The organism is Rhodococcus sp. 05-2255-1e, assembly GCF_002259025.1.
In the GTDB taxonomy this organism is placed as follows: Bacteria; Actinomycetota; Actinomycetes; order Mycobacteriales; family Mycobacteriaceae; genus Rhodococcoides; species Rhodococcoides fascians.
This window is the reverse complement of the sequence record NZ_NOZE01000009.1, coordinates 286933-344287: the sequence shown is the minus strand read 5'-3', so window position 1 is coordinate 344287 and position 57355 is coordinate 286933. Positions and strand designations below refer to the sequence as shown.

The following is a 57355-nucleotide window of genomic DNA, read 5'->3' as shown; positions in this document are numbered from 1 at the left end:
TTCCCGTCCGCCAGCCAGACCGACTTCGACTTCGTCCGCGAAATCATCGAGGACGGCGCGATTCCCGACGACGTCACCATCCAGGTTCTGACGCAGTGCCGTCCCGAGCTGATCGAGCGCACGTTCGTCGCGTGCGAGGGCGCTCGCAGCGTCATCGTGCACTTCTACAACTCGACGTCGATCCTGCAGCGCAAAGTGGTGTTCCGGGCCGATCGTGACGTCATCAAGAAGATCGCGACCGACGGTGCTCGCAAGGTACTCGAAGAAGCGGCCAAGTTCCCCGATACCGACTGGCGCTACGAGTACTCCCCCGAGTCCTACACCGGCACCGAACTCAGCTACGCCAAAGAGGTGTGCGACGCGGTCACCGCGGTCATCGACCCGACGCCCGAGAAGCCTCTGATCCTGAACCTGCCGGCCACCGTCGAGATGGCGACGCCGAACGTCTACGCCGACTCGATCGAGTGGATGAGCCGCAACCTCGATCGTCGCGACAGCATCGTGCTGTCTCTGCACCCGCACAACGACCGCGGAACCGGTGTTGCCGCAGCCGAACTCGGCTACCAGGCCGGTGCCGATCGCATCGAGGGATGCCTGTTCGGCAACGGTGAGCGCACCGGCAACGTCTGTCTGGTCACGCTCGGCCTGAATCTGTTCACCCGCGGCGTCGATCCGCAGATCGACTTCTCCAACATCGACGAGATTCGCCGCACGGTCGAGTACTGCAACCAGTTGCCCGTCGCCGAGCGCCACCCCTATGGCGGCGACCTGGTGTACACCGCGTTCTCGGGCAGCCATCAGGACGCCATCAACAAGGGCCTCGATGCCATGAAAGTCACCGCCGACGAACAGGGTTCGGACATCGGCGACATCACCTGGCAGGTGCCGTACCTGCCCATCGACCCCAAGGACGTCGGCCGCACCTACGAGGCCGTCATCCGCGTCAACTCGCAGTCCGGCAAGGGCGGCGTCGCGTACATCATGAAGTCCGATCACGGACTGAACCTGCCGCGTCGCCTTCAAATCGAGTTCTCCCAGGCAGTCCAGCGCATCACCGACGGTGAGGGCGGCGAGGTCTCGCCGAAGGAGATGTGGGACGTCTTCGCCGAGGAGTACCTGACGCCGATCCGTCCGCTCGAGCGCATCAAGCAGTCGGTACAGGCTGCCGAGATCGACGGCGGAACCGACACCATCACCGCCACGGTCAAGGTCGACGGCGTCGAGCAGGAAATCTCCGGCTCCGGCAACGGGCCACTCGCCTCGTTCGTCGACGCGCTGTCCACCATCGGTTACGACGTCAGCGTCCTCGACTACTCCGAGCACGCACTGTCCGCAGGCGACGACGCCCAGGCCGCCGCCTACGTCGAAGCCTCGGTCACCTCGCCTGCAGGTGTCGCCACCACCGTCTGGGGCGTCGGAATCGCTACCTCGATCACCACCGCGTCGCTGCGTGCTGTGGTGTCTGCCGTGAACCGCGCACTGAAGTAACTTCGCTGCTCGACGAAAAGCCGCCCATTCGCTTCGAGTGGGCGGCTTTTCGCGTCCGCGGCTCACCGCTGCTCGGCAGTTCTGGAGTGCCTGGCTGCGATGGACACGACCACGGTGAGAGATGCGATGACGATCATCGCGCCGAGGGTGCGGCCGTATCCGGTCAGCAGCTGATCCACCGCGGCCTCCGACACGTCACTGACCGTTCCCGCGAACACGTACTTGCGCAGTTCCAGGGGCATTGCGCTGGTCACGACCGACAGAATCACGGCTGTCCCGACGACGAATCCGCTGGTCTGCAGAAGCAGGCGCATGGCGTTGGCGATGCCGAGACGTTCGTCGGGGAGATCACGCATCAAGGCCGTCGCATTGGATGGCATGAACAACCCGGAACCGAATCCTGCGAGCGCCAGCCCGGTGAGGACGACCGCCGCGTGCATCCGTCCCGTTGTCGACACCAGAAGAATCAACAGAGCGACCACGGTCAGAACATTGCCGGCGACGGACAGCGACGACGCAGAGATCTTGCGCTGCAACGGCCCGGATCCGAGCGAGGCGACAAGCGCTGCGACGGCGACAGGCAGCACCATCAGCCCTGCTTCGAGTGGGCTGACTCCCGAGACTGCTTGGAAGTAAAGAGCGAACAGAAGCACGATCCCGCTCTGTGAAATCGAGTTCATGAAGGACGCCAGGAGGCCGAATCCGAACGGCCAGTGTTTAAACAAAGCGACGTCGATGAGTGGGTCGGGCACACGCCGCTCGAACCACAGAAACAGCGGGACCACCACGACTGCCACCGCCAGACCGCCGACCACGAGTGGGTGCGACCAGCCCAGTGACGTGGCTTGCGACAGTGCGGCCAGACCACTGGTCAACGCCACGAGAATCATTGCGTTGCCTCGCAAGTCGAGCGAATAGCCTTTCGCACCACCACGGGGCGGAGACTTCAGCGCGATGGCACCCCAGATGAGACAGAGAATCCCGATCGGAACGTTGAACCAGAACACCCAGCGCCACCCGGCTTGCTGCGCGATCAAGCCACCCAAGGTAGGCCCGCACAGCTGCGCGATGGAGAACGACGCCAGATAGATGCCCATCCCTTCCCCGAGTCTGTGACGGGGAAACGCTGCGGTCACCAGTGCCGCACTATTGGTGAGCAACATGGCACCCCCCGCCGCCTGCAACACGCGAAAAGCGACGAGCCACCACGCATTCGGGGCGAGACCGCACAATATGCTGCCGGTGGTGTACAGGCCGAGACCGGTGAGATACATGGTTCGACGGCCGAACATGTCGGCCATCCGTCCGAACGCAACCAGAAGCACGGTATTGGTCAGCAGGTACGCGAGCAGGATCCAGCTGGCGGCCACACTGCTGGCGTCGAAGTGGCGAACGACCGTCGGCAGAGCAACGTTGAGGGCGCTCCCGGACATCCCCGACACCATGCTGGCGAACGCAACCACCGACAGCGTTCTCCACGCATCGTGCATGACCTGACGCTCGGATCGGGGTTCCACCTTCCGCCGCGGTGCCGTGCATTCGGTGTCGGGCCGAGCCGTCATTGTCTGCGCCCCGAATTCGTTGTGGGCGAACCGAAGCCCGACTCGAGAAAGACCACCATCGACTCGACGGATGAGTGTGCAGCTTTCAACACGTCTGGATCCTCGATGTGCCGATACATGACGCCCACCAGATCCTCGACCTCCGTCGTTCCCGAATTTCGAAGAGCTGCAACCTGTTCGATGCGTCGTCTTCGTGCGGCAACTCGATACAGCGCCGCGGCCTCCACATCAGCGATCACCGGCCCGTGCCCCGGCAATCCGACTGTCGATCCCCCGTGACCGACCTCCGCCAACATGCGCAGGCTCTCGATCATGTCCGCCAGCAACGCCGGGTGGACGACCGGTGAGCCGCCGCCGAGCAGGGTGTCACCGGTCAACACGGCGTCGTCGTCCGGCAAACTCACGCACACCGAATCTCGAGTGTGCCCGGGCGTACCCAGAATTCGAGCCGTCACGTGCCCTGCCAACACCATTCGTTGCAGGTGCTCGATCGGGGTTCGCCCGAATACCGCACGCTGCGCAAGCACCGGTGCCTTCGTACGTTCGGCCAGCGCATGCGCCCCATCGGCGTGGTCGTTGTGTCCGTGCGTCAGTACGATTTCCGTCACTGTCCGACGGCCGGCAGCGGCCAGGATCGACTCCAGGTGTCCGGCATCTGCCGGCCCCGGATCGATCACCGCGCACTGCGAGGCATCGGGAGCACCGATCAACCACGTATTGGTGCCCTCGAACGTCCACGCCCCGGCATTGGGAGCCAGTAGTCGCTCGACACGAGGTGCAACCCGAACGGCGACACCGGGTAGAGGTATCGCCTCTCTCGATCCAGACATACACGCCCTCCCTAGAAGCAACTTCTAGAATCGTACTCTCTAATTGACCCGAGGTAGGTACGAAACGGCACGACGTTCGAGCCGGGAAAGCCAAAAAGCCCGGTGCGCAACAAAATTGCACACCGGGCCGAGAGGTCGAGGCCTAGTCGGAAGCGATCTTCCGAATCAGGTCGCACATGATGTCGGCGACCACACCTGCCTGCTTCTTCGTCCGGCAGTTCAGAATGACCTCGCGCGACGATTCGACGATGATGTCGGTCAGCACCCCGACGGTGATTCGCTGCGCACTGTCGTCACCCGGGCCGAGCAGCGCCGAGTTCTGCCTGATCCATTCGATGCGATTCTCCCTGCGCAGCTTCTCGAAACCAGGCGGCCCGTCGTTGTCCACAAAAACGAGAGCGACTTCGCGGCGCTGCCAACTTCCGTTGAGGAACGCACGTGCGCCGACACAGAACAGGTCGAGCGGATCGGTGGTGCCGCCCCGGCGCTCGGCGATGACCGACGCCCTGACCTGTTCGAGGTGTGCCGTGTTGTGACGATCCCACAACGCGGTGAACAGCTCGGATTTGCCGCCGAAATGGTGGTACAGACTGCCCGTGCTCGATCCGGCCCGCTCGACGATGTCGGAGATGCTCGCGTTGACGAAACCCGACTCCGCGAACACCTCTTGAGCCGCGTCGAGGAGCTTGCGCTGGGTCTCGCCGGTCTTGCTCCACTGCCACGTCGTCGAACCGGCCCGTTCGGTCATGATCCCCACCAATCCTCTTCGCTTTCGCCCCACCCGAGGGGTAAAGCGTAATTCTAGAATTGGCAGCTGGTCAAGCCGAATCCACCCACCGACCTCAGGCTGCAGCGAGGATCAGAGTCGAGCCTGCCGCGAACATTCCACCGTTGCCCTGCACCAAGCTGGTCTGCACGCCGTCCACCTGTGCCGGAGCCGTTCCTCGTAGTTGACGGACCGATTCCATGATGGCGAACATGCCGTACATCCCTGTGTGGGTGTACGACAAGCCACCGCCGTTGGTGTTCATCGGCAGCGAACCACCGGGAGCTGTGTGACCCGAACGGACGAACTCGCCCGACTCCCCCCTGCCTACGAAGCCCAGATCCTCGAGTCCGTACAACGGCAGATGCGCGAACGCGTCGTAGATCATCAGATGGTCGATATCGGCAGGCGTCATCTGTGCCGCCCGAAACGCGTCGGCACCCGAATTCTTGAATCCTTTGAAGGTGGTGAAGTCCTCCATCATCGAGATACCCGACGACTCATAACCCTCACCGGTCCCCAGCACACGAACCGCCGGAACGTCGAGATCCTTCGCCCGTTCTCGTGTGGTCAGCACCAGAGCTCCACCACCATCGGTGACCAGACAGCATTCGAGAAGATGAAACGGCCAGGCTATGACCGGCGAGTTCTGCACGTCGTCGACCGTGATCGGTTCACGAAACTTGGCCCGTGGATTCAGTGAAGCCCACTTCCGTTGCGCGACGGCCACATCGGCGAGATGGCGCGCCTCGGTTCCGGTCTCCTTCATGAACCTCAGGAACGGGAGGGTGAATCTGCTCGGCGGCCCGGTCACGCCGTAGGGAGCCTCGAACTGGCCGACGACCGAGGCCGGATCGGGCGTGTAGCGAGGCGCACCGACCTGAGATCGACCGGATTCACCGTGGGTGATCAGTACGACGGAGCAATGCCCTGCTTCGATCGCCGCCACGGCGTGTCGAACATGAGTGAGGAACGACGTTCCTCCGACGCTGGTGGTGTCCATCCAGCGTGGTTCGATCCCCAGGCTGTGTGCCACCGAGATCGGCCCCGGCATCGACACGCCGGCGATACCGTCGACCTCACTCTTGTCGATTCCGCAGTCCCGTAGCGCATTACGTGCAGCTTCGGTGTGCAGCCTCATCGTCGAATGATTCGGGAGCGTTCCGATCTCGTCGGTTTCTGCTGCCCCGACGATGACCACCCCGCCGCTCATGCCGACGCTCCGGTCGGTGCGAACACGGGGACCCACATCTCACCGCGTGGCTCGAACTGCACACTCAGCTCCATGTCCAGCGGCAGATTCTCCGGGAGCGGTTCCACGCCGACGATATTGGTCATCATGCGCGGCCCCTCCTCGAGCTGTACTACGGCAACGACATACGGACCGTCGTTCTCGAAGCCGGGCCCGGGCCGATGTTCGATCACGTAGGAGTACAAGGTCGCACGTCCCGAGCACTTGATCCACTCCACCAGGTCCGAACTGCACGCCGGGCAGAAGTCTCTCGGATAGAAGTACACATGGGAGCACGCCTGGCAGCGCTGGACGGACAAACGCCCCTCCGCTGCCGCATCCCAGTACGGTCGTGTCTCGGGGGTCGGCGACGGTGCCATTTTCGCACGTGGCTTCCTGACCGCCTCGGCCTTGCCACGGAGTTCTTCGATCGTTCCGGTCATAATCGGTCGCTCGATTCTGTCGTCGAATTCTTCTGTTGTGCAGTCGATGTGCTCAATAGGGCAACGCCGCGGACGCGGCCGTCCCGATGCGACCGACAGTGTCGTGCAAGGCGCATACCGACACCGCCACTCCGCCGCTCTGTACGTGGTCGAGGTTCTCGAAACCGATCCACGGCCCCACCGGAAGACGGCTGCAGTAGAGGGTCACGTCAGCGTTGATGTACGCCAATCGATCCGCGCCCATGTTGGTGAAGGGACTGACCCAGTCCGCCGCAGCCGCCAACGTCCCGAACGGGGTGTCCCGCCGGCCCTCCAGCAGCTCGCACGTCTCGCGGAACCAGGAGAAGCGACGGCCGTCGACCGACTCGTCGACGCGACGTACCTCCCCGAAATGTCGTGGAGCCACCCGAGTCGGCGGACCGACCACCTCAGGGGAGGGGGCGGTGTAGTACTCGGGTACCCATACGACGTCGGGACCGGGCGGACCGGACCGCAGAATCTGCACCGTCGCCAACGCGACCGGGACATCGCCGGAGCTCACGGTCACCTCGACCACGATCAACCGCTTGCCCTCGCGGCGGACGACCGTGTCGATCGTCAACGGAGACATGGGGATCGGCCGGAACAGATCGGTCGTCATCCGCGCCGGATGCAGATCGGCCCCCAGGTGCCGTCGTTCGACCTCGTGGGCCATCAAACCCGAGACCAGCCGACCGTGAACGAGATCCTCGGACCATGGACTGCGAGCATGAGCGCGCGGGACGAACACGCCGTCGACGGACTCGAAGAATGCTGCACCCGACGAGGAGGATTCGGATCGGGTCGACACTGCCCTGTCGGCCTGTGCCGTTGTGTCGATCATCGGATTTCCACCGTTCCCCGGTCGATCACCGTCGTGCCGTCGTCGAGTGCGGTTCGGAAACGGATCCCGTCCGCGGTGTCCCACAGGGAGACTGTCACGTTCTGACCTGGGTACACGGGGTGGGTGAAGCGCCCAGCCATCGACCGAAGTCGCGTGGGATCCGAGCCGCACAGTTCGTGCAGCAATGCCCGACCGGTGACACCGTATGTACAGAGTCCGTGCAGGATCGGCCGCGCGAAACCCGCCCGCGCGGCGAACTTCGGATCGGAGTGCAACGGGTTCCTGTCGCCCGAAAGCCGATAGAGCAGAGCCTGTTCCGGGCGGGTGGAGTACGTGACCTGCGAGTCGGGCGTTCTCTCGGGCATCGGAGCCGCAGAAGTCGACGATCCCCGACGGCCACTGCCACCCTCCCCGGTGATGAACACCGAGGAACGAGATGTCGCCAGGACCGCACCGGTTTCCGCGTCGCGAGCCTCGGCGCCACTGACCACCAGAGCCCCCGATCCCTTGTCCTCGATCGCAGTCACGGTGGACGTGACGTCGACACAGCCCTCCACCGGAAGGGTTCCGAAGAGCTCGAAGGCCTGTTCGGCGTGGACCAGCTTGGCCGGGTCGAAATCACCGAGTGTGCGGCCCGACGGGGCCTGAGTGGCCAACACCGCGAAGGTCGGGAGCACCGATTGCTCGATGCCGGAGGAGTTCTCGGTCGTGAATGCCGATTCGTCCAGCGCCGAGTCCTGACCGGCTCCCACCCCGACCGCATACAGGAGCGCGTCTTTCGACGTCCAGGCCTTGCGCGTCGGCGGGCTCGGTATTCCGATGACGCCCTGGTCGAGTGTCATCAGGGCACCTGCTCGGGGACGCGCCCGTTCATGGCGGCGTTGTCCGCCGCCTCCGACACCAGGCGGGGAATCACCTCACCGAGCTCACCCGGTGCCCATTTGGCACCTTTGTCCATCTCGGGACCGGACTTCCAGCCCTCGGCAACACTGATCAATCCTCCCCGCACGTTGAACACTCGCCCGGTGATGCTTCGCGACTGCTCACTTCCCAGCCACACCACGAGTGGTGAGATGTTCTCCGGTGCAGCCGCATCGAACTCCCCCGGCTCAGGAGCAGAGCGCGAAAGGTTGCCGTTCAAATTCTCGGTCATTCGGGTCAGCGCGGCCGGAGCGACGGCGTTGACCGTCACGCCGTACCTCGCCAACTCCATCGATGCGATGATGGACAGGCTTGCGATACCCGCCTTGGCTGCACCGTAGTTACCTTGCCCGATATTGCCGTAGATCCCCGACGACGACGTCGTGTTGATCACCCGTGCGTCCACCGCGGATCCGGACTTGTGTTGCGTCTTCCAATGATTCGAGGCGTGATGCAGCGTCAGGAAGGTGCCCCGTAGGTGCACTCTGATGACGTCGTCCCATTCTGCGACGGTCATGTTCGTGATCATGCGGTCGCGCAGGATCCCGGCGTTGTTCACCAGTACGTGCAGGTCCCCGTAGTGCTCGATGGTGCTCTCGATCAGACGTCGTGCGCCGTCGTCGTCGGAGACATCGGACCCGTCCACCCGGGCCTGCCCGCCGGCAGCACGAATCGTCTCCACGACCTCGCCGGCCGGCCCCTCGGCGCTTCCCGATCCATCCACCTCTGCACCGATGTCGTTCACCACCACCGACGCGCCCTCCTTCGCGAACTCGATCGCGTGAGCTCGGCCTATCCCGCGGCCGGCTCCGGTCACCACGACCACGCGGCCGTCACAGATTCCCGTCATGACACTGCCTCCGTCTCGTTACCCGTCTCCGACCACGTGATCAGAGCATCGAGTGCCTCGCATTCGCTTCCGCGAACCATCAGCGGATTGATCTCCAAGGCCTGCAGCCGATCCCCCAGTCGATAGGCGACGTCGCCGATCTGGGCCACGCACGTCGCGAGCGCGTCGATGTCCACCGGTTCGGACCCTCGGGTTCCGCGCAACAGGGCTATTCCGCGCAGGCTTTCGATCGCATCGCGAACGTCGTCCACGCCGACCGGCAACACCCGGATCGCCGCGTCCGCCAACACCTCGACCCACACACCGCCCAGACCTACTGCCAACGTCAGGCCCCACACCGGATCGCGGACCACGCCGACGAGCATCTCCAGGCCGTTCGACGGCCGCTGCGGTTGTATCAGCGCCGCAGCCCCGGTGGCGCCTGCATCGGCGAGTGTGGCGAGCACCGAGTTGTAGGCCTCGGCCACATCTTCCGCCGATCGTAAGTCGAGGCGAACACCACCGATGTCGCTCTTGTGGCCGAGTCCGTCGGCGACCGCCTTGAGGACCACCGGATACCCGTAAGCGGCTGCACACTCCTGCGCTTGTTCCACCGATCCGACCGGACTCGAGGGAACCATCGGTATTCCGTTGCGGGAAAGCAATTCCGAAGACCGGTACTCGGTCCATACGCCGGCCGGCTCGGTTTCGAAATCCACCGGAACGACGAAGGGATCGAGCTCGGCCGGCTTCGAGGATGCGGCTCCTCGAAGCGCAGACCACCGAACTGCATTGCCCAGAGCGGTCAAACCGTGTTCGATTCCACCGACCACGTGCGGGAACTCGGTGGCGTCGGCGACCGATCTGCCGTAGTCGGTGACGTCTGTCAGCACGGTACTCAGAACCACGGTGGGTACGGCGGTCTCACGAATGTTGCGGGCGGACTCGCCATAGGCGGTCAGCGTCAGCGACGGGTCGGCGGCCTGTACCCGCGGCAGTTCCGAAAGCAGTACTGCAAAGTCCACATTGGGATCTCGCGCCACCACTGCGAGCGAGCGCCGCATCAACGTGCGGTCGATGACGACGTAACCGGTCACGTCGAGTGGGTTCTGCACAGTCGCGAACGCAGGCACGATCTCACCGAGTGCTGCAGTGGTCTCCTCCGAGAACCCTGGCAGCACCAGTCCCTCGTCCTCCGCACGATCGGCGATGATCTCCGAGGCTCCACCCGACGGCGTAACCACCCCCATTCGCGGCCCCGGCAGGCCACCACCGAGGCCGGCCATGAGACCGGCGGTGGTGATCAGATCCTCGAGCGAGCGGACCCGGATGACACCCATCTGCTCGAAGGCGGCGTCGATGACGGCGTTGTCACCCACCAGAGCCCCCGTATGCGCGAGGGCAGCACGGGCACCGAGCACACTGCGGCCGATCTTCAGAGCGACGATCGGTTTGCCGGCATGCAAGGCGCGCAGAGCAATCCGACGGAATTCGACCGGGTCACGGACGGACTCCAAGAACAATGCAATGACCGAAGTGTTGGGATCGTCGACCAGGTAGTTCATGACGTCGGTGACCGACATCAGGGATTCGTTGCCCATGGCGGTCAGGAAGCTCACCCCGACGTTCCGCGACTGGGCGAACTGCAGAACCGAACTCGCCAACGCCCCGCTCTGCAGTACGAAGCCGACCGTTCCTTGGATCAGCGGTCGACCTATCGGCAGACCGTACGGCGTGATGTTCTCGGCGGCATTGATGAATCCGTTTCCGTTCGGCCCGAGGACGGTCAAGCCGCTCGATCGTGCGAAATCGATGATCTCGTCTTCCATCTGCTGCCCGGCGGGGCCGGTCTCGCCGAAACCCGCAGTGAGGATGACCGCGGACCGAACGCCGCATTCGACCGCTGCACGCAGGGTCGGCAGCACCACGGTGGTGGGAACCATCACGAAGATCAGGTCCACCACCTCGGGCAGGCCTGCAATCGAGTCGAATGTTCTCTCTCCGTGCACGATCGGACTGGTCGGATTGACGAGGTAGACGCTTCCCCCGAATCCGGAGTCCTTGATGTTCTGGTAGGTGTTGAGCGACCACGGTGACTTGTCCGTGGCTCCGATCAGTGCGATGGATCGGGGTTCGAACAGTGTGCGTAGGTCCATGCCCTGAACTGTCGCTTTGGTCATGAAGAATCCTGTCATCGAGTGACTACGAGTTGTGAGCCAGCATGGCTGTGGTCAGTGTCCGAAGCCGTCGGAATTGACATATCCCTTGATCAGATTTCGAGCGATGGTTCGCCGCTGGATCTCGTCGGTCCCCTCGAAGATGCGCAGTAGTCGCAACTCGCGGTACCAGCGCTCGATCGGGAGTTCCTTCGTGTAGCCCATTCCGCCGTGAATCTGCAGCACACGGTCGACGACGTTGTTGGCCATGATGCTGCCGTGCAACTTGGCGACCGAGGAGACGTGGCGGGCGTCGACGCCCTGCGCGACCGTCCACGCCGCCCGTAGCGTCAGCAACTTGCTCGATTCGATTTCCACGTGCGAGTCCGCGATCTGCCACTGAATGGCTTGATATTCGGCGATGGGATGTCCCATGGACACTCGATTCTTGGAGTGTTCGATCGCCATGTCCAGCAAGCGCTCGGCCGAGCCGATCGCACGGGCCGGAATCATGTACCGCCCTTGACCGATCCAACTCATGGCTAGATCGAAACCCTTGCCGACCTCGCCGAGAACATTGCTCTCGGGTACCCGAACGTCGACGAACGACAGCGCAGCAGGACCCCACTGACCCATGGTGGGGATAGGAGTCGATGTCCACCCCATGTCGCGGTCGACGATGAAGCATGTGACGCCGCCGTTGGCCCCCTTCTCTTTGTCGGTCACCGCGAAGACCATGACGAAATCGGCTTCGTTACCCCCGGTGATGAAAATTTTCTCACCGTTGATGACCCAGTCCGACCCGTTCTTGACCGCGCGAGTCTTGATGCTGCGGGCGTCGGAGCCGGCTCCGGGCTCGGTGATGGCGAAGCACGATCGGCGCTCGCCAGCGATCGTCGGGATCAGGTATCTCTGCTTCTGCTCCTCGTTGGCACCGTAGAGAATGTTGTCGGCCGAACCACCGAAGGAGAACGGTACGAAAGTGCGGCCGGCCTCCGCAGCGATGATTGCGCTCATGACGGGGCCGAGATTCGCGCCACCGTATTCCTCCGGAGTGTTGATTCCCCAGAATCCCGACTTCTTGGCTTTCTCCCGCAATGCTTTGATCTCGCCGTCGGGCAAACCGGGTCGGCCCTCACGTTCGTTCCTGAGGACCTCGTTCTCCAGGGGGAAAACTTCCTTCTCCAGGAATGCACGCACCGACTTGCGCATCAATTCCTCTTCTTCGTTCAGGGCGAAATCGACCATGTTCTGACTTCCTTTCGATCGGTGACGAGGACGCGCGCAGCGCATCCAGAATGCGATTCTAGAACTGAAATCTAGCAAATCGTGACCGACGCGCACCTCGATTGTCAAGACCCCCATGTCCGGTTCATACCAATTCGGCCGAACCCTTGACAGTCCTGACGTTTTAGAACATCCTTCTAGAAATCGCCTGCCACACAGGCACCGACCACCAGCGAAGTCTCGACGGCCCACCCTCCCAGTCGATCTGGGAACGCTGCGGCTTCGCCGCCCGACCGGGACGTGGTCCGCTGCATCGAATTGGAGGGCCAATGCCGGCCAGGCCGCTGTTCACCGCCGCAGTCTCGATTCTCACCGTCTGCCTACTCGGCACCGGCTGCGCGGGAATCGACCAACAAACGTTCGATCCGAATGCCTTGGATCGCGACGCCGAAGTCGTCTACGGACAGATCGTGGTGCCCAGCAGCCTGGACCCACATCGTGGAGTCACCGAAAACGACCTACCACTGCTCGCGGTCATCTACGATCGAATCACCGACGTCGACACCGACGGCAACCCGATTCCGATGCTCGCCGAGAGCTGGGCACTCGACGAGTCCAGTAAGACGTTCACGCTCGTAATGCGGTCGGATGCAACATTTTCCGATGGCACTCCTGTCGACGCACCGGCTGTCAAGGCCAACTTCGAACGGATCCTGACCGACCCGCAATCGACGATCAGGGGACAGATCGCCACGACGATCGGTTCGGTGGACGTCCTCGACTCACGCACCGTTCGGCTCAATCTGGTCGGACCGGGTGGAGCGCTCCCCACGCTGCTCGCCTCACGTCCGGGAATGCTCGTATCGCCGGCCGCACTGGCCAACCCGGACCTCGATCAAAACCCCGTCGGTGCCGGAGCATTCACGATGACCCGCTCCATCCCAGGAACCGCGTACTACTTCGAGCGCCGACAGGACTACTGGGACGACGACGCGTACCGATTCAGCAATCTGACCTTTCTCATCCAGCTAGATACGGCTACTCGCATGAACTCGCTGCAGGCAGGCGAGTCCACGATGACCGGTGTAGTGGGTCCGCAGAAGGAAGAAGCCGCGGCAGGCGGACTTCAAGTGTTCACCTCCTCCGGCGCAAGTACCAGCATGGCTCGAATTTCTCTGAACACCGAACGGAGTGAATTCGCCAAGAAACAAGTGCGCCAAGCGATGAATCTCGCGATCGATCGTGAAGCGATATCGAGGGTGCTGTATTCGGGCGATTGCATCCCCGGGGCTCAGCCTTATCCCGAGGGGTACTTTGCGCACAGCGACGAATTGGACGATTCCGGTTGGTCGTCCTACGACCCCGATCGCGCCCGAGAGCTACTCGCCGAGGCCGGACTGCCGAACGGGTTCACCTTCACCGCAGCCGTTCCCAGCCTGTCGATCTACCAGAACAATGCGCAGGTCGTTCAACAGAATCTCGCCGACGTCGGCATCGACATGCGGATCGAGGTGATGGACGCGACCCAGGCGAGGGCGCGATTCGTCACCGGCGATGCAGACGCGCTGGTCGGGCAGTACGGCGGCGGAACCGACCCCGGCCTTTATGTCCAGTCCGCCTATATGTCCGGGGGTGGCGACAACCCCGGCAACCTCTCGACTCCCGAGATGGCCGAGCTGTTCGCCGAAACAGCCCGCTCCACCGACGTCGAGCAACGCTCGGCAGCGTACGCGGATCTGCTCGCCGAGGCCTTCGACATGGGGCCCGCCCAGATCGTTCTCTGCCACTCCGTCGCGTCGGTCGCTACGCAGGGGAATCTCGCCAACTACGAGTTCTACAAGACCGGTGGAACCGGCCTACGAACCCTCGACATCAGCAAGTAGCTGTCCGCCGCGTACGAAGAAGAGGTGATCGAATTGTGTTGATCTTCATGGTCAAACGAATTCTTGCAGCCATTCCAGTCCTGTTCATCGTCACGATACTGAGCTTTTCGATGATTCATCTGATCCCCGGTGATGCGGCGGTGGTCGCGGCCGGGGATGCAGCCACCGCCGAACAGATCGCAGCCACCAGGAGCCAACTCGGCCTCGACGAGAACATCGTCGTGCAGTACTTCGGCTGGATCGGTAACCTGCTGACCGGCGACCTGGGCACCTCGTTGCTGAGCAGCCACCGCAACATCGATGCCATTCTGGAGGCACTTCCGGTCACGTTGTCCCTGGCCTTCGTTGCACTGTCCTGGTCACTCGTCGTCGGCGTCCTCGCGGGCGTCTTTGCCGGACTACGCAGAGGCACCTGGATCGACCGGACACTGACCGGCCTGACGACACTGGGCATCTCGATGCCGAGCTTCTGGCTCGGCCTGTTGTTCGTGACCTTCTTCTCGCTGCAACTCCGACTCTTCCCCGCCACCGGGTACTCCCCGCTCAGCGACGGATTCTTCGCCTGGTTCGCCCATCTCGCGCTGCCCGCCTTCGCACTGGGTACCGTCACCGCCGCGGAGATCGCCCGCCAGGCTCGTGCCGGCGTCATCGACGTCCTCGAGCGGGACTACATCCGAACGGCAACAGCCAAGGGACTACCCCGGTGGAAGGTGGTCGTCAAGCACACGGCCAAGAACGCCGCCATACCGGTCGTCACCGTCTTCGGGCTGCAAGCTGCAGCACTTGTCGGCGGTGCGGTGATCATCGAGCAGGTCTTCGGAATGCCTGGATTGGGTTCGGTAGCGCTCAAGGCGATTCTCGAACGAGACTTCCCCGTCATCCAAGCGTTCGTCGTAGTCATCACGTTGTTCGTATTGCTGATCAATCTGGCCGTGGACATCTCCTACGCGTACTTCAACCCGAAAGTCAGGCAGGCATGACCATCAGTCGTTCGGTACCGCGCGTTGCACCGGGTGTCCGCAGAACTGTGGGCGCACCGATCGGCGCAGTGCATTCCAATCCTGCGCCGCCGTCTCCCGGACGGGTCTTCGTCCGTCGAATCCTCAAGTCCCGCACCAACGTGGCCTGCCTGATCTTTCTCGGACTGCTGGCGGTGGTGGCCGTAGCTGCACCGTGGATCGCCCCCTACGATCCCGCTTACCAGAAGTTGGCCTCGGCGTTTCTTCCCTTGTTCTCGGACAACCACCTGCTCGGGACCGATCAGCTCGGACGAGACACCCTCAGTCGACTCATCTACGCGACGCAGATATCACTGGTCGCACCGCTGATCGCAGTCGGATTCGCCGCTGTCACCGGCTTGCCGCTCGGCTTGCTGGCCGGGTACCTCGGGGGCAAATTCGACTGGATCGCAGGACGAGTGGCCGACGCCCTCATCGCATTGCCCGCACTGGTTCTCGCGCTCGCGATCATCGCGATCTTCGGCCCCGGATTGACCAACGCGATGCTGGCGGTGGGAGCGGCCACCGCGCCTCGACTGTTTCGCGTGGTCCGCGGCGCTGCCATGAACGTTCGAGAAGAGACCTACATCGAGGCCAGCAAGGTGGTCGGATGTTCCACCGGGCGAACCGTTCTGGTCCACGTGTTACCCAATGTGAGGTCTCCCCTCCTGGTGCAGCTGACCCTGATGCTGTCGCTGGCGCTGCTTGCCGAGGCGGGCCTGAGCTTTCTCGGTCTCGGCGTGCAACCACCGACCGCGAGCTGGGGCTCGATGCTGCGCGGCGCATTCGACAACAGATTCCAGAGTCCCTGGATGGTGGTGCCGCCCGGGCTTGCCATCATGCTGACGATTCTGTCCCTCAACATGCTCGGCGACGGCATTCGCGACGCCGTCGGACAGGAACGGAGAAAGGCATGACCGCACTCGATATGAGGGACGAACGGCTCGAAACGGACAGCCTGCTCTCGATCCGGGATCTACAGGTGGAGTTTCGCACCGAGAGCGGCTGGACACCCGTTGTTCTCGGCGGAAGGCTCGATCTCGGGCGCGGTGGAACGCGGGCGCTGGTCGGCGAATCCGGCTCGGGCAAAACCGTGACCGCCCTGTCGATCCTCCGCTTACTGCCGGACAACAGTCGAACAACACACGGGCACATCGACTTCTGCGGTGCAGATCTTCTGACGAAGTCCGAGCGACAGATGCGCGCGATCCGCGGCCGTGAGATCGCGATGATCTTCCAAGAGCCGATGACGAGTCTGAATCCGGTGTTCACCGTCGGCGAGCAGATCGCGGAAACGGTACGTACCCACTTCGGCAAGTCCAGAAAGCAAGCGTGGGACCGCGCCGTCGAGGTGCTCGACCTCGTCGGGATACCCGCTGCAGCCAGACGGGCCAAGGACTACCCACACAGCTTCAGCGGGGGAATGCGTCAGCGGGCGATGATCGCGATGTCGATCGCCTGCGATCCGAAACTTCTCATCGCCGACGAACCGACCACTGCCCTCGACGTCACGGTCCAAGCGAGCATTCTTCAACTGCTGCGCAGGCTGCAGGAGGATATGGGCACCGCCGTCCTGCTCGTCACCCACGACCTCGGCGTCGTGGCCGACTTCTGCGACGAGGTGACGGTGATGTATGCCGGCGAACCCGTCGAAATCGCCCACGCGGATGCGCTGTTCACGCGGCCCCTGCATCCGTACACCGCAGCCCTGCTCGAGTCGTTGCCTCAACGCATCGAACCGGGAAACGACCTCGTTGCGATACCCGGAATGGTGCCTCGGCCGGACAACATGCCATCCGGCTGCCGGTTCAGCCCACGATGCACCTATTCGATTCCGGGACTCTGCGATTCGGATCACCCGCCGCTCGTTGCGATGGACGACGAACGAAGTACCCGGTGCATCCGCATCGTCGACGGCACCGTGACGACGCTGGTGCCCGAAATTCCCACTCCGCAGTCCGACATGTCGGCGGACAGAACGACGATGGTCGACTCCGAGAGGAAAGGTCAACTGTGACCACCACCGAAAAGCCGGTCCTGTTGGACGTCGTCGGCCTGTCCAAGTCCTTCGTGCGCTCACGCGACCTGCTCGGCCGACCACGCGAGACCGTCCGAGCGGTTCGAGACATCAGTCTTACTGTGCGGCAGGGCGAAACTCTGGGGATCGTCGGCGAGTCGGGATCGGGAAAGTCCACTCTCGGTAGATCCATTCTGAGGCTCGAGACGCCCGAAAGCGGCAAGATCGTCTACGGCGGCGACGACCTCCTGACTCTCGGCCGTAGGGCCATGCGCAGGAAGCGTCGAGATCTCCAGATGATCTTTCAGGATCCGTTCGCCTCACTCGACCCCAGCAAGACGGTGGGAACCTCGATTTCCGAGCCCCTGCGGATCTACGACCACGCCGATCGATCCTCGTGCGAGGCGAAAGTCGCCGAGCTGTTGTCCAAGGTCGGCCTACGCAGCGATTTCGCCGCGCGCTACCCCGCCGAGATGTCCGGCGGACAACGTCAGAGGGTGGCGATAGCCCGAGCGCTGGCGTTGGACCCCAAGATGATTATCGCGGACGAGGCGGTCTCGGCGCTCGATGTGTCGACGCAGTCCGAGGTGATCAATCTGCTGGTGCACCTGACCGACGAATTCGATCTCACGTGTATCTTCATCTCTCACAATCTCAGTGTGGTTCGACATATCAGCGACCGAATCGCCGTGATGTACCTGGGACGGATTGTCGAAATAGGCTCCGCAGCACAGGTGTACGACCGTCCTTCACACCCGTACACCAAAGCATTGTTGTCGGCCATCCCGGTTCCCGACCCGTCGATCCAACGGGCACGCCCCAGAACGATCCTCGAGGGCGACTCCCCCGATCCGGCCCATCCACCTGCCGGGTGCGCCTTCGTCTCGAGATGTCCGTACGCGATGGACCTGTGCCGACAGGTGGAGCCGATGCTCGAGCAGCATGGAGACGGTTCGATGTCCGCATGCCACCTGGTCGATTCAATGGAACCTCAACCAGTTGGAGCCGGCCCGGAGAACTACTGATTTGCCCGCTTGTCGACCGTGGCATCGCGACCTCGATCACCACCGCGTCGCTGCGTGCTGTGGTGTCTGCCCTGAACCGCGCACTGAAGTAACTTCGCTGCTCGACGACACGCCGCTCACCTTCCGGGGTGGGCGGCGTGTTGCGTTGTCGAGCCCTCACGAAACGAAAGCGGGCGCGGTCGACGTGGGGCTCACTGGGATTTCCGGTCGACGAAAGGGACCAAAGACCCGTGTGCACGGGGTGCCGCAAATGCCACACTGAATCAGCCGTCGGGGCACCTTAGAGAATGGAAGTTCGCCATGGATTCTTTCTGGGATTTTCTTTGGCTTCTCATCGTCGGGTTCGCCTTCGTGGCCTACCTCATGGTGATGTTCTCGATCATCGGAGATCTTTTTCGGGACCACAAGACATCCGGGTTCGTCAAAGCCCTGTGGGTGCTCTTCCTCATCGTTGCGCCGTTCCTCACCGCGCTGGTCTACCTCATCGTGAACGGCAGCAACATGGCCAAGCGTCAGGTTGCCGCCCTGCAGCACGCACAGGACCAGCAGGAGGAGTACATCAAGCACGTCGCCGGTCGATCTGCGTCCGAAGAGATCGCACACGCAAAGGCGTTGCTGGACAACGGAACCATCGATCAGGACGAGTTCACGACGCTGAAGGCCAAAGCGCTGTCCTGAACGTCGCTTCCGCTCCGAACGCATCGAGCACAGCGGCGATCGCGGGTAGTCGCCGCGCATCCGTCCTCGTCGCGAGTTCGTAGATTCGCCCGGCTCGAACGCCGGCGAGCTCTCGACGTACCAGGCCCGGATGCACAACGGCGTAGCGCGGCATCAACGCCACTCCGTGCCCGGCCGCGACGAGTGTTTCGGTCACTCGAAAGTCGTTGATGCGTTGGACAACTCGCGGCTGAACTCCGGTCACCGAGGCCACGGAAAGCAACACGTCGTCGACCGGAAAACCGCCGCGAACGCTGATCCACCGCTCGTCGATCAAGTCTCGCAGATCGATCGAGCCTTGCTGCGCCAGTGCGTGATCGAGAGGCAACACCAGATCGATGGGCTCGCGCATCAGGGTCGTCACCTCGATCCGTGGACCCGCCGTCGACGGAGCTCGGTCGTCCCGGTGGGTGAGCACCACGTCGTAATCGGCGAGTAGCTCGGGCACAGAGGAGGCGGGCAGGTCCTCGTCGCGCGCATCGATGTCGACGTCCGAGTCCGCCAACCGCGTCAGGACCCCGGGAAGCAGCAGTGCCGCACCCGACGGGAACAGGGCAACTCGGACGCGTCCCCGCGGAGACGCTCGATAGCGATCCATTTCTGCTGTGGCGCGGGCGAGGGCAGCGAGAACCTCGTCGGTTCTGAGTACCAGTGCCCGCCCGGCGTCGGTGAGGCGCAGCCGACGCCCGTCCGGTTCGAGCAATGTCACGCCGGCCTCGCGCGCCAGCAACTTGAGCTGTTGAGACACCGCCGACGGAGTCATCGACATCGCCTCGGCGACCGATGCAACGGTTCCGCGGTCGGCAAGCTCGGCGAGGATCCGGAGCCGCTCCACGTTCATACAGAAAATCTTAACTGTTGGTGCGGATATATTCGATTGTGCTGATTGTTTGCACCCGTCACGATAAATGGCATGACCACACGCGACCGCCTCCTCGGACTGACTGTCGCCGTTCTGTGGGGACTGAACTTCCTCGCCATCCGCGTTGGTCTCGACCATTTTCCGCCCTTCTTCTTCGCGGCACTGCGTTTCCTGGTCATTGCCATCCCGGTCGTGATGTTCGTTCCGCGACCGAAGGTGCCCCTGAAATGGTTGTTGCTCTACGGCTTCGGCTTCGGTTTCCTGCAGTTCGCCTTCCTGTTCGCGGCGATGGCGGCAGGCATGCCCACGGGATTGGCGTCGCTCGTGCTGCAGTCGTCGGCCCCGTTCACCGTCGTTCTCGGCGCGCTGCTGCTACGCGAACACGTGAGCCGCAGGCAGGCGATCGGCATCGGCGTGGCCGTCCTCGGCATGGTTCTCATCGGGTGGGATCGCGCCCAGAACGCCACCCTGCTTCCTGTCGTCCTCACCCTGCTCGCCGGTCTGGGCTGGGCCTTCGGCAATCTCGGAAACCGACTGGCCAAATCCGACTCCCCGATGACACTGATGCTGTGGATGACCGTCGTACCGCCGGTGCCGATGTTGGCGCTGTCGGCGGTCGTCGAGGGCCCGAGCACGGGCTGGCACGCGCTGGCCGACTCGTTCGGATCGCAGGGCTGGCCCGGTCTGGTCGCGTTGGCGTACATCGTGATTCCCGCCACGATCGTGGGCAGCGGCCTGTGGAGCATCCTGATGAGCCGCAACCCGGCCGGTCTCGTCGCACCGTTCTCGCTGCTGGTTCCCGTCGTCGGTATCGCGGGTGCCTGGGCGTTTCTCGACGAAACCCCGTCGCTGTTGGCCCTGCTCGGCGGAGCGATCGTCATCGGCGGCTGCCTGGGCGGAATGGCTGCCAGGAAGCCTGCCCCAGTTCTGGAGAAAGTACCGGTATGAGGACGGGAGTGGAGCCTGCGGAATGACCCAGGGGTAGCGGGAGTGGAGCCTGCGGAATGCCCCAGGGGTAGCGGGAGTGGAGCCTGCGGAATGACTCAGGGGTAGCAAGCGTCGACGTGAAACTGCACGCTCTTCTGTGCCAGACTCGGCGGATGGCTGAACTGGGTGAGCGCAGACGTATTGGCGCCCGTGGCCGCGTGGCATTACGCGCGGCGGAGCTGGCGACGTGGGCGTCCCGCAAGGCGGGCCGAGGCAAGGGCTCGATGATCGGTGGTCTGGTCGCGCTCAAGATCGATCCGACCATTCTGGGCGGCCTGGGCCGTGGGCGACGCACCGTCATCGTCACCGGCACCAACGGCAAATCGACTACGACGCGGATGACGGCCGCAGCACTGGCCACTCTCGGCGACGTCGCCACCCAGGCCGACGGAGCGAACATGGATGCCGGCATCGTCGCGGCATTGCACGCTCATTTCGACGCGGAGCTGGCGGCCCTGGAGGTCGACGAACTCCACGTCCCCCACGTTTCCGACGCGGTCGATCCAGCGGCGATCGTGCTGCTGAATCTCAGCCGCGACCAGCTCGACCGTGTCGGCGAGATCAATATGATCGAGCGAGCCCTGCGCGCCGGGTTGGCCCGTCATCCCGACACCGTCGTCATTGCGAACTGCGACGACGTCCTCGTCACCTCGGCGGCATTCGATGCGCCGAAAGTCGTGTGGGTCGCCGCGGGCGGCGGCTGGGCCGGCGACTCCGTCAGCTGCCCGCATACCGGCGAACCCATCGTCTGGGACGGCGAGCACTGGTACAGCACCGGAAGCGATTTCAAGCGTCCGACGCCGGATTGGTGGCTCGACGACGAGAATCTCTACGGCCCCGATGGGCTCGTTCTACCGATGACATTGGCGCTGCCGGGAAAGGCCAACCGCGGCAACGCAGCTCAGGCCGTGGCCGCAGCCGTCACTCTCGGCGCAGCACCAGCCGACGCCGTCGCTGCCGCATCGGGAGTCGACGAGGTGGCCGGACGCTACTCCACCGTCCAGTACGGATCGCATTCCGTCCGAATGCTTCTGGCCAAGAATCCCGCCGGTTGGCAGGAAGCGCTGTCGATGATCGACCCCACGTGCGACGGTCTCGTCATCGCCGTCAACGGGCAAGTTCCCGACGGTGAAGACCTGTCGTGGCTGTGGGACGTGCGTTTCGAGCACTTCGAGGACGTTGCTGTCGTCGCGGCCGGCGAACGCGCGACCGACCTGGGCGTCCGCCTGCTCTACGCAGGTTCGCAGCACACCACCATCGCAGATCCGTTGCAGGCCATCGCATCCTGCCCGCCGGGACGCGTCGAAGTGCTGGCCAACTACACCGCGTTCCGCGATCTCGGTCGCGCACTGGCACGGGAGACCAAGGATGTCTGAGTCCACCGTTCGCATCGGCCTCGTTCTGCCCGACGTCATGGGCACCTACGGCGACAACGGCAACGCCCTCGTTCTCCGCCAGCGACTGCGGATGCGAGACATCGACGCCGAGGTCGTGCACATCACGCTCAACGATCCGGTCCCGGATTCGTTGGACGTGTACACCCTTGGTGGAGCAGAGGATTCGGCTCAGCGCCTCGCGACGCGTCACCTCACCCGATACCCGGGCCTGCAGAACGCAGCTGCTCGCGGTGTGCCGGTACTCGCTATCTGCGCCGCGATCCAGGTGCTCGGGCACTGGTACGAGACCTCCGCAGGCGAACGCGTCGACGGCATCTCCCTCTTCGACGTGACCACCGCGCCCCAGGCCACCCGATCCATCGGTGAAGTCGTCACCGAACCCACGCTCGACGGTCTCACGCAGAAGCTCAGCGGATTCGAGAATCACCGCGGCGGAACGACACTCGGGCCTGATGCGGCACCACTCGCCAAGGTCACGCACGGGGTGGGTAACGGTGTCGGCGACGGACGTGAAGGCGTCGTGCAGGGTTCGGTGCTGGGCACCTACATGCACGGGCCGGTACTCGCCCGAAACCCGGAGTTGGCGGACTACCTACTCGAACGGGCGCTGGGCACTACTCTCGCTCCCCTCGACCTCCCCGAGGTCACGCAACTCCGCAGGGAGCGGCTCCGCCGCACGTGAGTGAAACTTCGTAGCCCACTACGATTTTCCACTCACGACGTGCACCGTTCACAGGGGTACGACGAGTCGTTCCATCCCTCCCTGACCAGCACCTCGCGGACTTCGCGGTACACACCGCACGGGTCTTCGGTCACTTCGTGCCAGCCGTACATCAGCCGCGGCAGGTTCCGTAGTTCCGCGGCATTGTCGCGTCGTCGATCGCGAAAACGCCGCTGCTTGGCGGAGTGGAAAGCCTGGCCGTCCAGCCTGACGATGAGGTCGCATATTTCGTAACGAATGTCCTCGAAGAGCTGACGGCCGTCGACGAAGACCGGTGCCTGTCGCTTCCCGGCCGGAAGTCCGTGCGCCTGTTCGACATCGAGCACGTAGCGGTGCTCCAGCGCAGAATGGACCCCGTCGCGCATGAGAGCCAACGTGTGCAGAATCGCCTTCAGGTAGCGCATCGGCCGTCGGACCTCGATCTTGCGCGTCATTGCCGCGACGTTCACGCCGCCCGATGACATCGCTGAAACCAGCGTGATCACCGCCTGCCTCGACGACGGTTCTGCGACTGTCAGATCCAGCACCGTGTCGGCAGCGCTCGTTCGCGCCGGATTCGTCTCGACGCCGATGTGGCTCATGGCTCGGGAACGGTGCACGATCACGCCGGGATGAATTTGTTCATTGCTCTTCGACGTGAAGTTCTGCTTGGCGTGTCGCATTGTCGGCGGCCTGCTGATTGCCGAGCACCCGTAGGGAACGGTGAGATGAACCGGCCCAGAACCGACCCGACGCCACCCCCACTCCTCAGCGGCGGTGGTGTGGCTGAGCAACGCTCCCCGGCCCGCGAACAACAATGCCGCCGACAGCTGCATCTCACGAGTCAGCGGCCCGTTGGTCACCGATATGACTCCGCGAAACACCCTGAGCCACTGCCCAGTTTCCACACAGTGGTCGATGGAGTCCTTGTTGACCCCGTTCTCGTGCATTTGCTTCGTGGTGATGATTCCGTGCTGATCGTCCAGTAGTCGCTGCCAGGCACCCGCCGGTCTCGTCCTCATGTACCTCAGGATGGCCGGTTTACGGTGACCGCGTCAGAATCTATCCACAGGCTGTGGATAGACCGGGTCGTGAGTGGAAACTCGACCCCTGCTACGAACTTCCACGCACGTGCGGCGAAGCCGCTCTCACATACGACGCCTACCGGTGAGAGCTCGGCCGAGTGTCAGTTCGTCGGCGAATTCGAGGTCTCCGCCCATCGGTAGGCCGGAGGCGAGACGGGTGATGGCGAGACCGGGGAAATCGCGCATCATCCGGACGAGATACGTCGCCGTTGCTTCGCCCTCGGTGTTGGGGTCGGTGGCAATGATGACCTCGGTGACGTCGACGCCGTCGTCCTGAGTTCCGACGCGGGTCAACAACTCTCGGATGCGCAGCTGGTCGGGGCCTACTCCGTTGAGTGGGTCGAGCGCTCCGCCGAGTACGTGGTATCGGCCTTTGAATTCGCGCGTACGTTCCACGGCCTGAACGTCTTTGGGCTCTTCGACGACGCAGATCATGGACCTGTCGCGTCGGGAGTCGGCGCAGATTCGGCACAGTTCCTTGTCCGATACGGTCCCGCAGACGATGCAGAACTGCACGCCGTCGCGGATGCGCTGTAGCGCGCGCATGAGGCGATCGACCTCGGGTGGCTCGACGGCCAGGAGGTGAAACGCTATGCGCTGAGCGCTCTTCGGACCGACTCCGGGGAACTTTCCCAGCTCGTCGATCAGATCCTGTACGGGACCTTCGTACACTCGTCTCGCCTAGAAGCCGGGTAGTCCGAGGGAGCCGCCGCCGAGACCGCCTGCGAGGGGGCCGAGCTTCTCGCTCGCTACGTTCTGCGCTGCCTTCGACGCGTCGGCGATGGCACCGATCACCAGGTCCTGCAGTGTCTCGACGTCGTCGGGATCGACGATCTTGGGGTCGATGGTCAGTCCGACCACTTCGCCCGTTCCCTTGACGGTCGCCACGACGAGTCCGCCGCCGGCCTGGCCGGTGACCTCGGTTTCGGCGATCTCCGCCTGTGCCGCCATCAGTTGCTGCTGCATCTGCTGAGCCTGCTGCAGAATCGAGGCCATGTCGGGCTGTTCACCGGGTTGCACTGTGCCGTCCTCTCGCGTGGGTCTAAGCGACCTCCAGCGTAGTCGCACGGTGTCGGACGACGTTCGGCCGCACGATCGGGTTCGACACTCGGCTGAGGTTCCGTCAGTTCTGAGCCCACGTAGCCTGAGGGCATGAACGCGCCGGCGAGCTCGACCCCTCGCAAGCGCCGAGTGACTCCCGAAACCATGGCAGAGGCAGGCATCGCCCTGACGCTGCCCAAGGTGACGGTGAAGTCGGTCGCCGACGCGCTGGGCGTGTCGATCGTCGCGATCTACAACAACATCGACGGCCCGACCGCGCTCAAGGCCCTGGTCGCCGAGGAGATCCTGCGACGATGGTCACCGCCGCTCCCCGGAGACGACGAGTCGATGCACGACGCGTTACTGGGACTCTCGTCCGCACTGCGGGTGCTCGTACTCGAGAACCCGGGCATCGCCGCGTATTTGATCGGACTGACTCCCAGTTCCATCGACGCCCTTCGGATGGCCGACACCGTGCAGACCCGATATCGAGTGCGCTACGAACTGACTTCCAAGCAGGCGACGTGGGCTGTCATCACCGTCAGCGAACATGCACTGGCGTTGGCGCAGATGGTGTACAACGCCGATCGCCGCGACCGTCAGTACGACGACGCGATCGCGGCGCGCACCGACCTCGACACCCTGCCGGGGGCCTACGACACGATCGACCGTGGACCCGACGGGATGTTTCTGTGGTCGATGCGCACCGTGGTGGTCGGCACGTTGGCGTTGATCGAAGAGCCGGATTTCGAGCGGGTCTAGATCAACTCGCGGCGCAGGTTGTCGAGGGTCGCGGCCTGGATCTTCTTCAATCCGAGGGGCGCGAACGTCTTCTCGAAGAACCCGCCGATTCCTCCGGCACCCGTCCACTCGGTCGTCGTGGTGACGACGGTGCCGTTGCCTTCGGGGGCGACGGTCCAGGTGGTGACCATGGAGGAGTTGGCGTCGCGTTCGGTGATGGTCGAGCCGGAGACCGTGACGGAGGCGCTCACGTTGCGCACTCGCTTCTCGGTGGCCTGCAGGGTCCATTCGGCCACGGTGCCGTCGCCTTGTCCGCCCTGCACCACCCGGTAGTCGCGATACTGCTCAGGAAGGATGCGGGGCCGCACGGTTTCGTAGTCGGCGAGCGCGGCGAGCACCTGATCGGGTGTGGTGGCGATGGTGGCGGAACTGGATGCGCTGACCTGAGCCACGAGAACGTTCTCCTTCGAGTCGATTGGGGTTGCAATCTCCATCCTGCCTCGCGTCGCTCCCGATGTCGGCACTGCCGCCGAGGGTGTGTGAGGTGGTTCACATACGTTCAGTTGTCATCGAAAAACACATGCATGATGCAACCATTTGTCCGAATAGTTCTGTTTGAGCCGTCCGATTCGACAACAGTTGCGTGAAGTTTCACCGGACCGTCGGCAGCTTCGGTGGATACCGAGCAGTACGAGATATAGCGTCTACTCGTGGCTTCAGTGAATGCTCTTCTCGGACGACGGCCAGAACCGAGGGAGAGCGGTTACGCAGCGCATCGGTCGGGTGTCGAGAAGTTGCTTCGCAGCTATCGCGCAATACCGACCGACGCGACGGTGCGTCTGGCTAAGAAGACGTCCAACCTGTTTCGGGCCAGGACGACCTCGAAGACGCCGGGACTCGACGTCTCGGGATTGAGCAAGGTCGTCACCGTCGATGCCGCGGCTCGCACCGCCGACGTGGCGGGGATGTGCACGTACGAGGATCTGGTCGACGCGACGCTGCCCTACGGCCTCGCCCCTCTCGTCGTTCCGCAGCTCAAGACGATCACCCTCGGCGGCGCGGTCACCGGACTCGGCATCGAGTCGACGTCGTTCCGCAGCGGGCTTCCGCACGAGTCGGTACTCGAGATCGACGTCCTCACCGGTAGCGGTGAGATCATCACGGCAACACCCGAGGGCGAACACGCGGACCTGTACTGGGGCTTTCCCAACTCGTACGGCACTCTCGGCTACTCGACGCGGCTGAAGATCGAACTCGAGCCGGTACTTCCGTTCGTTGCTCTGCGCCACTTGCGATTCCACGATCTGGACACGCTTCAAACGACGATGGACACCATCGTCGCTCGGCGTGAGTACGACGGCATCGAAGTTCAGTACCTGGACGGCGTCGTCTTCAGCGCCGACGAAAGCTACCTCACTCTCGGGGTTCAGACCGACGAGCCCGGCCCCGTCAGCGACTACACCGGTGCCGACATCTTCTACCGCTCGATCCAGCATTCGTCGGACACTCCGAAGACCGATCGGCTCACCATCCACGATTACCTGTGGCGCTGGGACACCGACTGGTTCTGGTGCTCGCGTGCGTTCGGAACCCAGAACCCCCGGATCCGACGCTTCTGGCCGCGCAAGTACCGACGCAGCAGCTTCTACTGGAAGTTGATCGGTCTCGATCGCAAGTACGACATCGCCGATCGACTCGAGAAGCGCAAGGGAAATCCGCCGCGCGAACGCGTCGTACAGGACGTCGAGGTTCCCATCGAACACACCGCCGGCTTCGTACGCTGGTTTCTCGACGAGATTCCGATCGAGCCGTTGTGGTTGTGCCCCTTGCGTCTTCGCGAACCGGCCGCCCCCGGAGCCGATCCGTCCAGGCCGTGGCCGCTGTACCCGCTCGAGCCCAAGCGCACCTACGTCAACATCGGCTTCTGGTCGTCGGTGCCGATCGTGCCCGGTCGACCCGAGGGTGCCGCGAACCGCGCCATCGAGAAGAAGGTCACCGAGTTCGAGGGGCATAAATCGCTGTACTCGGACGCTTACTACACCGAGGATGAATTCGCCGTTCTCTACGGCGGCGAGAAATACAGAGAACTGAAGAAGAAATACGATCCCGAATCCCGATTGCTGGATTTGTACTCGAAGGCGGTGCAGCGCAAATGACGACGTTCAAGGACTCCGGCAATCGCACGGTGAACGGGCCACAGAAACTCAAGATCTCCGAGATCCTCGAGCTGATCTCCGACGGCAACATTCCCCTGCGTTTCACCGCGTACGACGGCAGCGTGGCCGGCCCCGAGGATGCCAAGATCGGCCTCAACCTCAAGAGCCCACGCGGAACTACCTATCTCGCAACAGCTCCCGGCGATCTTGGCATGGCCCGCGCCTATGTCTCCGGCGACCTGGAGGCCACCGGTGTTCATCCCGGTGATCCCTACGAACTGCTCGCGCTGATGGGCGACGAGCTCCATTTCCGCCGCCCGTCGGCCATGACCTTGACCTCGATCGCTCGGTCGCTCGGCTGGGACGTGCTGCGTCCCATCGCTCCTCCGCCCCAGGAGGCGATTCCGCGGTGGCGTCGCATCGCCGAAGGTCTGCGGCATTCCAAGACACGCGATGCCGAAGCGATCCACCACCACTACGACGTGTCCAACAGGTTCTACGAGATGGTCCTCGGTCCCTCGATGACCTACACCTGTGCGGCATTCGAGAACGTCGAGCAGTCTCTGGAGGCCGCGCAGGAGAACAAGTATCGGTTGGTGTTCGACAAACTGGGTCTGCAGCCCGGTGATCGCCTGCTCGACATCGGATGCGGCTGGGGTTCGATGGTGCGCTACGCAGCGCGACGCGGAGTTCAGGTCATCGGTGTGACTCTCTCGCAGGAGCAGGCCTCGTGGGCGCAGAAGGCCATCGAAGACGAGGGTCTTGCGGACCTCGCCGAGGTTCGCTTCTCCGATTACCGCGACGTGCCCGAGACGAATTTCGACGCGATCTCGTCGATCGGGCTGACCGAGCACATCGGTGTCGGCAACTACCCGGCGTACTTCACGTTCATCCAGTCCAAGCTGCGTGACGGTGGTCGACTGCTGAACCACTCGATCACCCGGCCCGACAACCGCGCGCACGCCAAGGCAGGCAGCTTCATCGACCGGTACGTCTTTCCCGACGGGGAACTCACCGGATCGGGTCGCATCATCACCGAGATCCAGGACGTCGGCCTCGAGGTCCGGCACGAGGAGAACCTGCGCGAGCACTACGCGCTGACCCTCGCCGGGTGGTGCCAGAACCTGGTGGACAACTGGGATGCGTGCGTCGCCGAGGCCGGCGAGGGAACCGCCCGTGTCTGGGGCCTGTACATGGCCGGGTCCCGTCTGGGATTCGAGCGCAATGTCGTTCAGCTGCACCAGGTTCTGGCGGTCAAGCTGGGACCGAAAGGTCAGGCCGACGTACCTCTGCGTCCGTGGTGGAACGGCTGAGCCTTGTGAGTGGAACTTCGTAGCAGGCTACGAAGTTCCACTCACATGGGAGCTAGCGACCGGTCGCCCGCAGGACGACTCGGGCGGTTTCGGCCGGCTGGTCCCAGTGCGGGAAGTGTCCGCATTTGTCGAACCAGTGCAGGGTGGCGTCGGGGAAACGCTGCATCGCCACCTCGGCCTGGCTGGGCGTCGTCACTTTGTCCTGACGGCCCCAGCCGATGAGTAGCGACCCCTGCAGGGAACCTTTCGGGGCACCCTGCTGCTTGGGCCCGTGAATCAGCGCCTTCCGCGCCGCATCGAGTGAGGGTGAAGTCTTGGCAGAGAAGCCCTTCAGCTCCCGTTCGACCAGTCCGCTCGGCAGTTTCCACGGCGCGGCCGAGAACTGCGCCAGCGCAGCGGTTCTCGTGATCGGATTTCCGGCCAGGAAGGGCACCAGCGGTTGCGCCCGCTTCATCAGCGCCAGCGATGCCGTGATGGTCGCCCCAAAAACCTTGACCTGACGGTCGTTCCAGAAGCCGCCCGGATCGAGGGCCACCATCGACCCACGGTGACCCCGGCGGGCCAGTTCGACGACCATCCGAGCGCCCATGGAGCTGCCGACGAGATCGACGTCGGATAATCCCTCGCTGTCGAGGTACGCGCGCAAGGCATCGGTCAACGACGCGATGGACACGTCGGCCAACGGCGGCGTCCGTCCGAACCCGGGCAGATCGAGGGCAATGACCTCGCGGTGTTCCGCAAGTGCCGGGACGATCGGATCCCAGTTGCGGTGCGAGGACCCGAGCCCGTGGACGAGGACCAGCGGCGACCCGCTGCCAGTTCTGACGTTGTACATACCCGCGTTGTACCCAGAGACCGGAAACCTACACTTTCGGGCTGTAGTGCGACGGGTGCGAGCGACGCTGTACCGGCGGCAGATTGCGGGCGGGCGTGTGCGCCAGAGGAGCCGATGCCGGCCTGCGGCCCGCGACGCGATCCCAGCCGGCCCGGGCGCGCGGATGGAGTCGGCGACGACGCGGCACCAGCCCGAACGCCAGGTTCACTGCCCTGCCGAACAGTGCGAACCGTCGTGCATCGCGCTCCGACCAGGTGTATCCCAGTAGCTCGCGGACGGGCGGGTCGTAGAGCCCGACGGTGATCCAGACGAACAACGATGCGACCGGGCGGCGCAGTACTGCCCACAGTCGTTCCGGTAGCCAGGACGCGTACGGAGGTGGTCCGAGCGCGGACAGATCCAGTACTCCGCGTGCGGCCATGTTGTCCTCCAACACGTTTCGGCACATACGATCCCAGTACCTCTGGAATTCGCTCCAGGTCTCGGGCACCGATCGCATGCTCATCCCGTAGAGCCGGTACCACTGCACGTGCTCGTCGAACAGTGTCTGCTTCTGATCCTCGGTGAGTCCGCCCATGAAGTTGTCCGCCGTGAGAACCGTGCCCATGAAGAACGTCGCGTGTGCCCAGTAGAAGGTGTCGGGATCGAGGGCGTGGTACGTGCGCCCTTTCGAGTCGATTCCCTTGATGTCGTTGTGGTAGCTGCGAACCTGGTGGGCGGTCTCCTCGGCGCGGTCGCCGTCGAACACCACTCCCCCGATCGGATACAGGGAGCGGTAGAGCCGCTGCCATCGCTCGTCGAAGAACGTCGAATGCTGTTCGACGCCCGCTCCGAGGCCCGGGTGCATGTTCTGCATCGACCCCGCCCACACGCCCTGCAGTATCCCGCGCCAGTCACCGAAGTACTTCCAGGTGAGCGAGTCGGGACCGAGTGGGACGGGTCGATCGAACTGACTACGCATGTTGTCAAAGTAGCCTCGACAACATGCGTAGTCAACAGTTGGAAGAGCGCAGATCCAAGCGATACGACGCGTTGCTCGATGCGGGGATCGAACTCCTCGGCGCGCAGGAGGGACCTGCGGTCAACGTGCGCGCCGTGTGCCGCGCAGCCGGACTCACCGAGCGCTACTTCTACGAGAGCTTCACCGATCGCGACACGTTCGTTCGCGCGGTCTACGCCTGGGTAGGGGCCCGAGCGCAGGAGGCCCTGGAGAACGCCGTCGCCGGAGCATCACCGAAGGACGCCGTGGCCGCGCCCGTCCGGGCGTTCGTCGAAATCGTCGTCGACGAGCCTCGGATGGGACGAGTGCTGCTGATCGCTCCGTTGGCCGAACCTGCGCTGAGCCGACGCGGACTCGACCTGCTGCCCGGGTTCGTCGAACTGGTTCGTGCCCGGCTACCCGAGTCCGCCGACCGGCAGCTCGTCGCCGTCGGAACCGTCGGCGCGTTGACGGCTCTGTTCATCGGTTTTCTGGACGGCACCCTCGACGCCACTCGCGACGCTCTCGTCGCGCACTGTATTCACATCCTCGAGCAGGCCGCCGTGCAAGGATGACGGCACCTACAGCCGAAGGAGCTCGTTCATGTCCGATCTCGACCAGTCGTTCGCCGATGCGCAGGTTGACGTCAAGAAGCTCACGTCCAAGCCGAGCAACGACGATCTGCTGCGCCTGTACTCGCTCTTCAAGCAAGGTTCGATCGGAGACGTGACGGGTAAGCGACCCGGACGGCTGGACATGGTGAATCGGGCGAAGTTCGATGCATGGGCGAAGCTCGAAGGTACGAGCCAGGATTCAGCGAAACAGCAGTACGTGGATTTGGTGACCGCGCTCCTCGCCGGCTGAGCCTTCGGGCTATTGTCGGTTTTCGGGGGTAACGCAACGAAGGGACCCGCATGAGACGCACCGACAGCGACGTCGACGAGGCCGAGCTCGATATCGAGAAGCCGAAGACCCATGCGGCAGGTGCCACCGCCGTTGCGGTGTCGATGAAGCGCGCGCTGGGACACATGGGTCCCAAGCGCACCGCGCAGACGCTCCTCAAGCTGAACCAGGCCGAGGGCTTCGACTGCATGAGCTGCGCGTGGCCCGATCCCGATCCGGGTCATCGGCACGCCGCCGAGTTCTGCGAGAACGGTGCCAAGGCCGTCGCCGAGGAGGCGACGACGACGCGAGCCACTCCGGAGTTCTTCGCGCAGCACAGCATTGCCGAGCTCGATGCGCACACCGAACACTGGTTGGGTCAGCAGGGCCGCATCACGCATCCGATGATCAAGCTCCCCGGCGGCAGCCACTACGAGCCCATCGAATGGGACGACGCGTTCCGTCTGATCGGCGACGAGCTGAAGAGCCTCGCCAGCCCGGACGAGGCCATCTTCTACACCTCGGGTCGTGCGTCCAACGAGTCCGCGTTCATCTACCAGTTGTTCGCTCGGTCGTTCGGCACCAACAACATGCCCGACTGCTCCAACATGTGTCACGAGTCGACGTCCATCGCGCTGCAGGAATCCATCGGCATCGGCAAGGCCAGCGTCACGCTCGACGACGTACACAACGCCGAACTGATCATCCTGGCCGGCCAGAATCCCGGCACGAATCACCCGCGCATGCTCTCCGCCCTCGAGCTGGCGAAGCAGAACGGCGCAAAGATCCTGTCCATCAATCCCCTTCGCGAAGCGGGACTGCTGAACTTCAAGAACCCCCAGACCCCGCGCGGCATGGTCGGTCCCGGTACCGATCTGTCGGATCTGCACCTGCCGATCAAGCTCAACGGCGACCTTGCTCTGTTCCAGGCCCTCGGGGCGCTGTTGGTGAAGTGGGACGCCCTCGATCACGAATTCCTCGGCGAGTACACCGTCGGATTCGACGAGTGGAAGGCACACGTTGCCGAGGTCGATTTCGATCTCGTCACCGAGGTCACCGGCCTGTCGATGCAGCAGATCACCGAGGCCGCCGAGATGCTGCGCGACTCCAAGGCCACCGTCTTCTGCTGGGCGATGGGTCTGACGCAGCATCGCAATGCCGTCGCCACCATCAAGGAAGTCACCAATCTCGCGTTCGCGCAAGGAAACATCGGTAAGGCCGGTGCCGGTTTGCTTCCCGTCCGTGGCCACTCGAACGTGCAGGGCGACCGAACGATGGGCATCTGGGAGCGCCCTCCGGTGGCCTTCCTCGACGCCATGGCGGCGGAGTTCGACTTCGAGCCGCCCCGTGAGCACGGCTTGGACACCGTCGACTCGATCCGCGCCATGCGCGACGGCAAGGCCCATTTCTTCCTCGGCCTCGGCGGCAACTTCGTACAGGCGACGCCCGACAGCGATGTCACGTTCGAGGCGCTGCGCAAGATGCGCATGACCGTGCAGATTTCCACGAAGATCAACCGTTCGCATCTCGTCTGCGGCGAGACAGCTCTCATTCTGCCGACCCTCGGACGCACCGAGAAGGACGTGCAAGCCAGTGGCGAGCAATGGATTTCGGTGGAGGACTCCACCTGCTCGGTGCACTCGTCACGAGGACCGCTGAAGCCCGCGAGCCCGTACCTGCGCTCGGAGGTCGCGATCGTCAGCGGAATCGCCGAGGCGACACTCGGCGATCGATACGGTCTCGACTGGAAGGGTTTCCGCGACGACTACCGCAACATTCGCACGCACATCTCGCGCGTCGTCGCCGGTTGCGAAGGGTACGAGGTCAATGTTCGACGCCCCGGCGGCTTCGTCCTTCCGCATCCCCCTCGCGACAGCAGGACGTTCGAAACCAAGAGCGGCAAGGGTGAATTCGCTGTTTCGCCGATCGACGTGCTGCAGGTTCCGCCCGGCCATCTCATTCTGCAGACGTTGCGCAGCCACGATCAGTTCAACACGACGATCTACGGCCTCAGCGATCGCTACCGCGGAATCGAGAACGGCCGACGCGTCATCTTCGTGCACCGAGAAGACATCTCGACGCTCGGCTTCCGCGACGGCGACATGGTCGATCTCGTCACCAAGTGGGACGACGACGACGTGGAACGGTGCGCGCCGTCGTTCCGCATCGTCGAGTACGACACCCCGCGTGGGTCGGCTGCTGCGTACTACCCCGAGACCAATCCGCTGATTCCGTTGGATTCGACTGCCCTGCAGAGCAACTGCCCTACCTCGAAATCGGTGATCATCTCGATGGTTCCGGCGGGAACAGGAGCGCAGGGCACGTCGAACGGTCATCAGGACAACGAGGGTTCGGACGAGGGGCACAAGTCGCACCCCCAGCCGCATCACCTCAGCTGAGCGAACTCAGCTGAACGATCGAACCAGGGTCGCTGCGTCGGTGAACTGATGTCGCATCAGTTCACCGGCGGCCCGGTGATCGGCTCGACGCATCGCCTCGATCAATTCCTCGTGGCCGCGTACCGCCCGTCGTCCCCAGTCGGTGTCGGACGCATGTAAATGCGTCGGGGTGTACTTGACGGCACCGAGCAGAAACCACGCCAACGTGGTGCCGCCTGCGATCTTGTTGATGGCGCGGTGAAACTCGAACTCGCACCGTTCGACGGCATCGGCGTCGGCGCGTGTCACGGCGTCGCGTAGATCGTCGTTGAGGGTGGTCAACTGCTGGAGATGCTCCGCCGTCACCCGGCGGGATGCGCGCTCGGCCAGGGCCGCGGCGATCGTGCCCTGCAACCAGAAGATGTCGTCGATGTCCTGCTGTGTCAGTTCGACGACGCGATAGCCCCGATGCGGGACCGATTCGAGCAGCCCTTCGCCGCGCAACGACACCAGCGCCTCGCGTACCGGGGTGGCACTGACTCCCAACTCGGCTGCGGTCTCGTCGATGCGGACGAACGTCCCCGGCTTCAGCGCACCGGCGACGATCCTTCGGCGGATGCTCACGGCGACGTCCTCGGACAACTGCGGTCGTCGCAGAATCGGCTGTTTCGACGACGCCGTGCGCGTGAGATCGAGGCTCATTCCACATCTCCTGCACAGCGGGGCGGCGGGGGTTGTTGCAACGGTGACGGACGCATAGTGTGTCCTGGACAACATTGAATCACATCAAATATATGTGATGCGATCTGCTGGAGGATAGAGCCCGTGACGGACCAGATCGAACGAACGAACGAGAGCACCTTCGAAAGCCTCGATCCCAGAACGGGTCTCGCACTCGCCACGTACCCGATCGCCGACGCCGCCGAGGTCGAGATCGCCGTGGCCCGCGCCCGCTCGGCCGCCCGGTGGTGGGACGCGCAGGGATTCGAGGGCCGTAAGCGGTGGCTCCTGGAATTCAAGACCGCGATCGCCCGCGACGCCGCGAGCCTTGCCGCCGTCATCGCCGCCGAAACCGGCAAGCCGGACGAGGACTCCCTGCTGGAAGTCATGTTGGGCGTCGAGCACATCGATTGGGCGGCGCGCCACGCCGGCAAGACCCTGAAACAGCGCAGGGTCGGATCGGGTCTGCTCGCCATCAACCAGAAGGCCTACGTCAGCTACCGCCCGTTCGGCGTCGTCGGCGTCATCGGGCCGTGGAACTACCCGCTCTACACCCCGATGGGGTCGATCGCGTACGCCCTCGCCGCAGGCAACACCGTCGTCTTCAAGCCCAGCGAACTCACTCCGGGTGTCGGGGTCTGGTTGGCCGAGAAGTGGCAGTCGCTCGCCGCTCCCCACCCGGTGTTCCAGACGATCACCGGCGACGGTTCCACCGGCACTGCCCTGGTCGAAGCCGGCGTCGACAAGATCGCGTTCACCGGGTCGACCGCGACGGCCAAGAAAGTCATGGCCACGTGCGCGAAATCGTTGACGCCGCTGATCGCCGAGTGCGGCGGTAAGGACGCGATGCTCGTCGACGCCGACGCCGATATCTCTGCGGCCGTGGAGTTCGCGACGTTCGGCGCGATGGGCAATGCCGGGCAGACCTGCGCCGGAGTCGAACGCATCTACGTCGCCGCCCCGGTGTACGACCGGTTCGTCACCGAATTCACCAGGGCGGTCAAGGAATTGAAGCCCGGTGGATCGAAGACCTCGTCCTACGGCCCGATGACGCTGGGCAAGCAGAGCGACATCGTCCGCGGCCAGATCGAGGATGCGTTGGCCAAGGGCGGCACGGCATTGGTGGGAGGTCTCGACTCACTGCACGGGCCGTACATCGACCCCGTCGTCCTCACCGACGTTCCCGAGGATTCGACCGCGATCACCGAGGAGACGTTCGGGCCCACCGTCGTCGTCAACAAGGTCCGCGACCTGGACGAGGCCATCGCCCGTGCCAACGCGTCCTCCTACGGTCTGGGTGCATCGGTGTTCACCAAGGACACCGCGGTCGGGCGACGCGCCGCCGAGAAGCTCGATTGTGGTGTCGTGACGGTCAATTCGGTGCTGGGCTTCGCCGGCGTCCCGGCCCTACCGTTCGGCGGAACGGGCGACTCGGGCTTCGGGCGCATCCACGGCGACGACGGCCTTCGTGAATTCAGCACCGTCAAATCACTGACCGTGCAGGGCTTCGCGGCACCGATCGATCTGTTGACGATGAAGCGCAAAGCCCGGAACATGAAGCTCTCGGTGCTGGCGCTCAAACTCCGCCACGGACGAGGCTGACCATGGACATCGCGCCGGGTCGGGGTCGATACGGGTGGTTGCGCCGCGTCGAGGAACTCGACCCGGTCCGCGACTGTCACACCATTCACCGGATCACCGCGGGGTACGAGTTCCCCTGGGATTATCAGCGGGCCCTCGAATTCGCCTTGTTCCGAACCTATTGCGTGCCGACGATCTCCGCTCTGCTGGCCCGGACCGGCGAGTTCGAGAAGCGACCGCAGAAGCGGTACGACGACACCTCGCTGCTGATGTCGGAAATGGTCGAACACGGATACGACTCCGAACGAGGTCGCGAATCGTTGCGGACGGTCAATCGAATGCACGCGCAGTACGACATCTGCAACGACGACATGCTGTACGTGCTCACGACGTTCATCTACGAGCCCATCGAATGGATCGACACCTACGGGTGGCGTCGCCTGCATCCCCACGAGCGGCTCGCGACCTTCCACTTCTACAGCGAAGTGGGTAAACGCATGGGCATCAAGGACATTCCGGAGTCGTACACCGAGTTCGCACAGTTCAAGCTCGATTACGAAGAACGCACGTTCCGCTTCAGCGAGGACAACCGTCGCATCGGCACCTACACACTCGATCTCTACTGCTCGTGGTTTCCCGCCGCGCTCACCCCGGCCGTCCGGCAGGGCGTGTTCGCGTTGCTCGACGATCGGATGGCGAACGCATTCGGCTTTCCCGCGGGCTCACCCACGCTGGAACGGGCCGCGGTGCGGGCGCTGCGGACCAAGGCCCGCGTGGAGCGTTTCCTGCCCACGAGAAAACACTCACGCACGACAGCCGACGCAGGCAACAAGACCTACCCCGGCTATCCCGTCGGGTACAGCCCGAAAGATCTGGGCACCCAGGCCGCATCACCGATTCGCGGTTGTCCGGTACCGACGACGTAACTGCGCACTCGACGGGTCAGAGTCCGTCCACCCACCGACCGAACGCATCGCGAAACTCCCCCGAGAGCGGCAGCGGTGCCAAAGCGGTGTTCGGATCGGCGGGCAGCGGGCCGAGCTCGCCCAGCATGTGCGAGCTGTTGGCGAAGTGCGCGAAGTGGAGATCGGTGTGGCCCAGGGCCACTCGCACGTTCTCGACCTGGCCGCAGGACACGTTCAGGTCCTTGTCCGAGCAGGTCAGGAACGAGGAGTACGAGTCCGGTAGCGCGGCAGCCAGATCCGCCGGGTCCGTGGCATCCGCTTCCCGCAGGAAGGTGGCGCTCTGCCGCAGTCCCAGACCGTCGACGATCGGGTCGGGTTCGGCAGATAGCGGTCGTCCCGCGCGAATATCGGCGACGGCCTGCGCGAAGCGATCCCGCGACGACGCGGCCTGCTCCTCGGTGAACTGGCCGACCGCCACGGCCTCGCCGATGTTGCGATCGACCTGCGCGGTCAGCAGATCCAGGTAACGGATCGACAACGGCTCGAGCAGGCCGACATGGGTGAACGCCGCGCTGTCGGCATCAGCAAGGCGCAGTGCCGTCAGTGCGCCCTCGCTGTGCCCGATCACCGTCGTGCGATCTGCCCCGACACCGGTGCGCTGCTGCAGGAAAGCCAGTGCGTCCGCGGCATTGTCGACCTGCGCATCGAAGCCGGGCGGGTTGTTCGGATCCACCCCGGCCAGACCGGTGCGGCCGCTCCCGAGCTTGTCGAAACGCAGGCTCGCAATACCGCGTCGGGACAGCTCGTCGGCGACGTATGCGGTCGTGTTCAGCTGCAGATCACCCGAGTTCCCGTTGCGATCGGTCGGCCCGCTGCCCGGCAGCACCAATGCCACGCCGCGGGTGTCGCCGACCGGCATGCGAAGGCTGCCGTAGAAGGTGACGCCACCGGACTCGAAGCTGACCTCCGAATCGAGCGCGTCGTCGGGTGACCACGGAACGTTGATCGGAGCAGCGGCCGCGGTGCCCGCGCCGACGAGCAGGAGCATCGACGCGGCCAGTCCGGCCAGCAGTCCTCGGGTGCGCATCATGCCGCCAGAATAACAATCCGACCGACCGTTCGGATATGGGTACGCTGCCCGTAACCCGCGGCACGGCACTCGACGTCGCCCATCGAAAAACGCACGCGACCGCTCCCGACCGGGCCGGCTCGAGGCGTCGAACACCCAGCACACACCGGCTCCGGAAGGCCGAAGTGCTGGTCGGGGCACACCCCGAATCGGATAGGACGTAGCCTGGCGAGGGAGGTTCGGTGGTTCGACCGTGAATGACACCCGTGTTGTTCGGTTAGATTGGAAGAGCCACCAGGCACGATGCAAGAGGGTCGAGACCTGTCAACGAGCGACGGGTCACCACAATCGAGGAGAACAGGCCATGGCTTTACCAGTATTGACACCGGAACAGCGCACCGCGGCGCTGGCCAAGGCGGCCGAGGCACGCACTGCGCGGTCGAAGCTGCTCGCATCCGTCAAGTCCGGCGAACTGAGCGTCGCTGACGTCCTCGCCAAGGCGGAGAACGACGAGATCGTCAAGAAGACCAAGGTGTCCGCGCTGATCAAGGCCCTGCCGGGCGTTGGATCCGTGCGCGCCGCACAGCTGCTCGAGCAGCTGTCCATCGCAGATACGCGCCGCATCGGCGGCCTCGGCGCAAACCAGCGCGAAGCGCTGCTCGCTGCCGTCGCATCCTGATTCAGGTTTTCACGGGTCGTTCCTGCAGGCTCCACGCCTGATCCTGCGATAACGCGTTGCCTGCAGGGCTAGCATTTCGACCATGAACGTCGAAGTGACCCTGCTGCCCGGAATCGGGGTGCGGAAAGATTTTGCCCTCGCTTCCGGGCGCCGCATCGGCGTCATCACCCGCAAGGACGGCGCGAACGAGTTGATCGTTTCGCGCAAGGACGACCCCGATGCGACGCAAGCGTCCATCACCCTGAGCAATGAGGAAGCGGCGGCCCTGGGCAATCTGCTCGGGTCGCCGCAACTCATTGCTCAGCTCGGGGAAGAGCATCGCGACCTCCCCGGAATCAACACTCGTCAACTCCCCATTCGCGCGAATTCACGGTTCGTCAGCCGCACACTCGGCGACACCGCCATGCGCACCAAGACCGGAGTATCCGTCGTCGCTGTCATGCGCGCCGGCCAGGTACAACCGTCACCCACCCCCGACTTCACGCTCGCCGCAGGTGACCTGCTGGTCGCCGTCGGCACCGCGGACGGACTGGACGCAGCAGCCAAGTTGCTCGGCAATGCCTGAGATCAGTCGGGGCTGACCCGTGGCCGAGAGCGCGCTCGCCCTCACCGAGCTGGGTGCCGTGTTCTTCGTTCTCGGACTTCTCGCTCGTCTCGCGGGGCGGATCGGCGTCTCTCCCATCCCGTTCTACCTGCTCGGCGGACTGGCCTTCGGCAACGGCGGCTTCGTCAACCTCGGCGGCATCGACGAGTTCAGCGAGATCGCCAGCGAAATCGGCGTCATTCTGCTGTTGCTGCTGCTCGGCCTCGAATACACCGCAACCGAGCTCGTCACCGGCCTGCGTCGATCGTGGATGGCCGGTCTGGTCGACATCGTCCTCAACTTCGCGCCCGGTGCCGTCGTCGCGCTGCTGCTCGGCTGGGGCGGAGTCGGGGCGCTCGTGATGGGCGGCGTCACGTACATCTCGTCGTCGGGAATCATCGCCAAAGTTCTCACCGACCTGGGCCGACTGGGAAACCGTGAAACCCCCGTCGTGCTGTCGATCCTGGTGTTCGAGGACCTCGCGATGGCCATCTACCTCCCGATCCTCACCGCCGTCCTGAGCGGAGTCAGCTTCCTCGGCGGACTCGAAGCCCTCGGCATCTCACTGTTGGTCATCACCTTCGTGCTCGTGGTCGCGCTGCGCTACGGCAGATTCGTCTCCGCGATCGTCGACAGTCCCGACCGTGAGGTCGTCCTGCTCAAAGTCCTCGGATCCGCCCTGCTGGTGGCCGGCATCGCGTCGGAACTGCAGGTCTCGGCGGCTGTCGGCGCGTTCCTTCTGGGAATCGCGATCTCCGGCTCGACGGCCGACAACGCGACCCGCGTCCTCGAACCCCTACGCGACCTGTTCGCTGCGATGTTCTTCGTCGTGTTCGGTCTGGGCACCGACCCGTCGACCATCCCGCCCGTGTTGGGCTGGGCCGTCGTCCTCGCCGTCACCACCGCCGCGACCAAGATCGCGACGGGCTGGTGGGCGGCAGGTCGGCAGGGAATCGGCAGGCCGGGACGACTGCGCGCCGGTGCGGCTCTGGTGGCGCGCGGAGAGTTCTCCATCGTCATCGCCGGACTGGCCGTCGCCGCGGGAGCTGTCGAAGGCGAACTGGCAGCCCTGGCGACCGCATACGTGCTGCTGATGGCCATCCTGGGGCCGATTGCTGCCCGCGTCGTCGAACCCGTCGCGAAGGTTGTGCTCCGGACCAAGCCCGCGGTGTGATTGGCTTTTCGACATGGCAGACAAGCGGACGGCTCTGAGGCGACGGCCGCAGTTGTCCGAGGAAGTCGCCAGCCACGTCCGGCACCTGGTGATGTCCGGAGAGGTGAGTCCGGGAGACTTCATCCGGCTCGACGAGACCGCAGCCAAGCTGGGCGTCAGCGTCACCCCGGTGCGTGAGGCGCTACTGACCTTGCGCGGTGAGGGCATCGTCGAGCTCGTCCCCCACCGCGGCTATGTGGTGTCTGCGCTGACGCCGAGCGACATCGTCGACATCTTCTGGCTGCAGGGTGAGATCGCGGTCGAACTCGTGCGCCGGGCGGCACCGAGGATCACCGAGGTCGAACTGGATCGGCTCACCGAGCTGACCGCTGCCCTGTCGGTCGCCGTCGAGAACGGCCGGGCCGAGGACGTCGAGAACATCGAGTTCGAGTTCCATCGTGTACTGAACCGTCTGGCCGAGTCGGCCAAGTTGGCGTGGTTTCTCAACAACGCCACCCGCTATACCCCGACCCGTCTCTACGCCACCGACCGCGACTGGGGCCGAGCAGCCGTGCGTAACCACGAGGATCTGATCGCGGCCCTGGATCGAAACGACGTCGACGCCGCCTGCGAATTGATGAAGCAACAATTCACAGACGGCGCCGAGAGGTTGATCGCGCATCGCGGTTGAGTGCGCTCCGCGCAGTGGTGCGGTTATGTGCCATGGGCGGCACATAACCACACCACTGCCTTGGCACTAGCGCAGCGAGGCCGGAACCTGGAAGCGCTCGCCGTACTTCTTGGCCAATTCGTCCGCGCGAGCGACGAATCCGGCCTGACCACCCGGGTAGCCGACGACGTACTGGTGCACGCCACCCGTCCACGCCGGGAAGCCGATGCCGAAGATCGAGCCGATGTTGGCGTCGGCGGTGGTGTTCAGGACACCCTCGTCGAAGCACTTCTGCGTCTCGATGGCCTCGATGAACAGCATGCGCTCCTTGAGGTCCTCGAACGGGATGTCCGCCGAACCCGACTTGAACGCATCACGCAGTCCGGGCCACAGGCCGGCGCGCTTGCCGTCTTCGTACTCGTAGAAGCCCGCACCCTTGGCCTTCGACGGACGCTCGAACTCGTCGACCATCTTGTCGATGACCTCGCCGGCCGGATCCTCGGGAGGGGTTCCACCGGCAGCCTTGATGGCGTCGTAGGTTTCCTTGCGGATTTTCTGCATCAGGTTGAGCGTGAGCTCGTCCGAAAGCTGCAGCGGCGCAGCCGGGTAACCGGCCTGCAGACCGGCCTGCTCGATGGTCGACGGCTCGACGCCCTCGCCCAGCATCGCGATGGCCTCGTTGATGAACGTACCGATCACGCGAGAGGTGAAGAATCCACGACTGTCGTTGACGACGATCGGGGTCTTCTTGATGAGCTGCACGAGGTCGAATGCCTTGGCCAAGGCCGCATCCGACGTCTTGTCGCCGCGAATGATCTCCACCAGTGGCATCTTGTCGACGGGTGAGAAGAAGTGGATGCCGATGAAGTCTTCCTGACGCTTGATGCCCTGAGCGAGGCTCGTGATGGGCAGCGTCGAGGTGTTGGAACCGAGCAGCGCCGTCGGATCGACGAGGTCCTCGATCTCCTGGAAGACCTTCTGCTTCAACTCTTCCGACTCGAAGACGGCCTCGATGACGAGGTCGGCACCTTCGACGTCCTTGGCATCGGCGGTCGGGTGGATACGTGCGAGCAGAGCGTCCGACTTCTCCTGGGTGGTCTTGCCACGCGAGAGTGCCTTGGCCTCGATGGCCTCGGAGTACGCCTTGCCCTTCTGTGCCGACTCGATGGCAACGTCCTTGAGCACCACGTCGATTCCGGCCTTGGCACACACGTACGCGATGCCCGCGCCCATCATGCCTGCGCCGAGAACCGCGACCTTGGTGAAGGTGGTCTTCTCGATGCCGTCGGGACGAGACTTGCCGGCGTTGATCGCCTGCAGGTCGAAGAAGAATGCCTGAATCATGTTCTTGGACACCAGACCGGTGACCAATTCGGTGAAGTACCGCGACTCGATGGTGCACGCATTGTCGAAGTCGACCTGCGCACCCTCCACTGCCGCAGCGAGAATCGCGCGCGGAGCCGGCATCGGTGCGCCCTTGATCTGCTTGCGCAGGTTGGACGGGAAAGCAGGCAGAATCTGCGCGAGCTTCGGGTTCGACGGCGTGCCGCCGGGGATCTTGTAACCCTTGACGTCCCACGGTGCGACGCCACCCTCGGGGTTGGCCTTGATCCATGCCTTGGCGGTGGGCACCAATTCGTCGATGCTGCCGACCAATTCGTGCACCAGACCGATTTCGAGAGCCTTGGCCGGACGGAACCGAGTGCCCTGAGCGAGGACCGTCATGAAGCCGGTCTGGATGCCGAGCAGCCGGGTGATGCGGGCAACGCCGCCGCCGCCGGGCAGGAGGCCGAGCGAGACCTCGGGCAGACCGATCTGCACGCCGGGAACATCGGCCGCGATGCGGTGATGCGTTGCGAGAGCGATCTCGAGTCCGCCGCCGAGTGCCGCACCGTTGATGGCGGACACGACCGGCTTGCCGAGCTTCTCGAGCCGACGCAGCTGTCCCTTGACTTCCTGGACCTCGTCGAACACCCGCTGGGCGTCCTCGGGCTTGGCTGCGATGAGGGTGTGCAGATCGCCGCCGGCGAAGAACGTCTTCTTGGCGGAGGTCAGCACGACTCCGGTGATGCTGTCCTTCTCGGCCTCGAGGCGGTCGACCGTCGCGCCCATCGAGTCCTTGTACAGCTGGTTCATCGTGTTGGCGCCCTGGTTGGGGTCGTCCATCGTCAGAACGACGATGCCGTCGGCGTCCTGGTCCCACTGAATCATGTTGTCAGACATCGTTCTACCTCAGACTCGCTCGATGATGGTGGCAACGCCCATGCCGCCGCCGATGCACAGGGTGATCAAGGCGTACCGGCCGCCGCGGCGCTCGAGCTCGTCGAGCACGGTGCCGGTGATCATGGCTCCGGTGGCACCGAGCGGGTGGCCCATCGCGATCGCGCCGCCGTTGACGTTGAGCTTCTCGTTCGGGATCTTCAGATCCTTCTGGAAACGCAGCACCACGGAAGCGAACGCCTCGTTGAGCTCGAACAGATCGATGTCGTCGACGGTCAGTCCCGCGGTGGCGAGAACCTTCTTCGACGCCGGGGTCGGTCCGGTCAGCATGATCGTCGTATCGGCGCCACTGGTGGCCGTCGCGACGATGCGGGCGCGCGGGACCATGTTCAGGTCCTTGCCCGCCTGCTCGCTGCCGACGAGGACGAGGGCTGCGCCGTCGACGATACCGGAGCTGTTTCCGCCGGTGTGGACGTGATCGATCTTCTCGATCCAGTGGTACTTCTGCAGCGCCACGTCGTCGAATCCGCCCATGGCCGCGATACCGGTGAATGCCGGGTTCAGCTTGCCCAGCGACTCGACGGTGCTGCCCGGACGCATGTGCTCGTCCTGATCGAGGATCAGCAGACCGTTCTGGTCGGTGACCGGAACGACGGACTTGGCGAAGTAACCACCGGACCACGCCGCTGCGGCGCGCTCCTGGGACTGGACGGCATACGCGTCGACGTCCTCGCGAGTGAATCCTTCGATGGTGGCGATCAGGTCGGCACCGATGCCCTGCGGGGCGAAGTAGGTGTCGTAGTTGGTGGCCGGGTCCATGGCCCATGCGCCGCCGTCACTGCCCATCGGCACGCGAGACATCGACTCGACGCCACCGGCAACAACCAGTTCGTCCCAGCCCGAGCGCACCTTCTGCGCGGCCAGGTTGACGGCCTCGAGGCCCGACGCGCAGAAGCGGTTGAGCTGGAAGCCGCCGACGGTGTCGGGCATCTTGGCTGCGAGCACGGCCGTGCGGGCGATGTCGGCACCCTGATCTCCGACGGGCGAGACCACGCCCAGGATGAGGTCGGAGATTCGGTTCTCGTCCATGTCGGGGAAACGTCGACGAAGCTCGTCGATCAGCCCGGTCACCAAGGAAATCGGCTTCACCGAATGCAGGGAGCCGTTCTTTCCTTTACCTCGGGGAGTCCTGATGGCCTCGTAAATGAATGCCTCTGTAGTCACAGCGCGCAGTTCCTTCCACATACTCGATCTTGTCGCGATCGCCGTGCCGGCCGATCGCGTCGGTGCGAGGCCATGACAGACCTCAGCTCATGCCACAGTAAGTTGGCATACCGATCCGACATAAGGACCGAAACGAGCGTTTCGCATGACCCACGATGCGGTTCAGGTTTGAACGACCCCGTCATGGGAAATTACGATGCGTCAGATCGACCGAAGGCGAAAGAAGACCGACCATGGAAACCGACAACGAACCGACCGTGGGCGCTCGCGTCAAGGTACGCACTCGCAACGACGACAAGTCCGGAGCCGACAGTTCTGGATCCGACGCCTACGAGACCGGCGCGATCGTCGACGACTTCGGAGTCCAAGCGACCGACAGCACCTCGCGGGACTGGGCCGTCGCCAAGCGTTGGGCCGTCGCTCTCGACAGCGGCCGATTGGTATTCGTCGACACCGACGATCTCACGCTCGCCTGAGCCTCAGATCTCCTTGAGCGGTACCGCTCCGAGTTCGCTCACCAGCAGCTCCATGGCGACCGTTTCCGGGTCCCGACGAACCGACGGGTCCGCAGGCTCGGCCGCGGCCTTGAGCAGTTCTTCCTCGTCCTCCGGCGTCTCCGGAGGCGGCGGACCTACCGGCTCGGGATCATCGGGATAGTCCGGGGCCTCGGGCATCGGAATATCTGCGTCCGATCCATCGCCCGCTGAACCGAAACCGTCCGACGTCGGACGGGGAGCCCCTGCCTGGCTCGGCCTCGAGAACTTCGGCAGCGACGCGGGTTTCGCTGCCGGTTCATCTTTTTTTGCTGATGACGGTTCCGGTGGTGCCGCAGCACCCACCAGACAGACCACCGACCATTCGACGCCGAACACGTCACGCAACGCGTCCCGAATGACGTCTGCATTGCGGGGTTCTTCGAGACGCTTCGCCAGCGGTGCCGAATCGTGGCCCAGAGTGATGGTGCCGTTCTCGACGGTGCGTACCGACGCACCGGACAACATCACCTCGACGGTCCTGCTTCGCTCTCGTACCTTGGTTCGCACCTCGGACCACACTGCGCGGACGGCCGCCGCATCGGGCTCGTTGGAGGCAGCCGCGGGTGCCGCGACAGGCTCGGGTTCGGATTCGTACACCGGCTCGGGCTCCGGGCCGTACTCGTCCTCGGGCTCCGGCGGAAAATCCTCGTGAGAAAGCGATGGTTCCGAATGCTGTTGCGCTGCAGCGGAAGTCGTGACCGGTGCGGGCGCGGGTTCCGGTTCGGGTGTCGGAGCCGGTTCGGGTGTCGGAGCCGGTTCGGGTGTCGGAGCCGGTTCGGGTGCGGGAGCTGGCTCGGGTGTCGGAGCCGGTTCGGGTGTCGGAGCCGGTTCGGGGGTCGGAGCCGGTTCGGGGGTCGGAGCCGGTTCGGGTGTTGGAGCCGGTTCGGGGGTCGGAGCCGGTTCGGGTGTGGGAGCGGGCTCGGGAGCCGCAGGCTCAGGCACCGGCGAGGGTTCCGGGACCGCAATGGGTTCGGGTGCCGCGACAGGCGCAGGTGCCGGGGCCGGGGCCGGTGCCGCGGGTGCGGACTCGGCGGCCGGCTGCCGTTGGGACGGTCGCTGGAATTTGTTCACCGGGGGCGGGCCGGAGGGCGCAGGCTCGTCGGTCGCGGGCAGCTGTGGTCGTGTCGGGTCTGCGGCTGCCTGTGCCACTGCCGCCTGCTCACCGGCAGGGAGCGTGACGTCCAGGCGACGTTCGACGCGTTCGAGCCTCTGCAAGACGGCCGATTCCGCATCGGAGGCCGAGGGCAGCAGCATCCGTGCGCACATCACTTCGAGCAGCAGGCGCGGCGCGGTGGCCCCTCGCATTTCGCCGAGGCCCGAGTGGACGATCTCGGCGTAGCGAGTCAGCGTCGCCGAGCCGAGCAGGTCCGCCTCGTCGCGGAGTCGTTCGAGGACGTCGCCCGGCACGTCGACCAGGCCACGTTCACCGGCGTCGGGTACCGCCTTCATGAGGATCAGGTCTCGCATGCGATCGAGGAGGTCGATGGCGAAGCGACGTGGGTCGTGGCCCGCGTCCATCACCTTGTCGACGGTGCCGAACAGTGCGCCGCCGTCTCCCGCGGCCAGTGCGTCGACGGCCTCGTCGATGAGCGCGACGTCGGTGACGCCGAGCAGCGACAGAGCTCGCGGGTACGTGACGCCTTCCGGTCCGGCTCCGGCCAGCAACTGGTCCATGACCGACAGCGAGTCACGCGGAGAACCGCCACCCGCGCGGATGACGAGTGGATAGACCGCGTCCTCGACCGGGACCTGTTCCTGACCACAGATCTTCTCGAGCAGGCCGCGCATCGTCGACGGCGCGAGCAGTCGGAACGGGTAGTGGTGGGTTCGCGAGCGGATGGTGGGGAGCACCTTCTCGGGCTCGGTGGTCGCGAAGATGAAGACCAGGTGCTCCGGCGGTTCCTCGACGACCTTGAGCAGCGCGTTGAAGCCGGCCGGGGTGACCATGTGCGCCTCGTCGATGATGAAGATGACGTAGCGCGACTCGGCCGGGGCGTACACGGCTTTGTCTCGAAGGTCGCGGGCATCGTCGACGCCACCGTGGCTGGCTGCGTCCATCTCGACGACGTCGAAGTTGCCGGGCCCGCCCGGTGCCAGTGCGACGCAGGAGTTGCACACACCGCAGGGGGTGGAGGTCGGTCCTTCGGCGCAGTTCAGCGATCGGGCGAGGATGCGCGCCGAGGACGTCTTTCCGCAGCCACGAGGGCCTGAGAAGAGATAGGCGTGGTTGATTCTGTTGGAATCTAGCGCCACGCTGATCGGTTCGGTGACGTGCTCCTGACCGACGACTTCGGCGAACGTCGCAGGACGGTACTTCCGGTAGAGGGCCACGCCCGAAAGGGTACCGGCGACCGACGACACAGTTGCATCGCGCGTCGGTATGCGCGAGGAACCAATGGTTCAGTTGCATCGTGCATCAGTGCGGACCGGCAGACACCGCTCTGATGTTCATGATCGCGAAGCTTTCCCGGGTGCCGGTGGACGTCGACAGCGCGAGTAGCCAGTTGCCGTCCTGCAGCGCGTCCGAGATCGCGTGCCGCACGATTGCGCCTTTGGAGTTCTGATAGTCGATCGAGACGGGTGCGCCGCGCGCTGCGGCGTCGGTCAGCGCATCGAGCTCCCGTGGCAGCAGTCTGCTGTGCCTGCTGAGTGCGGAGCGCACCCGCGCGTCGTCGACGGTGCCGGGGTCGCCCGTCCGCAGCAGCTGTGCCAGCTCGCGTGATTCGCGTCGAGCCGGTGCTGCGGGTGCGCTCGGGTGCGGGGTACGGGTGGTGTTGGCGCGGACCTTGGTCGCGCTGTCCAGCTCGAGCCGGCCGGTGTCGGAATGTCGCACCGGGGAGTATCCGTGCCTGCGCAGCACCGCGAGAGTGTCGATGGGTGTGGCAGAACTGATCAGGACTGTCGGCGCGAGCCGCTGGAACTTCAGCACCGCCAATGCCTCGTCCGTCTCGATGTTCGTCAGCAGTACGACGTCCTCGGAGACGATGGCACACGGGATCTTGCGCACGGCCAGTGCGCCGTAGGTGCGCCAACAGTCTCGGATCGTGTAGGCCAGGGCTTGGGGAACGTCGGTGTCGGCCATCTCGGCAAGGGCGTCGATCAACTCCTCCCCGGTACCACCGGTGTCGAAGAAGCTGCGGATCGTCGCCGGCGTGAACCGCCAGACCGACGCCACTTCCCGCGACTCGGGTTGCGCGGCCGCACCGAGTATCGACGCCACCTCGGTGCTCGGCGGCCCGGTGACCACTGCGGTCGAATCGGGCAACAGGCGCACCGAGAACGGCACCCAGTCGGCCATATCTTGTAGCTGCGTTGCCAGCGCGGAGGCGATCTGGCGCGGATCGCCGTCTCGGCCCACTCGGAAGTCCGTCAGGGTGGCGCACAGATCTGTCGGTGCGCCGTCGACCAGAACTCCGAGGCGGGTGGCCTCGGCCCAGAGTGCGCGCACGTGGCCAGGCCCGGCGCTCGTCGAGACGACCGGAATATGCCACTCGAGGTAGCGGGCGAATTCGTCGGGATCGGACAACACCGGCGTCGGGCTGTCGGATCCGCCGAGGCGCAGAAGAGCCGCCAAGGCAGTCGAGCGCACGTCTGCGGCCGCGGGATCGTCGAGCATCTTCTTGAGTACCGGCGCGGTCTTCTGGGAGGATCGCGGCACCCGGTGGGTCGGCGTGAAGGGCGAGCACCACCACGCGGCCAGCAATGCGGCCGCCTGCTCGGATCGCGAGCTCGTCGACCATGTTTCGTAGGTCGAGGTCAATGCGACGCCGGTCTTTCCCCGGTCGGCGAGCAACCCGGCTTCGCGCGCCAGCATCAGCATCAGCGCGGTGTGATGCTCGTCGGCGAATCCCAGACGAGCAGTCAGCGCACGGAGTTCTTTGGCGCTGAGGCCACCGGTCTTCATCATTGCCAGGCCACCGGTGTCGATTGCCGTCAACAACGCCTGCGTGTGCTCACAGAACTGCAGCAAGGCGATGGAGCGCGCTCGCCGCGAGTCATTTTGCGACAGAACACGAGTGGCGAATTCCGGCGGCCTGAGCTCGATGGGCAATCGCCACCCGTCTCCTCGCAGCGCGATGCTCACTTCCAACGGCATCTCGACGCGATGCCCGTCCAATCGATACAGCAATCCGCGCTCGAAGGCGGCGGTACCTGCGGTCGGAGGCACGTCGAAGATCAACGACGCCGGTTGTCCATCGACGAAGCGAGACAACATCTCTCGCATCTCGGGCGGGCCGTCGTCGTACAAAGCTCGGATACGTTCGGGGGTCATCGCGGCCGCGACGGCTTCGGCGCGTTCGGCTCGATCGAGCGAGGAGCCGACTCCGAGGCGAGCCAGCAGAGCAAGTCGGTCCTGCTCGACGGCACAGTGCAAGAACAACTTTCGCTGCCTGCGGGCAAGCCCGAATGGGTGCGAGAACACGCCGGACAGATCGACGGGGCGGTACTCGACCGCGTCCGAGCCCTCTGCCGTGTGCGGCCAGATCAGGCCGTAGGCCATCAGCGTGTTCAGGGCCGTATCGATATGCGCCGTCTCGTTCGAGATTCCCTCGCCCGTCCAGTGGCCGATCTCGGCGCGGCTGAGATCTTCCATCAGCGCGAACAACTCGAGCAGGTCGAGCGCTCCCCTGTCGAGTTTTCGAGGTAACGCCGCCACCCGCCAGGGCGCGCCGAGCAGTTGCGCGAGCAACCCGAACGAGCGGGGTGGCGGGTCGGTCGCCACGTCCGGTCGACGCCGCAGCAAATCTGTCAGTGCGTCCTCGTCGAGCGAGGCCAGCCACCCCTCATACGTCCCGATCTTCTCGGTCATCTCGTCCCCCCGGTGCAAGTTCTGCCACAACGTACCGACGGGCACCGACAGACTTATTTGTTCTTGGCTGCCGCTTTCGCTGCCTTCTTGAATTCGCGTACCTCGAGCAGGGACTTCTCGTCGACGACATCGGCGATGGATCGACGTGCGCCCTCGTCGCCGTACACTCCGGCGGCCTTTCGCCACCCGTCGGGCGTCACGCCCATCTGCTTGCCGAGCAGCGCGAGGAAGATGCGCGCCTTCTGATCGCCGTAGCCGGGAAGTGCTTTGAGGCGCTTCAGAACCTCGGCACCGTCGGGGTCGTCGCGGGTCCAGATTTCCTGCGGCTTGCCGTCGTAGTTCTCGACGAGAAATGCGGCGAGTCCCTGGATGCGCTTGGCCATCGAGCCGGGAAAACGATGCACGGCCGGGGTCTGCGCGCACAATGCGGCGAAGTCGTCCGGATCGGCGTCGGCGACGGTATCGACTTTCAGATCACCGAGGCGGTCGACGAGCTTCTTCGGCCCGGCGAAGGCGGATTCCATCGGCACCTGCTGATCGAGAAGCATGCCGATCAAGAGCGCGAACGGATCCTCGGCGAGCAATGCATCGGCCTCCGGATCGCCGACGAGGTTCAGAGTGCGAGACATGGCCTCGATCCTGCCATGCGTCATCTACAGCGGATGACGATTGCTCCCGCAGGCCGGTTCAGTGGCGCGCGAGGCGGCAGTGACAAGCCCGCGGATTCCCTCGAGAACCCGCCCAATCAAACCGATACAGTTCGCCGTGCAGGCCGGCGGACACGTCAGGAGCTCACGACCGCGCACGGCCGGCGCGTCGCCCGAGAGCAGACAGTCTCACTACGACGACAGTCAGTGCGACCACCGCACAGGTCACGGCTGGATACACGATCATCGTTGTTACCCAGCCAGTGTGCTCGACGATCACGGTGCCGGTATCGGAGTCGCGGCCGACGCATTCTCGACCGAGAGGCCACCACGTCTGCCGGTCCTCGACGGGAAACGGCTCCACCTCGTAATCCGGCGGCCGGTACCCGAAATACTCGGGAAAGGCTTCGCGACAACCTGATTGGTTTGCCCACCGATAGCTGAACGCCCAAATGGTCAGGAAAGCAATGCCGAGGGGAAGCCACACCAGCGCGACGGCGGCCTTGCAGAGACCGTCACGTGAACGAACAGCCGCAGTCGATAGCACCACCACGATCATGAATCCGGCAATGAAGATCACGATTCTCAGTCGACCGAACCGGCTACAGCCAGCGCGATTGCCTGCAGAAGTGTTCGGTCGACACTGGTTGCGCGAGCCGCAATCTGCACATCCACGCGGGTGCCCGACGGTTTGACCAACGTGACGTCATCGATCGGGTCGCCGTCGAGTGTCATTGCACTCACACCTGGGTTGTCGTCGCGGAATTGCGATCCGTCAGGCAATGTCAGCGCACCCCAGGGGTTTTCGGAGGGCTCGTAGTCCGCGTCGATCACTCTGATCGTCAGGGTGCCGTCGCCGACCATCACGGCTCCGCACGCTCCGGCCGATCCCGACGGGGAGGTTCGCATCGAGCCCAGCGGTCTGTCGAGTTCGATTGGAAGCTGGGCCGCTCGCCAGAACTCGTCCAGAGACGCGTTGAGGCGATCGACGGACTGAGACGAGAACTGCCCTGCGCCCTCGGAATTGGTGTCGCATGAAATCGGGAGCGGAGGCATATCGATCGGAACCGGTGTGGACCACAGCAACTCCGGCCGCAGCGCTATCGAGCGCAACTCCTCGATCGACAGTGGCACGGTACCGGTGGTCTCGAAATCGGCGTTCTGGTCCGATGATGACGCTACGACGACGGAACCATCGGGTGCGTACACGCGCGCGAAGTTCGTATGGGAGCGGTCTCCGTCGAATTCGTCCCAGGTGTCCCGCGTGTCGACGACGGTTCCGTCGGAGAGTGTTTCGCGAGCATCGAGCCAGCCGGCTTGGCAGGGCTTGGGACCGTCGTCGACGCGGGTGACGTTGACCGTCAGCGAACCTTCGACTCCGTCGCGTGTGACCTCCGCGTTCGCGGAGGTACCGGGGTCGTATGCCGCGTCCGCGCTGGCTACCGGCTGGAAGACCAGTGGATCACCGCCGGGCCAGAACGACGACCCGGCAACGAGGGAAACCTGTGAGGGGAGGGCGTCGCGCGCTGCGATCGACATTGCGTGCGCCTTCTTCGACGTCAGCCAAGGGTAAGCGGGATTGTCGTAGCTCTCCTGGCCTGATGTGAATACACCGTAGAACTGCTCTTCCTCGGGCGGCTCCACGGATTCGCACCCCGGAATGTCCACAGGGTATTCGACAGGCTCACTGACATATCCTGACTGCCCCATCGGCTGGTGGGTGAGACCTGCGGCAACGACACCGACGGCTACGACCACGCCGACGACGATCGCATCGGTCCACACACCACCACGCCGCAACGACATTCGCACGGGCCGCAGCCTAACGCGCCTCGAAGCGACCGGATCAGGTGATCGACACCAATTGGGTGATGTCGTCGAAGGGCAGCGGCCCATCCACAACGGCTCCGACGACGGCGCTGTTGAGGATGATCGATCCGCCGTGATTGTCGAGGAATGCGGTGTCGGCTGCGTCGCGTCCGGTTGCGATGCGCACCAGGGTCGATCGCGGCGCGAGGCAGGTGGCGTCGACCACTCGCCATTGTCCTTCGACGAAGGCTTCGGCAACTGCGTGGAAGTCCATCGGATCGCAGCCCGGCGCGTACACGGCCACAAGTCGAGCGGGCACGTTCACTGCGCGGAGCAGTGCGACGACGAGGTGGGTGTAGTCGCGGCACACCCCGGCACCGGCGAGGAGGGTGTCGACGGCGCCGTCGATGGGGTCGCTGCTTCCGGGAACGTAGCTCAGCCGGGCTCCCACCCAGGACGACACCTCGGCCAGCAGCTTCTCCGACGGCGGGTACGAGCCGAATTCCGTTGCGGCGAAACCGAAGAACTTGTCTGCCTCGGCGTAGCGGCTCGGCCGCAGATACAGCGACAGGTCGTAATCGGACACCGGTGCCGGGTCGGTGTTGCCGTAGATCGTCGCCGAGTACGACGCTTCGAGCTTGCCGACGTCGGCGTGCAGCTTGTGGATGCGGGTGCCGTGCGCGCCGCTGATTTCCTGCGCTTCGACGGGCTGGCCGTCGAGCGTGAACGAGAGTGCTTCCCACACTTCGGTTCCTGGATGCGGCGCGATCGCGATCTGGAACTCGAGGGTGCTGGCCTCGGTCACATCGACATCGAGGTACGCGGAGACGTCACGTTTCATCGTGCCGATCCTGCCATCTCCGAGCGGTTCTCGCAGACTAAGACTCGTCGGTGGGGCGCGCTCCGGTCACCAGGAAGATGACCCGTTTCGCGACCTCGACGGTGTGGTCGGAATACCGCTCGTAGAAGCGGCCGAGCAACGTGATGTCGACGGCGGCCGGTACACCGTGCGGCCAGTCGGGCGCGGAGGTCAACATGAACAGGCTGCGGTGCAGAGCGTCCATCTCCTCGTCCTGCGTTCGCAGACTCGCGGCGAGTTCGGCGTCCCGCGTCTCGAGCACTCGTTGGGTCGCCTCCGCTTGAGCGATGGCTACCCGACCCATCTCGGTGAACACGCCCTCGACCTCGGGCGGCAGCACATGCGCGGGGTGACGGCGGCGGGCCAGCTCGGCGATGTGCACCGCGAGTCCACCCATGCGCTGGAGGTCGGCCACGATGTTGATCCCGGATACGACACGGCGCAGATCGTGAGCAACCGGCGACTGTCGAGCGAGGAAGGCGAAGGCCTCGTGTTCCCATTCGACGGCGAGAGTGTCGATCTCTTCGCGGTACTCGATCGTCTGCTCGGCGAGCACGATGTCGGCGGTGAGCAGCGCGCGCGTGGCGTCAGCCATCGCTCGTTCCGCGATTCTCGACATTTCGGACAGCTCCGACGCCAACGTGTCGAGCGCCTCCGTGTAACTGTCCCGCATGTTCACTCACCCCAACCGCTCGACAGCCCAACCTCAGGGCATTGCAGGGCAGTACCCTGCTGCGCATCCTTCTACACCCTCACACCGCTGTGGGCTCGTTGGAGAACTCGACGGTGTGACGTCGGTCATGCCTGCTGAACACGAACCGATGGCCGACATGGGAGGGAACGCCGAACGGCCCGCGCTCGGTGAGCGCGGGCCGTTCCATCATCGGTTGCCGATCAGCAATTCGACGGGGCGGGCACTCCGTAGAAGCGATCCTTGATCCAGCTCTGAGCTTCGCCGAGACCGAGGATGTCCGGGATCAGATGCCCGGCACCGGAACCCGGCACGATAGCCGGGACCTGCGCGGAACTGAGCTGCACTGTTGCACCCTTGCCGCACCAGTCGCCGGCCAGTTCGACGGCCTGACCGTGGGGCACGATGTCGTCGGAGGTACCGGACTGGATCAGCACCGGGGCATTCGGCGTACGTTCGCCGATCTTGTTCTTGGCCAGGATTTCCTGCGCGACGGGCAACCTGTCCAGCACGACCGACAGCGGCTCGCCGGTCTTGGTGTACTCGTTGGTGCGGTGCAGCCCGACGTTCAGAATCGTCTCTCCGACACACTGATTCGCGACCAGGTTGAGCATGGCCTTGCCTGCGTCGTTGATGTTCTCGTCGACGATCGGCTGCAGACCGGGGTCGGAATTGAGCAGGCCGTTGAGGGTGTAGCCGATCACGCCGGTGAGGATGGTGCCGTCTACCTGCTCGAGGGTCGCCTTCAGATCCGCGGGCGGTGCTCCTGCGTAGGTGCCGACCAGATCGAGTTCCGGGGCGTATTCGTCGGCGATCTCGGCCGCCGCTGCGGCAGCTCCGCCGCCCTGCGAGTAGCCGTAGGCCGCGACCGGGCCGTCGCCGGAGATCTTGGTGCCCTGCAGCTGCTGAGCTGCGCGGGCCGCGTCGAGCACGGCATGAGCCTCGGACGCGCGGTTCACATAGGTGTGCGCGCCCGGCGTGCCGAGACCCTCGTAATCGGTGATCACGACGCCATAGCCCTGGGAGAGAAGCGAATACGCGGCCAGTACCTCGTACTCGACCATGAATCCGAGCGGCGGGGTGTAGGTGATGACGTTGTTGAGCATCTTGGACGGCGCGCACTGATCGCCCTGCCCCTGCGTTCCCGGTGCCAACACCACGAGCGGGCGCGGCCCCGGACCGGTCCACGGCGCGGCCGGGTCGATGTAGGTACCCGTGACAGCGTTGGCGTCGTCGTTGGAATCGGTGCTGCGGTACATGATTCGGGTTGCCTCACCCGGCAGGGTGCCGCCGATGCCCGGCACCGACAGCGCGAGATGCGAAGGCTCGGAACGAATCACGTCGCCCGCCGCGCCGGCAGGCAGCGGATTCGGCGGAATGTAGAAGTCGGATTCGACGGTCGAACCCGTCGACGGTGCTGCCGACACGGCCGGCGCAGTCACCCCCATGAACACTGCCATCACTGCCACGGCCGAACCGAAGACACGCGTCGAACGCAAATCGAACCCCCAACGTCTGAACACCTGCTGCCAGGTGTGCGCTACCCCGCGTAGCACTTACCGTGACGCACCTTACGTGACGGCGCACACAACGTACAGACCGAAGTTGGACGAATCACCAGTCAGCGGCGGCGACCGTGCATGGCCGCCTTCGCCGTATCCACTTCGTCGTCGGTGAAGGGACGTCCGGGGAGCTCCGATCGGGGTACCGAATCACCGCGCAGGCCGTCGAGCAGCACCGTGAAGTACCGACGCCAGTTCGCGGGATCGACATGACTGGAGAATTCGACGGTCGAGCCGATCATCCCCAGCACCGGATAGAAGTCGGTGACGGCCACATCGGGACGCAGCTGACCGGATTCGAGGGCGCGATCAACGATTTTCGCGAAGAACGGATCGATCCGTCGGCGCATCTCCGCGATGCCGCGGCACCCCTCGTCCGACCCGAGGACCACATCACCGAGGCCGCGGTCGGACGCCATTTCCTCGCATACGTCCGAGAGAAAGCCCACCAACCCACTCCAGGGATCCTCCGCTTCGAGGGCGCGTTCGGCACTGGCGAGCATTCCCTCGAGGCGCTGCTCGAAGACGCCGTCGATGAGCTCTTCCTTGCACGAGAAGCGGCGATAGACGGTGCCGACGCCCACCTTGGCGTGCGCGGCGACGTCGTCGAGCGTGATGTCGATACCGCGGGAAGCGAACAGCTCGCGAGCCGCGTCCACGATGCGGCGTCGGTTGCGTTCGGCATCCGCCCGTAGGGGCTTCGATGCCGCTGTGTCCGCTCTCACACTCATTCGATGTCCGTTTCACCCGATAAGCGGAGGACATTCCTCCACTTAGCTGCTATCTTTGCCCTACAACCGGAGGATACACCTCCGCATAGTCGAACCGAGGACACCATGACCACCCTTTCATCGGAGAACGTGGACGGCTCAACGTCGACCACGACGCCGGCGGACGAGCGTGCGCACCGGAATCGCTGGTTGATTCTCGCCACTCTCGGACTGGCCCAGCTCATGGTCGTGCTCGACGCGACCATCGTGAACATCGCACTCCCCGCCGCCCAGCTCGATCTGGGCTTCGACAACGCCGACCGCTCCTGGGTCGTCACCGCCTACGCACTCGCGTTCGGCAGCCTGTTGCTCCTCGGTGGACGCCTGAGCGACCTCTTCGGTCGACGAAACACCTTCCTCATCGGCCTCGTCGGCTTCGCGCTGATGTCGGCAGTGGGCGGCGCGGCCGTCAACTTCGGCATGCTCGTCGCAGCCCGCGCCGGTCAGGGCGTCTTCGGCGCACTGCTGGCACCCGCGGCTCTGTCACTGCTGGCCACCACCTTCACCGACACCAAAGAACGCGCCAAGGCCTTCGGCATCTTCGGTGCCATCGCCG

General features: G+C 64.4%; 54 protein-coding genes (2 of these 54 running past the window's edge). 24 read left to right on the top strand and 30 right to left on the bottom strand.

Translation table 11 applies throughout. The annotated features are described in order from the left end of the window. Positions 1-1488: the 3' portion of a 2-isopropylmalate synthase gene (gene leuA, locus CH262_RS04930; RefSeq protein ID WP_032364570.1), read on the top strand. The gene continues 324 nt to the left of window position 1, outside the view; only the last 1488 of its 1812 coding nucleotides appear in the window; its start codon lies beyond the left edge, outside the window; the stop codon is at positions 1486-1488. Positions 1489-1550: 62 nt separating this feature from the next. Here the strand turns inward: leuA and CH262_RS04925 are convergent, their stop codons facing one another. From CH262_RS04925 to CH262_RS04880, 10 genes are all read right to left on the bottom strand, one after another. After that, a complete protein-coding gene (locus tag CH262_RS04925; RefSeq protein ID WP_230591106.1) occupies positions 1551-2978 on the bottom strand; it encodes an MFS transporter in 1428 nt (475 codons plus the stop codon). Positions 2979-3046: 68 nt separating this feature from the next. Beyond that, complete coding sequence (locus tag CH262_RS04920; RefSeq protein ID WP_052056929.1) at positions 3047-3880, bottom strand: MBL fold metallo-hydrolase; 834 nt, start codon at positions 3878-3880, stop codon at positions 3047-3049. Between the two features lie 142 nt (positions 3881-4022). Next, complete coding sequence (locus CH262_RS04915; RefSeq protein ID WP_080731877.1) at positions 4023-4628, bottom strand: TetR/AcrR family transcriptional regulator; 606 nt, start codon at positions 4626-4628, stop codon at positions 4023-4025. Between the two features lie 94 nt (positions 4629-4722). After that, positions 4723-5859 carry a thiolase C-terminal domain-containing protein gene (locus CH262_RS04910; protein ID WP_032386600.1) on the bottom strand — a complete coding sequence of 379 codons (1137 nt, stop codon included), beginning with the start codon at positions 5857-5859 and terminating at the stop codon, positions 4723-4725. Beyond that, positions 5856-6320 (bottom strand): Zn-ribbon domain-containing OB-fold protein, encoded by a 465-nt coding sequence (locus CH262_RS04905; protein ID WP_201010600.1) that lies wholly within the window; start codon positions 6318-6320, stop codon positions 5856-5858. Before CH262_RS04905 ends, CH262_RS04910 begins: the two co-directional genes overlap by 4 nt. Positions 6321-6372: 52 nt before the next feature. Beyond that, entirely contained in the window at positions 6373-7182 is an 810-nt protein-coding gene (locus CH262_RS04900; RefSeq protein WP_052056926.1) for an acyl-CoA thioesterase domain-containing protein, read from the bottom strand. Then, a complete protein-coding gene (locus CH262_RS04895; RefSeq protein WP_032385989.1) occupies positions 7179-8024 on the bottom strand; it encodes a MaoC/PaaZ C-terminal domain-containing protein in 846 nt (281 codons plus the stop codon). The genes CH262_RS04900 and CH262_RS04895 overlap by 4 nt, the downstream gene beginning before the upstream one ends. Beyond that, a complete protein-coding gene (locus CH262_RS04890; RefSeq protein ID WP_032385988.1) occupies positions 8024-8953 on the bottom strand; it encodes an SDR family oxidoreductase in 930 nt (309 codons plus the stop codon). The genes CH262_RS04895 and CH262_RS04890 overlap by 1 nt, the downstream gene beginning before the upstream one ends. Further along, positions 8950-11112 carry an acetate--CoA ligase family protein gene (locus tag CH262_RS04885; RefSeq protein WP_032385987.1) on the bottom strand — a complete coding sequence of 721 codons (2163 nt, stop codon included), beginning with the start codon at positions 11110-11112 and terminating at the stop codon, positions 8950-8952. Before CH262_RS04885 ends, CH262_RS04890 begins: the two co-directional genes overlap by 4 nt. Before the next feature lie 51 nt (positions 11113-11163). Next, entirely contained in the window at positions 11164-12336 is a 1173-nt protein-coding gene (locus CH262_RS04880; RefSeq protein ID WP_032385986.1) for an acyl-CoA dehydrogenase family protein, read from the bottom strand. Between the two features lie 308 nt (positions 12337-12644). On the opposite strand from CH262_RS04880, the gene CH262_RS04875 reads away from it, so the two are divergent. The 6 genes from CH262_RS04875 (at position 12645) to CH262_RS04850 (ending at position 18916) form a co-directional block, all read left to right on the top strand. Beyond that, the gene (locus CH262_RS04875) at positions 12645-14198 is read left to right on the top strand and encodes an ABC transporter substrate-binding protein (protein ID WP_052056924.1); all 1554 of its coding nucleotides are present in this window, start codon (positions 12645-12647) and stop codon (positions 14196-14198) included. A 35-nt stretch (positions 14199-14233) separates the two neighbouring features. Continuing rightward, a complete protein-coding gene (locus tag CH262_RS04870; RefSeq protein WP_032385985.1) occupies positions 14234-15178 on the top strand; it encodes an ABC transporter permease in 945 nt (314 codons plus the stop codon). Next, complete coding sequence (locus CH262_RS04865; RefSeq protein WP_080731876.1) at positions 15175-16113, top strand: ABC transporter permease; 939 nt, start codon at positions 15175-15177, stop codon at positions 16111-16113. The genes CH262_RS04870 and CH262_RS04865 overlap by 4 nt, the downstream gene beginning before the upstream one ends. After that, positions 16110-17213, top strand: a complete 1104-nt coding sequence (locus tag CH262_RS04860) for an ABC transporter ATP-binding protein (RefSeq protein WP_230591105.1) — start codon at positions 16110-16112, stop codon at positions 17211-17213. The genes CH262_RS04865 and CH262_RS04860 overlap by 4 nt, the downstream gene beginning before the upstream one ends. After that, positions 17210-18238, top strand: coding sequence for an ABC transporter ATP-binding protein (locus CH262_RS04855; protein ID WP_052056922.1), 1029 nt, complete (start codon positions 17210-17212; stop codon positions 18236-18238). Before CH262_RS04860 ends, CH262_RS04855 begins: the two co-directional genes overlap by 4 nt. Before the next feature lie 300 nt (positions 18239-18538). Beyond that, the gene (locus CH262_RS04850) at positions 18539-18916 is read left to right on the top strand and encodes an SHOCT domain-containing protein (protein WP_027494525.1); all 378 of its coding nucleotides are present in this window, start codon (positions 18539-18541) and stop codon (positions 18914-18916) included. Here the strand turns inward: CH262_RS04850 and CH262_RS04845 are convergent. Continuing rightward, on the bottom strand, positions 18885-19796 hold the full coding sequence (locus CH262_RS04845; protein WP_032384094.1) for a LysR family transcriptional regulator: 912 nt from the start codon (positions 19794-19796) through the stop codon (positions 18885-18887). The genes CH262_RS04850 and CH262_RS04845 overlap by 32 nt on opposite strands. 72 nt (positions 19797-19868) lie before the next feature. Here CH262_RS04845 and CH262_RS04840 point away from each other — a divergent pair, with 72 nt between their 5' ends. The 3 genes from CH262_RS04840 to CH262_RS04830 all read left to right on the top strand — a co-directional run bounded on the left by CH262_RS04840 (position 19869) and on the right by CH262_RS04830 (position 22883). Further along, entirely contained in the window at positions 19869-20765 is an 897-nt protein-coding gene (locus CH262_RS04840) for an EamA family transporter (protein ID WP_032364573.1), read from the top strand. Between the two features lie 152 nt (positions 20766-20917). Then, positions 20918-22180 (top strand): Mur ligase family protein, encoded by a 1263-nt coding sequence (locus CH262_RS04835; RefSeq protein ID WP_094717364.1) that lies wholly within the window; start codon positions 20918-20920, stop codon positions 22178-22180. Then, entirely contained in the window at positions 22173-22883 is a 711-nt protein-coding gene (locus CH262_RS04830; RefSeq protein ID WP_094717116.1) for a type 1 glutamine amidotransferase, read from the top strand. Before CH262_RS04835 ends, CH262_RS04830 begins: the two co-directional genes overlap by 8 nt. A gap of 32 nt (positions 22884-22915) precedes the next feature. Here the strand turns inward: CH262_RS04830 and CH262_RS04825 are convergent, their stop codons facing one another. From CH262_RS04825 to CH262_RS04815, 3 genes are all read right to left on the bottom strand, one after another. Beyond that, on the bottom strand, positions 22916-23923 hold the full coding sequence (locus CH262_RS04825; RefSeq protein ID WP_094717114.1) for a type IV toxin-antitoxin system AbiEi family antitoxin domain-containing protein: 1008 nt from the start codon (positions 23921-23923) through the stop codon (positions 22916-22918). Positions 23924-24049: 126 nt separating this feature from the next. Further along, positions 24050-24658 (bottom strand): recombination mediator RecR, encoded by a 609-nt coding sequence (gene recR, locus CH262_RS04820; protein ID WP_027494532.1) that lies wholly within the window; start codon positions 24656-24658, stop codon positions 24050-24052. A 9-nt stretch (positions 24659-24667) separates the two neighbouring features. Continuing rightward, positions 24668-25006, bottom strand: coding sequence for a YbaB/EbfC family nucleoid-associated protein (locus CH262_RS04815; RefSeq protein WP_027494533.1), 339 nt, complete (start codon positions 25004-25006; stop codon positions 24668-24670). 132 nt (positions 25007-25138) lie between these two features. Between CH262_RS04815 and CH262_RS04810 the strand changes: the two genes are divergently transcribed. After that, entirely contained in the window at positions 25139-25789 is a 651-nt protein-coding gene (locus CH262_RS04810) for a hypothetical protein (protein ID WP_143547067.1), read from the top strand. Here CH262_RS04810 and CH262_RS04805 read toward each other — a convergent pair. Then, positions 25786-26220: an SRPBCC family protein gene (locus tag CH262_RS04805; protein ID WP_094717363.1), complete on the bottom strand. Its 435-nt coding sequence runs from the start codon at positions 26218-26220 to the stop codon at positions 25786-25788. The genes CH262_RS04810 and CH262_RS04805 overlap by 4 nt on opposite strands. Before the next feature lie 258 nt (positions 26221-26478). Here CH262_RS04805 and CH262_RS04800 point away from each other — a divergent pair, with 258 nt between their 5' ends. Together CH262_RS04800 and CH262_RS04795 are read left to right on the top strand one after the other, a co-directional pair. Next, positions 26479-27924, top strand: coding sequence for an FAD-binding oxidoreductase (locus tag CH262_RS04800; RefSeq protein WP_179274913.1), 1446 nt, complete (start codon positions 26479-26481; stop codon positions 27922-27924). Next, positions 27921-29237 carry a class I SAM-dependent methyltransferase gene (locus CH262_RS04795; protein ID WP_027494537.1) on the top strand — a complete coding sequence of 439 codons (1317 nt, stop codon included), beginning with the start codon at positions 27921-27923 and terminating at the stop codon, positions 29235-29237. Before CH262_RS04800 ends, CH262_RS04795 begins: the two co-directional genes overlap by 4 nt. Before the next feature lie 52 nt (positions 29238-29289). Here the strand turns inward: CH262_RS04795 and CH262_RS04790 are convergent, their stop codons facing one another. Next, a complete protein-coding gene (locus tag CH262_RS04790) occupies positions 29290-30072 on the bottom strand; it encodes an alpha/beta fold hydrolase (RefSeq protein WP_094717110.1) in 783 nt (260 codons plus the stop codon). A gap of 28 nt (positions 30073-30100) precedes the next feature. After that, entirely contained in the window at positions 30101-31033 is a 933-nt protein-coding gene (locus CH262_RS04785; RefSeq protein ID WP_094717108.1) for an oxygenase MpaB family protein, read from the bottom strand. A 23-nt stretch (positions 31034-31056) separates the two neighbouring features. Here CH262_RS04785 and CH262_RS04780 point away from each other — a divergent pair, with 23 nt between their 5' ends. Genes CH262_RS04780 through CH262_RS04770 form a run of 3 tightly spaced genes read left to right on the top strand, consistent with a single transcriptional unit; the run spans position 31057 to position 34332 of the window. Beyond that, complete coding sequence (locus CH262_RS04780) at positions 31057-31626, top strand: TetR/AcrR family transcriptional regulator (RefSeq protein ID WP_094717106.1); 570 nt, start codon at positions 31057-31059, stop codon at positions 31624-31626. A 28-nt stretch (positions 31627-31654) separates the two neighbouring features. After that, a complete protein-coding gene (locus CH262_RS04775; protein ID WP_032364582.1) occupies positions 31655-31915 on the top strand; it encodes an acyl-CoA-binding protein in 261 nt (86 codons plus the stop codon). A 50-nt stretch (positions 31916-31965) separates the two neighbouring features. After that, positions 31966-34332, top strand: coding sequence for an FdhF/YdeP family oxidoreductase (locus CH262_RS04770; RefSeq protein ID WP_027494542.1), 2367 nt, complete (start codon positions 31966-31968; stop codon positions 34330-34332). A 6-nt stretch (positions 34333-34338) separates the two neighbouring features. Here the strand turns inward: CH262_RS04770 and CH262_RS04765 are convergent, their stop codons facing one another. Continuing rightward, positions 34339-35013, bottom strand: a complete 675-nt coding sequence (locus CH262_RS04765; RefSeq protein WP_048316783.1) for a GntR family transcriptional regulator — start codon at positions 35011-35013, stop codon at positions 34339-34341. 102 nt (positions 35014-35115) lie between these two features. On the opposite strand from CH262_RS04765, the gene CH262_RS04760 reads away from it, so the two are divergent. Together CH262_RS04760 and CH262_RS04755 are read left to right on the top strand one after the other, a co-directional pair. Next, a complete protein-coding gene (locus CH262_RS04760; RefSeq protein ID WP_373453769.1) occupies positions 35116-36633 on the top strand; it encodes an aldehyde dehydrogenase family protein in 1518 nt (505 codons plus the stop codon). Positions 36634-36635: 2 nt separating this feature from the next. Continuing rightward, complete coding sequence (locus tag CH262_RS04755) at positions 36636-37538, top strand: oxygenase MpaB family protein (protein WP_094717102.1); 903 nt, start codon at positions 36636-36638, stop codon at positions 37536-37538. A gap of 16 nt (positions 37539-37554) precedes the next feature. Here CH262_RS04755 and CH262_RS04750 read toward each other — a convergent pair whose 3' ends face one another. Further along, a complete protein-coding gene (locus CH262_RS04750) occupies positions 37555-38607 on the bottom strand; it encodes an alpha/beta hydrolase (protein WP_094717100.1) in 1053 nt (350 codons plus the stop codon). A gap of 343 nt (positions 38608-38950) precedes the next feature. On the opposite strand from CH262_RS04750, the gene mihF reads away from it, so the two are divergent. The 4 genes from mihF to CH262_RS04730 all read left to right on the top strand — a co-directional run bounded on the left by mihF (position 38951) and on the right by CH262_RS04730 (position 41692). Continuing rightward, the gene (mihF, locus tag CH262_RS04745; RefSeq protein ID WP_008712632.1) at positions 38951-39265 is read left to right on the top strand and encodes an integration host factor, actinobacterial type; all 315 of its coding nucleotides are present in this window, start codon (positions 38951-38953) and stop codon (positions 39263-39265) included. An 82-nt stretch (positions 39266-39347) separates the two neighbouring features. Further along, complete coding sequence (locus CH262_RS04740) at positions 39348-39830, top strand: cation:proton antiporter regulatory subunit (RefSeq protein WP_027494547.1); 483 nt, start codon at positions 39348-39350, stop codon at positions 39828-39830. A 19-nt stretch (positions 39831-39849) separates the two neighbouring features. Next, positions 39850-41022, top strand: coding sequence for a cation:proton antiporter (locus tag CH262_RS04735; protein ID WP_032385973.1), 1173 nt, complete (start codon positions 39850-39852; stop codon positions 41020-41022). A gap of 13 nt (positions 41023-41035) precedes the next feature. Further along, entirely contained in the window at positions 41036-41692 is a 657-nt protein-coding gene (locus CH262_RS04730; RefSeq protein WP_052056913.1) for a GntR family transcriptional regulator, read from the top strand. 66 nt (positions 41693-41758) lie between these two features. Here the strand turns inward: CH262_RS04730 and CH262_RS04725 are convergent, their stop codons facing one another. Both CH262_RS04725 and CH262_RS04720 read right to left on the bottom strand, forming a co-directional pair. After that, on the bottom strand, positions 41759-43894 hold the full coding sequence (locus CH262_RS04725) for a 3-hydroxyacyl-CoA dehydrogenase NAD-binding domain-containing protein (protein WP_094717098.1): 2136 nt from the start codon (positions 43892-43894) through the stop codon (positions 41759-41761). 9 nt (positions 43895-43903) lie between these two features. Further along, on the bottom strand, positions 43904-45115 hold the full coding sequence (locus CH262_RS04720; protein WP_027494551.1) for an acetyl-CoA C-acetyltransferase: 1212 nt from the start codon (positions 45113-45115) through the stop codon (positions 43904-43906). A gap of 233 nt (positions 45116-45348) precedes the next feature. Between CH262_RS04720 and CH262_RS04715 the strand changes: the two genes are divergently transcribed. After that, complete coding sequence (locus CH262_RS04715) at positions 45349-45591, top strand: hypothetical protein (RefSeq protein WP_027494552.1); 243 nt, start codon at positions 45349-45351, stop codon at positions 45589-45591. A gap of 3 nt (positions 45592-45594) precedes the next feature. On the opposite strand, the gene CH262_RS04705 is transcribed toward CH262_RS04715, so the two are convergent. The 9 genes from CH262_RS04705 to CH262_RS04665 form a co-directional block, all read right to left on the bottom strand. Beyond that, positions 45595-47982, bottom strand: a complete 2388-nt coding sequence (locus CH262_RS04705) for a DNA polymerase III subunit gamma and tau (RefSeq protein ID WP_179274912.1) — start codon at positions 47980-47982, stop codon at positions 45595-45597. Positions 47983-48067: 85 nt separating this feature from the next. Continuing rightward, the gene (locus tag CH262_RS04700) at positions 48068-50461 is read right to left on the bottom strand and encodes a helicase-associated domain-containing protein (protein ID WP_143547065.1); all 2394 of its coding nucleotides are present in this window, start codon (positions 50459-50461) and stop codon (positions 48068-48070) included. 53 nt (positions 50462-50514) lie between these two features. Next, positions 50515-51090: an HhH-GPD-type base excision DNA repair protein gene (locus CH262_RS04695; RefSeq protein WP_094717092.1), complete on the bottom strand. Its 576-nt coding sequence runs from the start codon at positions 51088-51090 to the stop codon at positions 50515-50517. Between the two features lie 163 nt (positions 51091-51253). Further along, positions 51254-51688 carry a hypothetical protein gene (locus CH262_RS04690; protein WP_027494556.1) on the bottom strand — a complete coding sequence of 145 codons (435 nt, stop codon included), beginning with the start codon at positions 51686-51688 and terminating at the stop codon, positions 51254-51256. A gap of 5 nt (positions 51689-51693) precedes the next feature. Further along, positions 51694-52920 (bottom strand): hypothetical protein, encoded by a 1227-nt coding sequence (locus tag CH262_RS04685; protein WP_143547064.1) that lies wholly within the window; start codon positions 52918-52920, stop codon positions 51694-51696. Positions 52921-52954: 34 nt separating this feature from the next. Then, positions 52955-53758 (bottom strand): transglutaminase-like domain-containing protein, encoded by an 804-nt coding sequence (locus CH262_RS04680; protein WP_045841454.1) that lies wholly within the window; start codon positions 53756-53758, stop codon positions 52955-52957. Between the two features lie 37 nt (positions 53759-53795). Next, on the bottom strand, positions 53796-54449 hold the full coding sequence (gene phoU / locus CH262_RS04675; RefSeq protein ID WP_027494559.1) for a phosphate signaling complex protein PhoU: 654 nt from the start codon (positions 54447-54449) through the stop codon (positions 53796-53798). A gap of 221 nt (positions 54450-54670) precedes the next feature. Beyond that, on the bottom strand, positions 54671-55927 hold the full coding sequence (locus tag CH262_RS04670; RefSeq protein WP_256988733.1) for a lipase family protein: 1257 nt from the start codon (positions 55925-55927) through the stop codon (positions 54671-54673). 161 nt (positions 55928-56088) lie between these two features. Beyond that, entirely contained in the window at positions 56089-56760 is a 672-nt protein-coding gene (locus tag CH262_RS04665) for a TetR/AcrR family transcriptional regulator (protein ID WP_032369276.1), read from the bottom strand. A gap of 105 nt (positions 56761-56865) precedes the next feature. On the opposite strand from CH262_RS04665, the gene CH262_RS04660 reads away from it, so the two are divergent. Next, positions 56866-57355 carry the 5' end (the start) of an MFS transporter gene (locus CH262_RS04660; protein ID WP_094717086.1) on the top strand. 1028 nt of this gene lie beyond the right edge of the window, so the window shows 490 of its 1518 coding nt (coding positions 1-490); the start codon lies at positions 56866-56868; the stop codon falls past the right edge of the window.

What these genes read in the sequence shown, in the direction of transcription:
- CH262_RS04905 (WP_201010600.1), bottom strand. Translation starts at nt 6,320, where the DNA reads ATGACCGGAACGATCGAAGAACTCCGTGGCAAGGCCGAGGCGGTCAGG.
- CH262_RS04810 (WP_143547067.1), top strand. Translation starts at nt 25,139, where the DNA reads ATGAACGCGCCGGCGAGCTCGACCCCTCGCAAGCGCCGAGTGACTCCC.
- CH262_RS04920 (WP_052056929.1), bottom strand. Translation starts at nt 3,880, where the DNA reads ATGTCTGGATCGAGAGAGGCGATACCTCTACCCGGTGTCGCCGTTCGG.
- CH262_RS04770 (WP_027494542.1), top strand. Translation starts at nt 31,966, where the DNA reads ATGAGACGCACCGACAGCGACGTCGACGAGGCCGAGCTCGATATCGAG.
- CH262_RS04700 (WP_143547065.1), bottom strand. Translation starts at nt 50,461, where the DNA reads ATGACCGAGAAGATCGGGACGTATGAGGGGTGGCTGGCCTCGCTCGAC.
- CH262_RS04910 (WP_032386600.1), bottom strand. Translation starts at nt 5,859, where the DNA reads ATGAGCGGCGGGGTGGTCATCGTCGGGGCAGCAGAAACCGACGAGATC.
- CH262_RS04795 (WP_027494537.1), top strand. Translation starts at nt 27,921, where the DNA reads ATGACGACGTTCAAGGACTCCGGCAATCGCACGGTGAACGGGCCACAG.
- CH262_RS04725 (WP_094717098.1), bottom strand. Translation starts at nt 43,894, where the DNA reads ATGTCTGACAACATGATTCAGTGGGACCAGGACGCCGACGGCATCGTC.
- CH262_RS04835 (WP_094717364.1), top strand. Translation starts at nt 20,918, where the DNA reads ATGGCTGAACTGGGTGAGCGCAGACGTATTGGCGCCCGTGGCCGCGTG.
- CH262_RS04885 (WP_032385987.1), bottom strand. Translation starts at nt 11,112, where the DNA reads ATGACCAAAGCGACAGTTCAGGGCATGGACCTACGCACACTGTTCGAA.
- CH262_RS04715 (WP_027494552.1), top strand. Translation starts at nt 45,349, where the DNA reads ATGGAAACCGACAACGAACCGACCGTGGGCGCTCGCGTCAAGGTACGC.
- CH262_RS04665 (WP_032369276.1), bottom strand. Translation starts at nt 56,760, where the DNA reads ATGAGTGTGAGAGCGGACACAGCGGCATCGAAGCCCCTACGGGCGGAT.
- CH262_RS04755 (WP_094717102.1), top strand. Translation starts at nt 36,636, where the DNA reads ATGGACATCGCGCCGGGTCGGGGTCGATACGGGTGGTTGCGCCGCGTC.
- CH262_RS04895 (WP_032385989.1), bottom strand. Translation starts at nt 8,024, where the DNA reads ATGACACTCGACCAGGGCGTCATCGGAATACCGAGCCCGCCGACGCGC.
- CH262_RS04915 (WP_080731877.1), bottom strand. Translation starts at nt 4,628, where the DNA reads ATGACCGAACGGGCCGGTTCGACGACGTGGCAGTGGAGCAAGACCGGC.
- CH262_RS04900 (WP_052056926.1), bottom strand. Translation starts at nt 7,182, where the DNA reads ATGATCGACACAACGGCACAGGCCGACAGGGCAGTGTCGACCCGATCC.
- CH262_RS04860 (WP_230591105.1), top strand. Translation starts at nt 16,110, where the DNA reads ATGACCGCACTCGATATGAGGGACGAACGGCTCGAAACGGACAGCCTG.
- mihF (WP_008712632.1), top strand. Translation starts at nt 38,951, where the DNA reads ATGGCTTTACCAGTATTGACACCGGAACAGCGCACCGCGGCGCTGGCC.
- CH262_RS04680 (WP_045841454.1), bottom strand. Translation starts at nt 53,758, where the DNA reads ATGAAACGTGACGTCTCCGCGTACCTCGATGTCGATGTGACCGAGGCC.
- CH262_RS04865 (WP_080731876.1), top strand. Translation starts at nt 15,175, where the DNA reads ATGACCATCAGTCGTTCGGTACCGCGCGTTGCACCGGGTGTCCGCAGA.
- CH262_RS04925 (WP_230591106.1), bottom strand. Translation starts at nt 2,978, where the DNA reads ATGCACGATGCGTGGAGAACGCTGTCGGTGGTTGCGTTCGCCAGCATG.
- CH262_RS04775 (WP_032364582.1), top strand. Translation starts at nt 31,655, where the DNA reads ATGTCCGATCTCGACCAGTCGTTCGCCGATGCGCAGGTTGACGTCAAG.
- CH262_RS04785 (WP_094717108.1), bottom strand. Translation starts at nt 31,033, where the DNA reads ATGCGTAGTCAGTTCGATCGACCCGTCCCACTCGGTCCCGACTCGCTC.
- CH262_RS04875 (WP_052056924.1), top strand. Translation starts at nt 12,645, where the DNA reads ATGCCGGCCAGGCCGCTGTTCACCGCCGCAGTCTCGATTCTCACCGTC.
- CH262_RS04880 (WP_032385986.1), bottom strand. Translation starts at nt 12,336, where the DNA reads ATGGTCGATTTCGCCCTGAACGAAGAAGAGGAATTGATGCGCAAGTCG.
- CH262_RS04695 (WP_094717092.1), bottom strand. Translation starts at nt 51,090, where the DNA reads ATGTCTCGCACTCTGAACCTCGTCGGCGATCCGGAGGCCGATGCATTG.
- CH262_RS04790 (WP_094717110.1), bottom strand. Translation starts at nt 30,072, where the DNA reads ATGTACAACGTCAGAACTGGCAGCGGGTCGCCGCTGGTCCTCGTCCAC.
- CH262_RS04830 (WP_094717116.1), top strand. Translation starts at nt 22,173, where the DNA reads ATGTCTGAGTCCACCGTTCGCATCGGCCTCGTTCTGCCCGACGTCATG.
- CH262_RS04840 (WP_032364573.1), top strand. Translation starts at nt 19,869, where the DNA reads ATGACCACACGCGACCGCCTCCTCGGACTGACTGTCGCCGTTCTGTGG.
- CH262_RS04845 (WP_032384094.1), bottom strand. Translation starts at nt 19,796, where the DNA reads ATGAACGTGGAGCGGCTCCGGATCCTCGCCGAGCTTGCCGACCGCGGA.
- CH262_RS04780 (WP_094717106.1), top strand. Translation starts at nt 31,057, where the DNA reads ATGCGTAGTCAACAGTTGGAAGAGCGCAGATCCAAGCGATACGACGCG.
- CH262_RS04750 (WP_094717100.1), bottom strand. Translation starts at nt 38,607, where the DNA reads ATGATGCGCACCCGAGGACTGCTGGCCGGACTGGCCGCGTCGATGCTC.
- CH262_RS04670 (WP_256988733.1), bottom strand. Translation starts at nt 55,927, where the DNA reads ATGGCAGTGTTCATGGGGGTGACTGCGCCGGCCGTGTCGGCAGCACCG.
- CH262_RS04730 (WP_052056913.1), top strand. Translation starts at nt 41,036, where the DNA reads ATGGCAGACAAGCGGACGGCTCTGAGGCGACGGCCGCAGTTGTCCGAG.
- CH262_RS04825 (WP_094717114.1), bottom strand. Translation starts at nt 23,923, where the DNA reads ATGAGGACGAGACCGGCGGGTGCCTGGCAGCGACTACTGGACGATCAG.
- CH262_RS04765 (WP_048316783.1), bottom strand. Translation starts at nt 35,013, where the DNA reads ATGAGCCTCGATCTCACGCGCACGGCGTCGTCGAAACAGCCGATTCTG.
- phoU (WP_027494559.1), bottom strand. Translation starts at nt 54,449, where the DNA reads ATGCGGGACAGTTACACGGAGGCGCTCGACACGTTGGCGTCGGAGCTG.
- CH262_RS04740 (WP_027494547.1), top strand. Translation starts at nt 39,348, where the DNA reads ATGAACGTCGAAGTGACCCTGCTGCCCGGAATCGGGGTGCGGAAAGAT.
- CH262_RS04850 (WP_027494525.1), top strand. Translation starts at nt 18,539, where the DNA reads ATGGATTCTTTCTGGGATTTTCTTTGGCTTCTCATCGTCGGGTTCGCC.
- CH262_RS04890 (WP_032385988.1), bottom strand. Translation starts at nt 8,953, where the DNA reads ATGACGGGAATCTGTGACGGCCGCGTGGTCGTGGTGACCGGAGCCGGC.